Annotated in this window: 39 protein-coding genes (1 of these 39 running past the window's edge); 17 read left to right on the top strand and 22 right to left on the bottom strand. The window is 72.6% G+C overall.

The window, feature by feature from the left end; all coding sequences use genetic code 11:
* Positions 1-16: 16 nt before the first annotated feature.
* Positions 17-1,249 carry an ROK family protein gene (locus AC067N_RS30500; RefSeq protein WP_478682116.1) on the bottom strand — a complete coding sequence of 411 codons (1,233 nt, stop codon included), beginning with the start codon at positions 1,247-1,249 and terminating at the stop codon, positions 17-19.
* A gap of 237 nt (positions 1,250-1,486) precedes the next feature.
* Here AC067N_RS30500 and AC067N_RS30495 point away from each other — a divergent pair, with 237 nt between their 5' ends.
* Positions 1,487-2,689: a Gfo/Idh/MocA family protein gene (locus AC067N_RS30495; protein ID WP_478682120.1), complete on the top strand. Its 1,203-nt coding sequence runs from the start codon at positions 1,487-1,489 to the stop codon at positions 2,687-2,689.
* Between the two features lie 39 nt (positions 2,690-2,728).
* Here the strand turns inward: AC067N_RS30495 and AC067N_RS30490 are convergent, their stop codons facing one another.
* Positions 2,729-3,424 carry a L,D-transpeptidase family protein gene (locus AC067N_RS30490; RefSeq protein ID WP_478682115.1) on the bottom strand — a complete coding sequence of 232 codons (696 nt, stop codon included), beginning with the start codon at positions 3,422-3,424 and terminating at the stop codon, positions 2,729-2,731.
* Positions 3,425-3,558: 134 nt separating this feature from the next.
* Here AC067N_RS30490 and AC067N_RS30485 point away from each other — a divergent pair, with 134 nt between their 5' ends.
* Positions 3,559-4,044 (top strand): carboxymuconolactone decarboxylase family protein, encoded by a 486-nt coding sequence (locus AC067N_RS30485; RefSeq protein WP_478682114.1) that lies wholly within the window; start codon positions 3,559-3,561, stop codon positions 4,042-4,044.
* 84 nt (positions 4,045-4,128) lie between these two features.
* Here the strand turns inward: AC067N_RS30485 and AC067N_RS30480 are convergent, their stop codons facing one another.
* Genes AC067N_RS30480 through AC067N_RS30455 form a run of 6 tightly spaced genes read right to left on the bottom strand, consistent with a single transcriptional unit; the run spans position 4,129 to position 12,196 of the window.
* Positions 4,129-4,917, bottom strand: coding sequence for an aminotransferase class IV (locus tag AC067N_RS30480; protein ID WP_478682113.1), 789 nt, complete (start codon positions 4,915-4,917; stop codon positions 4,129-4,131).
* 29 nt (positions 4,918-4,946) lie between these two features.
* Positions 4,947-6,128, bottom strand: a complete 1,182-nt coding sequence (locus tag AC067N_RS30475; protein ID WP_478682112.1) for an FAD-dependent monooxygenase — start codon at positions 6,126-6,128, stop codon at positions 4,947-4,949.
* The gene (locus AC067N_RS30470) at positions 6,125-7,753 is read right to left on the bottom strand and encodes a class I adenylate-forming enzyme family protein (protein WP_478682111.1); all 1,629 of its coding nucleotides are present in this window, start codon (positions 7,751-7,753) and stop codon (positions 6,125-6,127) included. Before AC067N_RS30470 ends, AC067N_RS30475 begins: the two co-directional genes overlap by 4 nt.
* Positions 7,754-7,756: 3 nt before the next feature.
* Positions 7,757-9,340, bottom strand: a complete 1,584-nt coding sequence (locus AC067N_RS30465) for an AMP-binding protein (RefSeq protein ID WP_478682110.1) — start codon at positions 9,338-9,340, stop codon at positions 7,757-7,759.
* Positions 9,337-11,520, bottom strand: a complete 2,184-nt coding sequence (gene pabB, locus AC067N_RS30460; RefSeq protein ID WP_478682109.1) for an aminodeoxychorismate synthase component I — start codon at positions 11,518-11,520, stop codon at positions 9,337-9,339. Before pabB ends, AC067N_RS30465 begins: the two co-directional genes overlap by 4 nt.
* 31 nt (positions 11,521-11,551) lie before the next feature.
* Entirely contained in the window at positions 11,552-12,196 is a 645-nt protein-coding gene (locus AC067N_RS30455) for an antibiotic biosynthesis monooxygenase (protein ID WP_478682108.1), read from the bottom strand.
* A gap of 172 nt (positions 12,197-12,368) precedes the next feature.
* On the opposite strand from AC067N_RS30455, the gene AC067N_RS30450 reads away from it, so the two are divergent.
* Positions 12,369-13,148 carry a DUF3050 domain-containing protein gene (locus AC067N_RS30450; RefSeq protein ID WP_478682107.1) on the top strand — a complete coding sequence of 260 codons (780 nt, stop codon included), beginning with the start codon at positions 12,369-12,371 and terminating at the stop codon, positions 13,146-13,148.
* A gap of 132 nt (positions 13,149-13,280) precedes the next feature.
* On the opposite strand, the gene AC067N_RS30445 is transcribed toward AC067N_RS30450, so the two are convergent.
* A complete protein-coding gene (locus AC067N_RS30445) occupies positions 13,281-14,120 on the bottom strand; it encodes an SDR family NAD(P)-dependent oxidoreductase (protein ID WP_478682106.1) in 840 nt (279 codons plus the stop codon).
* A gap of 73 nt (positions 14,121-14,193) precedes the next feature.
* Here AC067N_RS30445 and AC067N_RS30440 point away from each other — a divergent pair, with 73 nt between their 5' ends.
* The gene (locus AC067N_RS30440) at positions 14,194-14,736 is read left to right on the top strand and encodes a hypothetical protein (RefSeq protein WP_478682105.1); all 543 of its coding nucleotides are present in this window, start codon (positions 14,194-14,196) and stop codon (positions 14,734-14,736) included.
* On the opposite strand, the gene AC067N_RS30435 is transcribed toward AC067N_RS30440, so the two are convergent.
* A complete protein-coding gene (locus tag AC067N_RS30435; protein ID WP_478682104.1) occupies positions 14,727-15,641 on the bottom strand; it encodes an SDR family oxidoreductase in 915 nt (304 codons plus the stop codon). The two genes, AC067N_RS30440 and AC067N_RS30435, sit on opposite strands and share 10 nt — an antisense overlap.
* 141 nt (positions 15,642-15,782) lie before the next feature.
* Between AC067N_RS30435 and AC067N_RS30430 the strand changes: the two genes are divergently transcribed.
* A complete protein-coding gene (locus AC067N_RS30430; protein ID WP_478682103.1) occupies positions 15,783-16,586 on the top strand; it encodes a PP2C family protein-serine/threonine phosphatase in 804 nt (267 codons plus the stop codon).
* A 117-nt stretch (positions 16,587-16,703) separates the two neighbouring features.
* On the opposite strand, the gene AC067N_RS30425 is transcribed toward AC067N_RS30430, so the two are convergent.
* From AC067N_RS30425 to AC067N_RS30415, 3 genes are all read right to left on the bottom strand, one after another.
* Positions 16,704-17,333: an MBL fold metallo-hydrolase gene (locus tag AC067N_RS30425; protein WP_478682102.1), complete on the bottom strand. Its 630-nt coding sequence runs from the start codon at positions 17,331-17,333 to the stop codon at positions 16,704-16,706.
* Positions 17,333-18,421, bottom strand: coding sequence for an S-(hydroxymethyl)mycothiol dehydrogenase (locus AC067N_RS30420; protein ID WP_478682101.1), 1,089 nt, complete (start codon positions 18,419-18,421; stop codon positions 17,333-17,335). The genes AC067N_RS30425 and AC067N_RS30420 overlap by 1 nt, the downstream gene beginning before the upstream one ends.
* 601 nt (positions 18,422-19,022) lie before the next feature.
* Positions 19,023-19,310 carry a metal-sensitive transcriptional regulator gene (locus AC067N_RS30415; protein WP_478682119.1) on the bottom strand — a complete coding sequence of 96 codons (288 nt, stop codon included), beginning with the start codon at positions 19,308-19,310 and terminating at the stop codon, positions 19,023-19,025.
* Positions 19,311-19,496: 186 nt separating this feature from the next.
* Between AC067N_RS30415 and AC067N_RS30410 the strand changes: the two genes are divergently transcribed.
* Complete coding sequence (locus AC067N_RS30410; protein ID WP_478682100.1) at positions 19,497-21,269, top strand: ABC transporter ATP-binding protein; 1,773 nt, start codon at positions 19,497-19,499, stop codon at positions 21,267-21,269.
* On the opposite strand, the gene AC067N_RS30405 is transcribed toward AC067N_RS30410, so the two are convergent.
* Positions 21,257-22,717 carry an aldehyde dehydrogenase family protein gene (locus AC067N_RS30405; RefSeq protein ID WP_478682099.1) on the bottom strand — a complete coding sequence of 487 codons (1,461 nt, stop codon included), beginning with the start codon at positions 22,715-22,717 and terminating at the stop codon, positions 21,257-21,259. The two genes, AC067N_RS30410 and AC067N_RS30405, sit on opposite strands and share 13 nt — an antisense overlap.
* 249 nt (positions 22,718-22,966) lie before the next feature.
* Between AC067N_RS30405 and AC067N_RS30400 the strand changes: the two genes are divergently transcribed.
* Complete coding sequence (locus AC067N_RS30400) at positions 22,967-23,332, top strand: nuclear transport factor 2 family protein (RefSeq protein ID WP_478682098.1); 366 nt, start codon at positions 22,967-22,969, stop codon at positions 23,330-23,332.
* A gap of 772 nt (positions 23,333-24,104) precedes the next feature.
* On the opposite strand, the gene AC067N_RS30395 is transcribed toward AC067N_RS30400, so the two are convergent.
* Positions 24,105-24,767, bottom strand: coding sequence for a TetR/AcrR family transcriptional regulator (locus AC067N_RS30395; protein WP_478682097.1), 663 nt, complete (start codon positions 24,765-24,767; stop codon positions 24,105-24,107).
* Positions 24,768-24,972: 205 nt separating this feature from the next.
* Here AC067N_RS30395 and AC067N_RS30390 point away from each other — a divergent pair, with 205 nt between their 5' ends.
* Complete coding sequence (locus AC067N_RS30390) at positions 24,973-26,244, top strand: YncE family protein (protein WP_478682096.1); 1,272 nt, start codon at positions 24,973-24,975, stop codon at positions 26,242-26,244.
* Here AC067N_RS30390 and AC067N_RS30385 read toward each other — a convergent pair.
* From AC067N_RS30385 to AC067N_RS30375, 3 genes are all read right to left on the bottom strand, one after another.
* Complete coding sequence (locus AC067N_RS30385; protein ID WP_478682095.1) at positions 26,237-28,102, bottom strand: glycoside hydrolase family 5 protein; 1,866 nt, start codon at positions 28,100-28,102, stop codon at positions 26,237-26,239. The two genes, AC067N_RS30390 and AC067N_RS30385, sit on opposite strands and share 8 nt — an antisense overlap.
* Before the next feature lie 162 nt (positions 28,103-28,264).
* Entirely contained in the window at positions 28,265-29,317 is a 1,053-nt protein-coding gene (locus AC067N_RS30380; protein ID WP_478682094.1) for an aldo/keto reductase, read from the bottom strand.
* A 110-nt stretch (positions 29,318-29,427) separates the two neighbouring features.
* Positions 29,428-30,399: an LLM class F420-dependent oxidoreductase gene (locus AC067N_RS30375; protein WP_478682093.1), complete on the bottom strand. Its 972-nt coding sequence runs from the start codon at positions 30,397-30,399 to the stop codon at positions 29,428-29,430.
* 167 nt (positions 30,400-30,566) lie between these two features.
* Here AC067N_RS30375 and AC067N_RS30370 point away from each other — a divergent pair, with 167 nt between their 5' ends.
* Positions 30,567-31,670 (top strand): XdhC family protein, encoded by a 1,104-nt coding sequence (locus tag AC067N_RS30370; protein ID WP_478682092.1) that lies wholly within the window; start codon positions 30,567-30,569, stop codon positions 31,668-31,670.
* Positions 31,671-31,687: 17 nt separating this feature from the next.
* Here AC067N_RS30370 and AC067N_RS30365 read toward each other — a convergent pair whose 3' ends face one another.
* Positions 31,688-32,191: a metallophosphoesterase family protein gene (locus AC067N_RS30365; protein WP_478682091.1), complete on the bottom strand. Its 504-nt coding sequence runs from the start codon at positions 32,189-32,191 to the stop codon at positions 31,688-31,690.
* Between the two features lie 12 nt (positions 32,192-32,203).
* Entirely contained in the window at positions 32,204-34,624 is a 2,421-nt protein-coding gene (locus AC067N_RS30360; protein ID WP_478682090.1) for a SpoIIE family protein phosphatase, read from the bottom strand.
* A gap of 275 nt (positions 34,625-34,899) precedes the next feature.
* Between AC067N_RS30360 and lanKC the strand changes: the two genes are divergently transcribed.
* The 4 genes from lanKC (at position 34,900) to AC067N_RS30340 (ending at position 41,678) form a co-directional block, all read left to right on the top strand.
* On the top strand, positions 34,900-37,566 hold the full coding sequence (gene lanKC / locus AC067N_RS30355) for a class III lanthionine synthetase LanKC (protein ID WP_478682089.1): 2,667 nt from the start codon (positions 34,900-34,902) through the stop codon (positions 37,564-37,566).
* A gap of 91 nt (positions 37,567-37,657) precedes the next feature.
* Positions 37,658-37,774 (top strand): SapB/AmfS family lanthipeptide, encoded by a 117-nt coding sequence (locus AC067N_RS30350; protein ID WP_391002973.1) that lies wholly within the window; start codon positions 37,658-37,660, stop codon positions 37,772-37,774.
* A 197-nt stretch (positions 37,775-37,971) separates the two neighbouring features.
* Complete coding sequence (locus AC067N_RS30345; protein ID WP_478682088.1) at positions 37,972-39,837, top strand: ABC transporter ATP-binding protein; 1,866 nt, start codon at positions 37,972-37,974, stop codon at positions 39,835-39,837.
* Positions 39,837-41,678 carry an ATP-binding cassette domain-containing protein gene (locus AC067N_RS30340; protein ID WP_478682087.1) on the top strand — a complete coding sequence of 614 codons (1,842 nt, stop codon included), beginning with the start codon at positions 39,837-39,839 and terminating at the stop codon, positions 41,676-41,678. Before AC067N_RS30345 ends, AC067N_RS30340 begins: the two co-directional genes overlap by 1 nt.
* 166 nt (positions 41,679-41,844) lie before the next feature.
* On the opposite strand, the gene AC067N_RS30335 is transcribed toward AC067N_RS30340, so the two are convergent.
* On the bottom strand, positions 41,845-42,447 hold the full coding sequence (locus AC067N_RS30335) for a LuxR C-terminal-related transcriptional regulator (protein ID WP_478682086.1): 603 nt from the start codon (positions 42,445-42,447) through the stop codon (positions 41,845-41,847).
* A gap of 278 nt (positions 42,448-42,725) precedes the next feature.
* On the opposite strand from AC067N_RS30335, the gene AC067N_RS30330 reads away from it, so the two are divergent.
* Entirely contained in the window at positions 42,726-44,873 is a 2,148-nt protein-coding gene (locus tag AC067N_RS30330) for a SpoIIE family protein phosphatase (protein ID WP_478682085.1), read from the top strand.
* Positions 44,874-45,142: 269 nt separating this feature from the next.
* Here AC067N_RS30330 and AC067N_RS30325 read toward each other — a convergent pair whose 3' ends face one another.
* On the bottom strand, positions 45,143-46,549 hold the full coding sequence (locus AC067N_RS30325) for a S1 family peptidase (protein ID WP_478682084.1): 1,407 nt from the start codon (positions 46,547-46,549) through the stop codon (positions 45,143-45,145).
* A gap of 120 nt (positions 46,550-46,669) precedes the next feature.
* Here AC067N_RS30325 and AC067N_RS30320 point away from each other — a divergent pair, with 120 nt between their 5' ends.
* The 3 genes from AC067N_RS30320 to AC067N_RS30310 all read left to right on the top strand — a co-directional run.
* Entirely contained in the window at positions 46,670-47,002 is a 333-nt protein-coding gene (locus tag AC067N_RS30320) for a hotdog domain-containing protein (RefSeq protein WP_478682083.1), read from the top strand.
* 505 nt (positions 47,003-47,507) lie between these two features.
* Positions 47,508-47,723, top strand: coding sequence for a type A2 lantipeptide (locus tag AC067N_RS30315; RefSeq protein WP_478682082.1), 216 nt, complete (start codon positions 47,508-47,510; stop codon positions 47,721-47,723).
* Between the two features lie 101 nt (positions 47,724-47,824).
* Positions 47,825-48,102, top strand: the 5' portion of a protein-coding gene (locus AC067N_RS30310; RefSeq protein ID WP_478682081.1) for a hypothetical protein. 529 nt of this gene lie beyond the right edge of the window; the window shows 278 of its 807 coding nt (coding positions 1-278); the start codon lies at positions 47,825-47,827; its stop codon lies off the right edge, out of view.

Raw genomic sequence — 48,102 nt, 5'->3', positions numbered from 1 at the left:
GCTCCTTGTAGCGGGGCTACCAGGGGCTTTCGGCAACGCGGCGAGCGTGCGTGCCAGGCGTCGCGAGCCGGGCTCCACTTCTGTTCGGAGCTCTTACTCCGCGGCCGAGCACCAGCACCTGGATGGCGAGCACGGCGGCGCCCCGGGCCCAGTCGTGGAAGTCGGACACCTTGGTCTCCAGGGGGACGGGAGCGGCGAGGGGGTGCCGGTTCGCGCGGATCGCGTCGTCCACCGACGTGCCCGCCACCTCGATCAGCCCGACTCCCTCCCCGGCGAGCAGGATCTTCTGCGGCATGACGAGGTTGGCGATCTGGGCAGCGAGTGTGCCGAGGGCGCGGCCGGCCTCGCCGATGACGCGCGCGCACATCGGGTCCCCGGTGGCCGCCCCCGCGAGGATCTCCTCGTACCCCCACTCGCGCCCGGTCGCCGCCTGGACCTGGTAGCGGATGGCCGGGATGGTCAGCATCGAGGCGGCGCTGCCGCGTTCGCCGGTGGGGGTGAGCGGACCGGCGGGGTCCACGATCCAGTGGTGGCCGAAGCCCCGGTCCTCCTCGGCACAGGAGACCCGCCTGCCGCCCAGGACGAGTCCGTAGCCGAGGCCCGCACCGATGGTGAGGACGACGAAGCGGTCGAGGCCACGGCCCGCGCCGAACCAGGTCTCGGCCTCGACGAGTGCGGCCACGTCGTTCTCCACGACCACGGGCAGCCCGGTGCGCTCTTCGACGAGGCCCGCCAGCGGGACGTCGCGCCACCGCAGGAAGGGTGACTCGCCGACCACGGCCTGCCGCTCGACGAGGCCGCCGACCCCGATGCCGATTCCGGCGAGCGAGGGGTGGCGGCCGGCGAGTTCCGCGGCCGTCTCCGCGAGGAGGTCGGCGACCCGCTCGGGCTCGTGGGAGGTGAGCGGACGGTCACGGCGGGCGACGATCTCGCTTCTGAGGGTGGTGACCACGCCGTAGACCATGTCATCGGTGATCTTGAAGCCGAGGAAGGTGCGGGACTCGGCGACGATGTCCAGCGGCTGGGACGGCCGCCCCTGCCGGGTCTCGGGGAGTGCGGCACCCTCGGCGGTCTCGACCAGGAGCCCCGACTCGATCAGCGGTTTGGTCAGCCGGGTGACGCTGCCCGCGGACAGGCCGAGACGCCGGGCGAGGTCGGTGCGCGAGAGCGGGCCGTGTACGAGCACCTCGATCGCCACCGCGCGTTCTCCGGCGCTGAGCGGCAGCCAACTGGCGGCGAGAGCGGTCATGGGAGTCACACTCCCACACCCTATTTCTTTCACGCCGGAAACAACAACCCTCGCTCCTGCCGCGAAAACTCGCGCACGGCGATGCAGGCCCCCCTCTTGACTGCCATATATTTTCACGACGAAAGTAAGCGGCCACCATCCAAGGCGAGGGCAAGCCGGTCAGCAGCCTCGACGAGACCAACCACCGGATCAACCTCATCCCCCGTGACCTCACGACCTGTGAAGGACGACCCCTCCATGACGTTCTCCCTCGGCATCGTCGGCGCCGGCCAGTTCTCCGGCCAGTTCGCCACGCTGTTCCACGCCCATCCCGGCGTCGGCGACGTGTACGTGACCGACCTGCTGCCCGAGCGGGCCGAGCACCTGGTCGCCGCGCAGGGGCTGGCCGGCACCTTCCCGTCGTACGAGGCGATGCTGGAGTCGAAGGCGGTCGACGCGGTCGCGATCTTCACCCAGCGCTGGACGCACGGGCCGCTGGTCCTCCAAGGCCTGAACGCCGGCAAGCACGTGTACTCCGCGGTGCCCATGGCGATCACCGAGGAGGAGATCGCGGCGATCATCGACGCGGTCCGGGCGACCGGACTGACGTACATGATGGGTGAGACCAGCCAGCACAACCCGGCGACCGTGCACGCCCGGAACCAGATCGCCGAGGGCGCCTTCGGGCGGCTCTTCTACGCCGAGGGCGACTACGTCCACGACATGGACCTGGGGTTCTACGAGGCGTACCAGTACAGCGGCGGCGAGGACTGGAAGCAGACCGCGAGCTATCCCCCGCTGCTCTACCCGACGCACTCGGTGGGCGGGGTGCTGGGCGCCTGGCGGACGCACGCGGTGAGCGTCTCCGCGATCGGCGTCGTCGACGGGCGCGGGGACGGGGTGTTCGACAAGGACGTCAGCCGGTTCGGGAACGACTTCTCCAACGCGACCGCGCTGTTCGAGGTGGCGGGCGGCGGTTCGTTCCGTACGAACGAGTTCCGGCGGGTGGGCTACCCCTCGCACATACGGGAGTCCCGCTTCCGGTTCTTCGGGACGGAGGCGAGCATGGAGCAGCTCGCCACCGTGGCGCTGTGGCAGGACAAGAAGGGGGTGAAGGACATCAGCGAGCTGCTCGAACCCAAGCCGACGCTGTCCCCCGACGACCCTTCCCTCCAGCACATCGCGCCGGATCTGCGGGCCGCCTTCACCTCCGGTTCGGCTCCGGTGCACGACCGGTCGCGGCTGCCACGGGCGTTCGACCGTCTGCACAACGGCCACGAGGGCAGCCACCACTTCCTGGTGGACGACTTCGTGACCGCGGTGAACACACGGACCCTCCCCTCGGTCAACGCGTGGGTGGCGGCCCGTTACACCCTGCCGGGGATCGTCGCGCACGAGTCCGCGCGGCAGGGTGGGGTGCGGCTGGAGATCCCGGACTTCGGGGACGCGCCCGAGGTGTGATCCTCACGGCGGCCTGCGGGCCGGGTTCCTGGCGGTGTGTCAGGTGCCCGGCTTGCGGCCGTAGACGAAGACGTCGTCGCCCTTCTTCAGCAGCGACCAGTACTTCTTGGCGTCGGCCTTCGTCAGGTTGACGCAGCCGCGGGAGCCGGGCGGGTTCCACATGCTGACGGCGGCGGCGTGGAAGGCCTGGCCGCCGTCGAAGAACTGGCTGTACGGCATCGGCACGTGGTAGATCGACGACACGTGGTCGATGTGCCGCCAGTAGATCTTCTTGGCGCCGGTGCGGGTCTCGTAGCCGTCGCGCCCGGTGCGGACGGGCACGGGCCCGTACACGAGCTTGCCGCCGTCCTGGATCCAGCTCAGCTGGAGGGTCAGGTCGACGCAGGCGATGCGGCCCTTGTTGACCGGGCACTTCCCGGCCCTGTTCGGGTTCTTGCCGACGGCCTTCTGCTTGTTCATCAGGTCCATCACTCCCCAGGTGACGGAGCCCGCGTAGCCGATGTTCGGGGTGATGCCGTGCTTGGTCTGGAACGCCTTGATGGCCTGGCAGTCGGCGGCCGACTGCCTGCCGTCGACCGGCCGGCCGAGGAACTTCTCGACCTGCTTCTGGTACGGCCCGGTCGATGTCGTGCAACCCGCCGCCTGTGCCGGCGCGGCACCGAGCGCGAGCGTGAGCGGTGCGAGCAGTCCGGTGACGGTCAGGGCGATCGCGCCTCTTCTTCCCGTGTCCCCCATGGCGGTCCTTTCCCTTTCACGTGCTTTGTAGGTTGTGTGGGGGTAGACAGACGGCGCGGGCCGACGGTTGTGGTGTGGCTCGCTTCGAGACGAAACAGTTACACGGCGAGTAATTCGCATATAGAGTTCTCCCCATGAGCAACAGCGATTCCATATCTCGCGTGGCCCTCAAGAAAATCACCCCGGATGTGTCCGCGGCAATGGGCTCCCTGCACTCCGCCGCCGTTTCCGCGGCCCGGGACGCGAAGGTCGAGCCGGAAATCCTCGAACTTATCCGCATTCGCGCCTCCCAGATCAACGGCTGTGCCTTCTGTCTGGACATGCACACCAAGGACGCCCGCGCCCAGGGCGAGACCGAGCAGCGGATCTACGCGCTCGGCGCCTGGCGCGAGACCCCGTTCTTCAACGCCCGGGAGCGGGCGGCGCTGGCTCTGACCGAGGCTGTGACCTCGGTGAACGACGGGCATGTGCCGGACGGCGTCTACGCGGCGGCGGCCGAGGTGTTCGACGACGACCAGCTCGCGGCACTGATCTGGGCGGCCACCGTCATCAATGCCTACAACCGGATCGCGATCGCGACCCGCATGGTCCCCGGCGCCTATCAGCCGGTACCGAAGTGAAATTTCACATTTAGCCGTGCACTGAATACGCCGGGCCTTTTCCATGCGGCCCGGCGCTTGTCCCCGTTCGGGCGTCCCCTATGTTTACGGAAGCGGCTCCATAATGCTGTCCAGCCATTTCCTCCATTTCGGGGCGTGCACGGCGCGGCCGGCAATCATGGGCCTGCCGGTCCAGGCGGCGACGGGGCGGATGCCGTGGAGGGCGTTGACGAGCCACACCTCCCGGCCGTCCAGGTCGGCCAGGGAGCGCTCGCGGTGGGCGACACGGACGCCGGTACGGGCCGCCCGCTCCAGGACCAGCGCCATGGTCACCCCGGGCAGGACGGGCAGTCGGGGTGGCGGCAGGCAGAGGGTGTCGTCCTCCCACCACAACAGGCTGGAGTTGGCGGCCTCCAGGACCAGTCCGGACGGGGCGATCAGCACGGCCTCGTCGGCCTCCGCGCCGGAGGCACGACCGCGAACCCGGGCCAGGGCGTCCAGGTCGGGGCCCTTGCGGCGGGGCACCGTGCGCGGGTCGGGCTGGCCGGCCGCCCACACCCGCACCTCGGCCCCGAGGGGCGGGGCGTGGCGGAGCAGCAGGCGCAACTCCAGTGATCCTGCGGCGAGTTCCACCCGGGGGAACCACGTCCCCGTGCGCGGCAGGGCGGCCGTCATGTCCGTCCAGAAGTCGGCCACCCGGCCGAGCGGCGGTGCCCCGCAGTCGCCGCAGGACCGCAGGAACCGCTCCCGGTGCCGGTCGAAACCGCGCACCCGCCCGTCGCGCAACAACCAGGAGTCCGCGACGAGAAGACGTCCGCCCTGGACCTGACCGGGGGTCAGACCGTGTTCGGGGGACCAGGTCGACAGACCTTCCGCGATGGCCGGCTGTGTCACTCGGCACTCCTGTTCGCTCATGTCCGGTTTCAGTACTTGCGGCCCGCGACGGCCGGAGGGCCGTGCCGCGGGCCGTACGGCGCGTGCTCCAGCCAGGCGCCGCACCGGGGTACGACGGGGGCGAGAGCCGCCGCCGCGCGCTGCTTGACGCGGACGATACGGCGCCGGGGCCGCAGATGGTCCAGGGCGGTGCCGGCGGCGGCGCTGTTGAACAGGCCCGCCGCGCGCCGGACCTCGGCGAAGTCGGCGACGGCCTCGGGCGTGCCGTCGGCAATGGCCCGTGCGGCGGCGGCCGCGTCCGCGATCCCGCTGTTCATGCCGCGGGCCCCGAACGGCGGGAAGAGATGGGCGGCCTCACCGGCGAGCAGCACCCGGCGGTGCGGGTCGGTGAACACGGCCGCGACCATGCGCAGGAAGCGGTAGGTGGAGACCCACAGGACACGGTCGCCGTAGCCGTCGCCGACGACCTCGGGCAGCCAGCGGCGTACGGCCTCCTCGGTGCCGTACTCCTCGGCGGTGTCGTCGTCGTGGCACTGGAGGTCGAGCTGGAAGCCGCCGGTGAACGGCACCCGCATGACACTGCGGCCGCCGAGCGCCGGGTGCTCGTAGTGGAAGACCCGCTCCAGGGGCAGTTCGGCTCCGGGAACGTCGGCGACGTCGACGACGACGTGGAAGCCGTCACCGCGGGTGCCTTCCAGGGGGATGCCCAGTTCGCGCCGCACCGCGGAGCGGGCGCCGTCGGCGGCGACGGCGTGGGTGCCCTCCCAGGTGCGGCCGTCGGTGTCGGTGAGCCGCACTCCGGTCGGATCGGTGTGCACGCCGGTGATCCGCGCGTCCCATACGAACTCCACCCCGGCGTCCTCGCAGGCGGCGAGCAGGAAGCGCTCGGTGTCGACCTGGCGGAGGCTGGTGAAGGGCGGGGTCCCGGTGGGAGGCGGGAAGGTGCGCGCGTAGACCTCGCGGCCCCGGTAGAGGGTGCGTCCGGTGTGCCAGGTCCGCCCGTACGCGGCGATCTTCAGCGCGAGTCCGGGGCGCATGCCCTCCAGCAGTTCCAGGGTCTCGCGGTGGACGAACAGGGCACGGCTGCCCGGACGTTCGCGGCCCTCGGGGTCGGCTTCGAGGAGGACCACGGGCAGGCCCCGGGCGCGCAGGGCGAGGGCCGCGGAGAGGCCGACCGGGCCGGCGCCCACGACGAGTGCCGGGGTCGTCATGCGCGGGCGCCCTCGGTGAGCATGCGGGTGATCTCGAGCCGTTTGACCTTCCAGGTGGAGGTCATGGGCAGTTCCTCGAACCGCCACTGCCTCGGCTCCGCCATGGCCGGCAGATCCGCGGTGGCCTCCCGCCAGCGCCGCAGGTCCAGGGGGCGTTCGCCGCGTACGCAGACCACGGGCACGGGTTCGCGGTCGGCGCCGGGCACGATGACGACCTCGCGCAGCTCCTCCAGGCGGGACATCAGGGTGTCCTCGACCTCCAGGTTGCTGTGCACGGAGTCGATCCGGTCGATCTCGCGGTCGATGAGGTGCAGGGCGCCCCAGCGGTTCTGGTAGCCCATGTCGCCCATCTGCCACCAGTCGCCGTCGAGTTGGCGCAGATAGCGCTCGCGGGCGCCGAGGTAGGTGAGGATGCGGCCGCGGGTGCGGGCCTCGATGCGGCCGGGGGTGCCGGGGGCGACCCGACGGCCCGTCTCGTCGGTTACGCGGACCCGGGTGAAGCCGGGGATGCCGATGCCGACCCGGCGTCCGTCCGCGCGGGCGGCGCTGCGGCGGGTGAACCACTGGACGGCGACCGGGCCGGTCTCGCTCTGCCCGTACAGCTGGATGAGCCAGGGCGAGCGCCGCTTGGAGGCGTCCAGCAGCCGCCGCACGGTCCGCGGGTGGATGGCGTCGAAGGTGGACCCGTAGGAGCGGACGCGGGACAGCGGGGCGCCGGGCGCGTCGGCCAGTTCCTCCCACAGGACGAAGGTGTTGGGGTGGGTCTCGACGATGCCGGGGCGGTGGCGGGCCAGCAGCGGGCCCACGTTCGCCGGCTCCGGGTCGGTGATGAGGACGAGCGGGCTGCCGAAGTGCAGCAGGACGCCGAGCAGATGGTAGAAGCGCGAGTGCACGAACGACATGTGCAGGGCGGCGGTCTCGCCCCGGGTGGGCCAGCCCATGGCCTTCTGCGGGACCAGCCGGTTCCACATGGTGTCGGGGCAGTGCACGGCGAGCTTGGGGAGGCCGGTCGTGCCGGAGCTGTGGGTGATCAGGGAGGGCTCGCGGGGGTGGAGGCGTACGGCGGCGGGCGTTTCCGCCCCCGCGTACTTCTCCAGCGGTTCGGCTCCCGGGGCGTCGTCGACGCTGAGCGTGCGCCGGACGGCGCCGGTGAGGTCGGCGTCCCGCAGCGGGCCGTCCAGCTTTGCCCGGTCGGTGATCAGCCAGGGCTTGTGCAGTCGTTCGAGAAGCTGCCCGGCGACGGGGCCCGCGAGTCCGGGCGACAGCAGGACGGGGACGGCGCCGATACGGGAGACCGCGCAGCTCAGCAGGACGATGTCGACGTTGTCCGTCTTGTGGACGACGACCTCCTCGGAGGGGCGCACGCCCGCTTCCCAGAGGCGGCCGGAGAGTTCGTCGACCAGGTCGGCCAGGGTGGTGTACGTGAGGTCGGTCCCGACGGCGGGGGCGATGTCGAGGGGGCGGTCGAGGGTGACGAAGACCTGCCCGTGACGGTCGGCGGCGTCCCTGAGCATCGAGCCCAGGTAGAAGCCGCGTCCGGCCGGCGCGGGCGACGCGCTCCGTCCGGCCTGCTGCCGGTGGCGCATGAGGCGCGGCCTTTCTGCGGGGGCGGGGGTGTCGGGCATGGCTCACCACGCTCCTCGGCGGACGAGGTGCCGGCGGAGCTTGCCGGTCGCCGTGCGGGGCAGGGTGGGCACGAAGCTGACGTCGCGGGGGACCTTGAAGGCGGCGAGGTTGTCACGGGCCTTGCAGATGAGTTCGGCCTCCAGGCCCACGGCGATGGGCGGGACGGGGACGACGAAGGCCCGCAGACGGCTCGCGCCGCGTTCGTCGGTGACGGCCACGACGGCGACGTCCCGCACTCCCGGGTGGGTGCGCAGCAGGGCTTCCACCTCCAGCGGGGAGACCGTGATGCCGCCGACCATCTCCATGTCGTCGGCCCGGCCCAGATGCCGGTAGGTGCCGTCGGGTTCGCGGCGGGCCCGGTCCCGGGTGTTGAGCCAGCCGCCGGCCAGGGCCCGCTCGGTCTCCTCGGGCCGGTTGAGGTACCCGGGCGTCACCGTCGGCCCCCGCACCCAGAGTTCGCCGGTCTCGCCGTCGGGTACGGGGGTGCCGGCGCGGTCGCGCAGTTCGATCTCGAAGCCGGGTACGGGGCGGCCGACCGTGCCGGGGTGGTTGTGGTCGAAGCCGTTGGCGCAGAAGGCGTGGCCCGCCTCCGTGGAGCCGATCTGCTCCAGGACGGGCGCGCCCAGCAGTTCCGTGACCTGCTTGCCGAGCCCGGCGGGCATCCCCTCACCGGCGGAGACCGCCGCGCGCACCGAGGTGAAGCAGCCCTCGTGGCCGCCCGCGCGGTCGGCGACGAGGGCGGCGTACGCCGACGGCACCGAGTACAGCAGGGTCACCCGGTGGCGGGTGACCAGCTCGTCGACGAGCGCGGGGGTGGGGCGGTGGTCGGTGAGGACCGCGCTGGAGCCGGAGAAGAGCGGGAAGGCGAAGGCGTTGCCGAAGCCGTAGGCGAAGTAGAGCCGGGAGACGGAGAGGGTGACGTCGTCCGGGGTGATGCGCAGGAGCCGTCGGCCGATGAGGTCGTGGTAGGTACCGGGGTCGCCGTGGACGTGGACGACGCCCTTGGGGCGGCCCGTGGTGCCTGAGGTGTACTGGATGTAGAGCGGCGTGCGGGCGTCCACCCGGTGCGCCGTCTCCATCGGCTTCGCGGTGGCGCTCAGCGCGGCCAGCTGGTCCGAACCGAGGCGCTGCTCCGTGCCGGCCGGGACACGGGCCTCCAGGCCCGGGCCCGTCACCCAGAGGACCGCTTCCGTGTCCTGTGCCATGAACTGGATCTCGGGCGGCGGCAGTTCCGGGTTGACGAGGACGGCCACCGCGCCCAGGCGGGCCGTGGCCAGGAAGGCCGTCACCCAGGCGACGGAGTCGGGCAGGGCCAGCAGGACGCGGTCGCCGGGGCGGACTCCGTGGTCGTGGAGCACGGTCGCCGTGCGGGACGCGAGGTCGTGTATGTGGCCGTGGGTGTGGGCGCGGTGGCCCTGGTGGAAGGCGGGGCGGTCGGTCCAGCCCCGGCGTGCCGCGAGGGCGGCCAGGTGGGCGGCGAGGTTTCCGGGAGCGCCCGCGTCGGCCGGCGCGGGCGCCGGGACCGTCCGCTGGGTGGGGATGCCCGCGACGGTCCCGAGCAGCGTGGGGTGCGGTGTCGTCGTCATCGGGTGGTCTCCTGGGTGACGGATGGGGCGGAGGAGTGTTCGCGGTGGGCCCGCATCAGTGCCGCTGTCTTCAGGAGCATCTCGTCGTACTCGGCGGCGGGGTCGGAGTCGAGGACGATCGCGCCGCCGGCACCCAGGTGCATCCGGCCGCCCTGGAAGACGGCGGTCCTGATGACGATGCCGAGGTCGGCGCCGCCGCCGCATCCGAGGTAGCCGAGGGCGCCCGAGTACACCCCTCTCGCCTCGGTCTCCAGGGAGTCGATGATCTCCATGGTGCGCAGCTTGGGCGCCCCGGTCATGGAGCCGCCGGGGAAGCAGGCCCGGACGCAGTCCACGGCGTCGGTGCCCTCGCGCAGCCGTCCCTCGACGGTGGAGACGAGCTGGTGCACGGTGGCGTACGTCTCGGTGGCCATGAGGCGGGAGACCCGTACCGTGCCGGTCCGTGAGACCCGGCCGAGGTCGTTGCGGAGCAGGTCGACGATCATCAGGTTCTCGGCGCGGCTCTTGGCGTCGGCGGCGAGTTCCTCCCGCAGCCGGTCGTCCTCCTCCGGTGTGGCGCCTCTCGGGGCGGTGCCCTTGATGGGTTTGGCCTCGGCGACGCCGTCGCGGGTGATCCTCAGGAAGCGTTCGGGCGAGGAGCCCGCGATGTCGAGGTCGCCGAACCTCAGGAAGACCGCGTACGGGGCCGGGTTGAGGCGGCGCAGCGCCCGGTAGAAGTCGTACGGGTCGTAGGGGGCGGGTAAACGGGCCGCGTTGGTCAGACAGACCTCGTAGCTGGTGCCGGCGTGCAGGTGCGCCTTGCAGGTGTCGATGTCGGCGAGGTAGGTGGCGCGGTCGCGGACGAGCCAGGGTTCGGCGGCACGGGGATAGGGCGCCGACGACCTCAGGGGCAGGGTGGGGTTCGAGGCGATGAAGGTCAGCTGGGCGAGCGCCGTGTCGAGCCAGTCGCCGGCCTCACGGGCGGCTGCCGGGGTGTCCTCGGCCAGGCAGACGGCGTAGGTGTGGCCCTCCTGGTGGTCGACGGCGATCAGCCGGTCCGCGAAGAGCCAGCAGGCGTCGGGCGTGTCGGCGGTGTGCCGGTTCGGGGAGCCGCCGTCGGCCTTGAGTTCGTAGCCGAAGTAGCCGACGTAGCCGCCGGTGAAGTCGAAGGGCAGACCTGCCGCGTCGACCTTGCGGCTCGCCAGCTGCCGTTTCAGATAGTCGTAGACGCTCGCCCGGACCCGGCGGGTGGGCCGTCCCTCCCGCTCGATCTCGCACACGCCGCTGTCGACGTCGTAGCGGACGAACTCGGCGAGCGGGCCGCTGCCGTCGCCGAAGAACGAGAAGCGGGACAGGCCCTCCTCGACGCGGGAGCTGTCCAGCCAGAAGGCGCGCGGCGCGTCGGCGTGCATCCGGGTGAAGGCGGCCTCGGCGTCGACGGCGGTGGCGATGCGGCGGGTGTGCAGCCGGTACGCGGGGCCGGGGGCGCGCCGGGGGCGGGGGATCGCGTCGGAGAGCGGGGTGACGGCGGTGGTCGCCGTGCGGGCCGGAGGGATGACCGGGGTGCCGTCCGGCGGGGCGGCGAGCGCGGCCCGGGTGTTTCTCGTACGGGGGCCGTCGGCGCGTTCCTCCGTGAGGTCGCGGAAGTTGGCCAGCAGGCGGTGGCCGTGGTCGGTGAGGACGGACTCGGGGTGGAACTGCACGCCCCACAGCGGCCGTTCGCGGTGGCGAAGGCCCATGAGGACGCCGTCCTCGGACCAGGCGGTGGCCTCCAGGGTCGGCGGCAGGGGCTCGCGCACGGACAGCGAGTGGTAGCGGACGACGGTGAAGTTCTGCGGCAGTCCGCGGAACAGGTCGCGGCCGTCGTGGCGGACCGTGGAGAGATGTCCGTGGCGGGGCCACGGGGCGGGCTCCACCTCGGCCCGCTCCCCCACCGCGATGCCCTGGTGGCCCAGGCAGACACCCAGGACGGGGATCGCGGCCTCGGCGATGACCTGCGCGGCGATACCGAAGTCGCGCGGCTTCGAGGGGTGCCCGGGCCCGGGCGACACCACGACGTTGTCGAATTCCCGCAGTGCCGGAATGTCGTCGGGTGAGGTGTCGTTGAGCACGACCACCGGCTCCTCGCCGTTGACCTCGGCGATCAGCTGGAACAGGTTGTATGTGTACGAGTCATAATTGTCGATGAGCAGGGTCTTCAACCCGCCCACCCCCCTCTGATCGTTCTCGGACCTAGGCGGTCCGACGCTTGTGCCGGCCGCGCAGCGCCTGCAGCGGCGGGTACAGCCATTTCTTGAGGAATCGCTGGAGCCTCGGCATGAGAATCCAGGTGACGATGGCCGTCACGGACAGACACAGCAGAAGTGTTCGAAACAGTGGATTGAGATCGGTGAGATAAGGGAGGACCAGCAGGTTGAAAAGGAGCACGGGTGGGAACACCGCGCTCATATTCACCAGCCAGAGTTTCCATTTCGGGGGCGGTCGCGGGGCGGCCGGCGCCGGTTCCCGGGCGGTCTGGGAGTCGAACCACGCCTTGGAGCCCGCGACGCTCCGCCGTCCGGTCTCCCGGGCCAGCCCCTCGGCGCGTGCCGCCCACTCGGCCCAGGCCGGGGAGTTCTCCCAGGTCCGGGCCGAGTTCTCACTGTCGAAGCGGTAGACCACATGCCACTCCGCCTCTCCGTCGACCAGTACGCCGCCCCCCAGAAAGCCCGGTTGCCGCGCACTCGTACGCAGCGTGGCCCACCCCCACGAGTGGAAGTCGGCCTCACGTCCCGGCACCACGTGATACGCGATGGTGACGGTAACGGGATTCCTGCTCACGCCGTCGAGTACGCGAAGAACTGACACCCCGTTCAAATCTTCAACGAACTTTTTCAAGGTGTCCGGAACCTTCCCGTATGGCGCTCTTTCGGCCGCCTTGGATCCGTCTGTCGGGGGGTGCACCCGAGTTACTTTCGGTAATTCCCGGAAGTGCTTGCCGAGGAAACTGCTAAAGGCGCACCATCGCCCTCGGGCTCTGCGGAAAAGCGCAGGAAACAGAAGGAGAGCCATGTCCAGGTACGACTGGGATGTGCACCATGAGGGAATCGACAGGGCGCGTGCCGCGATCGAACCCGTACGGAAGGAAGTCACCGCGCACCCGGTCTATCAGCGCATCGACAGCCGTGCGGACATGGCCGTCTTCATGGAGCACCATGTGTTCGCGGTGTGGGACTTCATGTCCCTGCTCAAGTCGCTCCAGCGGGACCTCACCTGTGTCGACGTCCCGTGGGTGCCGCGTGGCTCGGAGGTGAGCCGGCGGCTCGTCAACGACATCGTCCTGGTCGAGGAGAGCGACGAGCTGAACGGCGGGTTCACCAGTCACTTCGAGCTGTATCGGGAGGGCATGGCCGAGGCCGGCGCGGACACCGCCCGCCTCGACACGTTCCTGGGGCTCGTCGAGGAGGGCCACGACGTGCCGGCTGCCCTGAGGGTCGCGCAAGTGCCCTTGCCCGCGGCGGAGTTCGTCCGGACGACGTTCGGGATCATCGGGGAGCGCCCGTTGCACTGCCGGGCCGCGGCGTTCGCGTTCTCCCGGGAGGACCTGATCCCCGACATGTTCGACCAGGTGATCAAGAAGGAGGGGTCGGATCGGTTCCCGTTGTTCTGCGACTATCTGGCGCGGCACATCGAGGTCGACGGGGAGGAGCACACCCCGATGGCGATGGCGATGGTGGCGGATCTGTGCGGGGGCGAGGCCGGCCGGTGGCAGGAGGCGGTGGAGACGGCGACCCTGGCGCTCGAGGCGAGGTCCCGTCTGTGGGACGGGATCGTCGAGGCGATGGGGTAGGGCAGTGGCTGCCGCCCGGTGCCCGGCTCGGCGGTGGCGTCACGCCGACGGGTCCGGTTGGCGGTCGCGCGGTGCGGCGAGAGGGCGTGCCGGACGCCACGACGCCGCGACGCCGCGACGCCGCGGGGATGCTCACAAGGGCGCTGAGGGCTCACCCTCATCCTCCGTCTCCCGCTTCTCGTCGCGCGGGACGCGTGCCACCCGCTCGAAGGAGGTGTTCACGGCCGGCAGACCGCCGTCGACCCGCAGGGTCGTCCCGGTGATCCAGGCGGCGTCCCGGGAGGCCAGGAACGCGACGGCGGCGGCGATGTCCTCCGGTTCGCCGACCCGGCCCAGCGGATGGATCTCGGCCAGGGCGTCGAGTCGGTCCTCACGTCCCGCCCAGGCCGAGGTGCGGACCGTGCCGGGGGCCACCAGGTTGACGCGGACACCGCGCGACGCGGCGTCCCCGGCGAGGGTGCGGGTCAGCGAGATCAGGCCCGCCTTGGCGGCACTGTAGGCGTGGTTGCCGAAGTGCTGGAGGCCGTTGACGGAGCCGATGTTGACGATCGCCCCGCGCCCGGAGGCCACCAGATGCGGCAGTGCGGCGCGGGAGCAGCGGAACGCGCCGGTGAGGGTCAGGTCGAGGTCGCGGTCCCAGGTCTCGTCCGGGGTGTCCTCGAACAGGGGGGCGTCGGGCGTGCAGCTGAAGGCGTTGTTCACCAGCACGTCGAGCGAGCCGAGGACGTCCACGGCGTGGGCGACGGCCGCCTCGACGGAGTCCCGGTCGCCGACGTCGCAGCGGAAGGCGTGCGCGGCCGGCCCCTGGCCGCGCAGTTCCGCCACGGTCCGTTCGGCCGCCGGCAGGTCCACGTCGGTGACGAGGACCCGGGCCCCCTCCTCGGCCGGCCGTCGGGCGGTGGCCGCGCCGATTCCGCGTGCCGCACCCGTGATGAGCACGCCGTACCCGTCGAAGCGTCCCGTCGTCCGCATACGGCAGAACGTACCGCGGGGACGGTCGCGACCACCGATGCGACGTGATCTCGACCCCGGTTACGGTGCGGTCATGTCAACCTTCATCCAGCAACTCCCGGCGCTGCTCGGCGTGGTGATCGGCGCACTCGGCTCCTATCTCGTGGTGATGCGGGGCGAGCAGGTCCGCTTCAGCCGTGAGCAGGCCGCGCGGTGGGAGGAACGCCGCCTCACGGTCTACGCGGACTGGGCCCGGGCCCTGAAGCAGTCCGTCACCCTGGCCTACCGGGTCGCCTCCCACCTCGGCAACGACCCGCATCCCCACCCCCTGGCGCCGGAGGAGGCCGCGCCGCTCCAGGCGGAGGCGACCGTCGCCCGGGACCCCTCCGGTGAGGCGCTTCTCCTCCTCGGCAGCCCCGAGGTCGTGGAGAAGGCACGGGCATGGGTCGCCGTGGTGCTGGAGATGGAGGAGTTCCTGCGTACCGGGACCCGTGACCCGGGCGCCTGGCAGGCCCTGCTGGACCGTCAGCGCGCCGGGCGCGAGGGCTACTACACCGCCGTGCGGGAGGATCTGGCCCTCCCGCCGGGTCACTCGGCGCGCCGGCAACTGCCCTCGGGGCCGGGCGGTCAGCGGTAGCCGGTGGTGTCGGCCGCCCTGCCCGCGTCCTGGACCTCGACGAGGTACCGCCAGGCGTCCGGGCGGCTGCCGTCCAGGTCGGTGAAGCCGTACACCTGGGCGAGGCCGCCGCTGGAGAGGGACGCGCCGTTGTGGCGGGCGACGTCCGGGTCGGCGGCGAGGGCGGCGACCGCCCGGCCGACGTAGCGCGGGGTCTCGGAGATGGCGAAGTGGGGGACGCGTTCCAGGGCGTCGCGCCAGTTGTCCTCGGTGACGCCGTAGGCGTCGAGCATGATCTCCGAGCGCAGCCAGCCGGGGGTGAGCGCGACGGCCGTGGCACCGCGCGGGCCGAGTTCATGACCGAGCGCGAACGCCATGCGCAGCACGGCGGCCTTGGCGAGGTCGTAGAAGAAGGAGACGCGGTAGGTGTCGCGGTTGTAGTCGGCGGTGCCGTCGGTCATCTCGACGACCAGGCCGCCGGGGTGACGCAGCAGCAGGGGCAGCGCGTGGTGGCTGGTGATCGCGTGGGTCTCCACGGCGAGCCGCAGCAGCCGCAGCCCGTTGTCGAGGTCGTGCTCCCAGACCGGGGCCTCCCAGTCGAAGAGCTTCTCGCCGCCCCAGATGTCGTTGACCAGGACGTCGAGCCGGCCCTGCTCCTTGTCGATCCGGTCCACCAGTGCCTTGACCCGGGCCGGTTCGAGGTGGTCCGTCGGGACGGCGACTCCCCTGCCGCCCGCCTCGGTGACCAGGTCGGCCGTGTCCTCCAGTGTCTCCGGACGGTCGTACTCCGACCGCCGCTCCCGTGTGCTGCGGCCCGTCACGTACACCGTCGCCCCGGCCGCCCCCAGTTCGACCGCGATCCCGCGCCCCGCTCCACGTGTCGCGCCCGCCACCAGCGCGACCTTGCCGTCCAACGGCTTCACCATGCCCTGCCTCCCGTGCGTACGACTGCCAGCTTGACCGACGCCGGGTGCGGCCCGGCGTCCTCGACACGAGCCTCTCCGAGAAACCGGACATCCTCTGTCGTCTTTTCCGGCGCCTGACGCGCCTGGCAGGATGCGCGGATCATGGACGAGACGGAACCCTGCGTACGGTGTGGAGGAACGGTCGCCCCGGACGGGCACTGCTGGGACTGCGGCAAGGCCCAGGAGGCTTTCCGGGCGCACCTGGAGATGGAGGTGGACGGCGGTGCGGCCGGGGTGAGCGACCGGGGCCTGCGGCGCGAGATCAACGCGGACGCGATGGCGCTGGTGGCGAGCGGGGCGTGGACGATCGGGGTCGTCTGCGACGGTGTGTCGATGGCGCCCCGCGCCGAGCGGGCCGCCCGTGTCGCGGCCGAGGCGGGTGCCGGTGCGCTGGCGGGGCTGCTGGATTCCGGTGTCCTGCCGGAGGTCGCGCTCGTCGAGGCCGTGGGGCGAGCGGGGCGGGCGGTCGCCGGGCTGGCGGGGACCGGGGGGCGGCAGGAGGCCGCCCCGGCGTGCACCTGGGTGGCGGGCGTGGTGGGGCCGGAGGGCATGTGGAGCGCCTCGGTCGGTGACAGCCGCGCCTACTGGCTGCCCGACGAGGGTCCCGGCATGGTGCTCACCGAGGACGACACGGGCGGCCTGGACGCCCTCACCGCCTGGCTGGGCGCCGACGCGGACGAGGCCGTGCCGCACATCCGGAGCTACCGGCCCGGGTGCCCGGGGCGGTTGCTGCTGTGCACGGACGGGCTGTGGCGGTATCTGCCGGACGCGGCCGGGCTCAGGGCGGTGGTGGGCGGGGCCGGGCCGCTCCCCGGCGCGCGGGCACTGGTGTCGTACGCGCTGGAGGCCGGTGGGCGGGACAACGTGACCGCGCTGCTCGTCCCGGTCGCTCCGGCGACGGGCTGAGGTCTCCGTACGTCCGGCCCCTGGGCCGCCCCGCTGCCCCGCGCGGTGCCGACTGCCATGCCTTCTCGGCAGCCGGCACCGCGCGGCCGGGGATGCCGGCACGCGTACGGCGGTGGCTCAGTGGCCCCGGTCGATCCACTCCTGGAGGTGCGGCGCTTCGGCCCCGATGGTGGTGCTGTCGCCGTGGCCGGTGCGGACGATTGTGTCGGGCGGCAGGGTCAGCAGGCGGTCGCGGATGGAGTCGATGATGGTCGGGAAGTGGGAGTAGGAGCGGCCGGTGGCGCCGGGTCCGCCCGCGAAGAGGGTGTCGCCGGTGAAGACGGTGCCCAGGCCCGGGTCGTGGAGGCACACGGCGCCCGGCGCGTGTCCGGGGGTGTGCAGCACGGTGAGGTCGGTGCCGGCGGTCTCGATGACCTGGCCGTCGGCCAGCCAGTGGTCGGGCTGCCGGTCGGGGTGGGTCTGCTTCCACAGCGGCAGGTCGTCCGGGTGGAGCCAGATCGGTGCTCCGGTGCGCTCGGCGAGGGCGGGCGCGGCGTCGATGTGGTCGTTGTGCGCGTGGGTGCAGATGATGGCCGTCACCCTCCGGTCGCCGATGGCCTCGGCGATGGCGTCGGCGTCGTGGGCGGCGTCGATGACGACGACCTCGTGGTCGTCGCCGACGATCCAGACGTTGTTGTCGACGTCCCAGGTGCCGCCGTCCAGGCTGAACGTGCCCGAGGTGACGAGGTGTTCGATCCGGGCGGCCATCAGAGCGTCACCACCGAGCGCAGGACGTCACCGTGGTGCATCCGCTCGAACGCCTTCTCCACGTCGTCGAGTCCGATGGTCTCGGTGACGAACGCCTCCAGGTCCAGGCGGCCCTGGAGATAGAGGTTGATCAGCATGGGGAAGTCACGGTCGGGCAGGCAGTCGCCGTACCAGGACGACTTCAGGGCGCCGCCCCGTCCGAAGACGTCGAGCAGCGGGAGTTCCAGCTTCATGTCGGGGGTGGGGACGCCGACGAGGACGACCGTGCCGGCGAGGTCGCGGGCGTAGAAGGCCTGCTCGTACGTCTCCGGGCGGCCCACCGCCTCGATGACGACGTCGGCGCCGAAGCCGCCGGTCAGCTCGCGGATCGCCTCGACGGGGTCGGTCTCGCGGGAGTTGACGGTGTGGGTGGCGCCGATCCGCTTCGCGGTGGTCAGTTTCCGGTCGTCGATGTCGACGGCGATGATCTTCTCCGCGCCGGCCAGCAGGGACCCGGCGATGGCCGCGTCCCCGACGCCGCCGCAGCCGATGACGGCGACGCTGTCACCCCGGCCCACGTTGCCGGTGTTGATCGCCGCGCCGATGCCCGCCATCACTCCGCAGCCCAGCAGTCCGGCGACCGCCGGGGAGGCGGCCGGGTCGACCTTGGTGCACTGCCCGGCGGCGACGAGCGTCTTCTCCGCGAAGGCGCCGATGCCGAGCGCGGGCGCCAGTTCCTGGCCGGTGGAGGCCAGGGTCATCTTCTGGCCGGCGTTGTGCGTGGCGAAGCAGTACCAGGGCCGACCACGCCGACAGGCCCGGCAGCTGCCGCACACGGCACGCCAGTTGAGGATGACGAAGTCGCCGGGCGCGACCTCCGTGACGCCCTCGCCGACCGACTCCACCACGCCCGCCGCCTCATGGCCGAGCAGGAAGGGGAAGTCGTCGTTGATGCCGCCCTGCTTGTAGTGGAGGTCGGTGTGGCACACCCCGCACGCCTGTACCTTCACCACGGCCTCCCCGGGCCCCGGATCGGGCACGACGATCGTCTCGATCCGCACCGGTTCGTTCTTGCCCGGTGCGATCACGCCGCGTACTTCCTGCGCCATGGTGAACCCTTCCGTCGATCCGTACGGACGGTCTCCCGTCCACGGTCACCCTACGGACTGACCAGCCGGTAGGCCCTTCGGCAGGGGCGGATACCTGGCCGAAAAGCTCGCCCGTGACGGGTGCGCGACGCCCGCTCCGCGGTAGCCCTGCCCCGCCCCCGGAACGGGGGAGGAGCGCGGCCGTGCACGTCGTCGACACGATCGAGGTGCCGGGGCCGGGCACCGCGGCCGTCCGGCGGGCGGGCGTCGGACCGCCGTGGCGGCCGGTCAGCCGTGGGGGGCGGTCCGCCGCGCGGCATCGCAACGGGGCCGGTGCCAGACGGCGACGCCGTGAAGATCGACGCGGAAGCGACCCTGCGCGGCCATCCCGGACACACTCCCTGCTGGTCGGCACGTCTTCACGGCTTCCGGCCGGGCGGCGCTTCCAGACCGGCGGGGCTTGCGGAGCGAGCGCGTCCTTCCGACCCGGCGGGCTTCCGGGCGGGCGCGGCTTTCCGGCCCGGCGGGTCACGGGTCACGGGTCACGGGTCACGGGTCACGGGTCAGGGTGCCCGGTACGGGCCGCACCAGGACGGCGGCGCCGCCGGGCCCACCCCGGCCCTCACGCCAGCGACAGGAACAGCTTCTCCAGTCGTGCCCGCATCTGCTCCGTCGTCTCCCCGTTCCGCTCGTTCTTGCCGGTGTCGGTGAGGCACTGCTGCAAACCGGTCGCGATGATCGCGAATCCCGCCCGGTCCAGGGCCCGGGAGGCCGCGGCGAGCTGGGTGACGACGTCCTCGCAGTCGCGCCCCTCCTCGATCATCTTGATCACTCCGGAGATCTGCCCCTGCGCCCGGCGCAACCGGTTCAGCACCGACTTGAGCTCATCACCCTCGAACTGCAACTCCACGACCGACCCACTTCCCATGCATACCCTTGGGGGTATTTTACCTCCTTCTCGGGAAAGGATCGCAGGCTCACCGGGGCGCCCGTGGCGCCGGCCCCGGACCGGGGCCGCGGGCCGCTCCTCACCACCCACGTAGGCTGAAGCTCCGCGCCCGGTCCCCACTCCCCGACCGACCTGCCGAGGAGCGTCGTGAACACGACTGACCCCCAGGCCGAGCAGCAGCCCAACTGGCGGCTGCTGCTCGGCTATGTACGGCCCCATCGCTGGGCACTTCTGCTGGGCGCACTGCTGTCCCTGGTCACCGGAGCGACCGGGCTCGCCCTGCCGCTGGTGGCCAGGGAACTGATCGACGACCTGTCCCACGACCGCGCCATCACCTGGGCGCTGCTGCTGATGTCGGCGCTGGTCGTCGGCAACGCGGCCGTGGGCGCGCTGGGTTCGTACGTGCTGCGGCGCACGGCCGAGTCGGTGGTGCTGGGCGCGCGGCGCACCCTTTCGTCGTATCTGCTGCGGCTGCGGATCGCGGCGGTGGACCGCAGCGAGCCGGGCGACCTGATGGCACGGATCACCTCCGACACGACCCTGCTGCGCGAGGTCACCACCGACACCCTCGTGGGCCTCGGCACCGGCGGGCTGACGCTCGTCGCGACGGTCGTGCTCATGGGCTTCGTCGACCCGGTGCTGCTGGCGGTGACCCTGGGCGTGATCCTCGGAGCGGGTGTGGTGTTCGGGGTGATCGTGCCGCGTATCAACCGGGCGAGCCGGGCGGCGCAGGACGCGGTCGGGGCGATGGGCGCCTCGCTGGAGCGGATCCTCGGCGCGCTGCGCACGGTCAAGGCGTCCGGAGCCGAGCACCGCGAGGAGGAGGCAGTGCACGCGGCGGCCGAGGAGTCGTGGCGGCAGAGCGTTCGAGCCGCCAAGTGGTCGGCGGCAGCGGGCAACACGGCCGGGCTCGCGATGCAGATCGCCTTCATCACGGTGCTCGCGGTGGGCGGCGCCCGGGTCGCCACCGGCGCGATCGACGTGGGCACGCTGGTGGCCTTCCTGCTGTACGTCTTCTATCTGATGTCGCCGATACAGCAGGTCGTGGGTGCCATCACCCAGTACCAGACGGGTGCCGCCGCGCTCGCCCGCATCCAGGAGGCGCTGCGGCTGCCCGCCGAGCCGGCCGCCCGGCCCGCGCCGCTGCCGGAACCGGCCGCCGAGCCCGCCGCGCTCGCCTTCGCCGACGTCCGCTTCCGGTACGCCGACGACCTGCCGTATGTGCACCACGGGGTGACCTTCGAGGTCCCGGCCCGGGGGATGACCGCGTTCGTGGGGCCCTCGGGCGCGGGCAAGACCACCGTGTTCTCGCTCATCGAGCGGTTCTACGACCCCGAGGCGGGCGTCATCACGGTCGACGGCCGGGATGTCACCGAGTGGGAGCTGCCCCGGCTGCGGGCGGCGATCGGCTATGTGGAGCAGGACGCGCCGGTGCTCTCCGGGACGCTGCGGGACAACCTGCTGCTGGGCAACCCCCACGCCGACGAGGGCGAGCTGGGACGGGTGCTGAAGACGACCCGGCTGGACGGCCTGATCGCCAAGTTGCCGCAGGGCCTGGAGACGCTGGTGGGCCACCGGGGCACCAAGCTGTCCGGGGGTGAGCGCCAGCGCGTCGCCATCGCCCGGGCGCTGCTGCGGCGCCCGCGTCTGCTGCTGCTCGACGAGGCGACCAGTCAACTGGACGCGGTGAACGAGGCGGCGCTGCGCGACACGGTCGCCGATGTGGCCCGGACGACGACGGTGCTGGTCGTGGCGCACCGGCTGTCCACGGTGACGATGGCCGACCGGATCGTGGTCATGGACGCCGGGCGGGTCCGCGCGGTCGGCACCCACCGGGAGCTGGTGGCCGCCGACCCGCTGTACGCGGAGCTGGCGGCCACGCAGTTCCTGGCGTCCGACCCGGTCGCTCAGAACGGGTAGTGCGCCTGCTGGGTGGCCATGGTCACCCAGCGGGTGTTCGAGAAGGCCTCGATGCCCCAGCGTCCGCCGAACCGCCCGTAGCCGGAGGCCTTCACCCCGCCGAAGGGCACCTGGGGCTCGTCGGCCACGGACTGGTCGTTGATGTGCACGATGCCGGTGCGGATCCGGCGGGCGACGGCCAGGCCGTGGGTGGCGTTCTCGGTGATGATGCCGCAGCTCAGGCCGTTGTCGGTGTCGTTGGCGAGCTTCACGGCGGTGTCGTCGTCGGCGAATGTCTGCAGGACGCAGAGCGGGCCGAAGGACTCGGTGTAGTACAGGTCGGCGTCCTTGGGTACGTCGGTGAGCACGGTCGCCGGGTGCACCGCGCCCTCGGGCCGGCCGCCCCCGGTGAGGACGGTGGCGCCCTTGGCGACCGCGTCCTGCACCAGCCCCGCGATCCGCTCGGCGGCGGAGGCGCTCACCAGGGGCCCGACCACGGTGTGCGGGTGGCCGGGCTCGCCCGCGCGCAGCGTGGCGACCTTGGCGGTGAACTTCTGCGCGAACTCCTCGGCCAGCGACTCGTGGACGAGGATCCGGTCGCCGGACATGCAGATCTGTCCGGCGTTCATGAAGACGCTGAAGGTGACGGCGTCGACCGCGTAGTCCACGTCCGCGTCGTCCAGCACGATGACCGCGTTCTTGCCGCCCAACTCCAGGACCGCGGGCTTGAGATGGCGGGCCGCGTGCTCGCCGATGATCCGTCCGACGTTGGTGGAGCCGGTGAAGTTGACCGCGCGCACCCGCTCGTCGGAGATCAGCGCCTCGGCGATCTCGGCCGCGTCCTCGGGCGCGTTGGTGATCACATTCAGGACGCCGTCGGGCAGGCCGGCCTCCCGGAACACGTCGGCGACGAGCAGTCCGCAGGCGATGGGCGCGTCCTCGCTGGGCTTGACGACGACGGTGTTTCCGGCGGCCAGCGGCGCCGCGACGGCCCGTACGCCGAGGATGACGGGCGCGTTCCACGGTGCGAACGCCGCGACCACGCCGAGCGGTTCGCGGACGGCGAGGCTCAGCGCGCCCTCTTTCTGGGTGCTGAGCACCTCGCCGCGCGGTGCGGTGATGGCGGCGGCCGCCTCGCGCAGGATGTTGGCGGCGAGCATCACGTTGAACAGCGCCCAGGGGCGGGTGCCGCCCGCCTCCCGCGCCATGATCTCGGCGACCTGCTCGCCCCGGGCCTCCAGCAGTTCGGCGGCCTTGAAGAAGATCGCCCGCCGGGCGAAGGGCGCGAGGGCCGCCCAGTCCTCGAACGCCGCGTCGGCGGCGTCCACGGCCCGCCGGACGTCCTCCGGACCGGCCGCCGCGACCGTCGCGTACACCTCCCCGGTGTACGGCTCGAAGTCCTCGGTGGTGCGGCCGGACGCGGCGGGCACGTCCTTGCCGCCGATCAGAAGGTCACGGGTTATGGCCATGGCGCGGCTTCCTCGGGGGTACGGTCGACGACGGTACGGGAGCACGGGAGATCGCTCCCGTTTGTTCGTTAAGTGAAGATCACTTCACGTTACTCACCTGTGATGCTCTGCCCGGGCCGCATGGGAAGTCAAGTGTTCAACCGGTTGGGTTCGCGCTTGCCGGGTGCCCCACCGCGGAGGAGCCTCGATAACAGGAGCCCTCGCGGCCCGCTCCCCCTCGGGCCGCGCCCTTCCAAGGAGGTCACCCCCATGGCTACCGCGGCAAGCCCCGCCTTCGACACCGAGATTCTGCGCCGAGGCACCGAGCAGGCGGACGCGTCGACCCTGTTGTCGCTCTACGCCGACGACGCCGAGATCCGGGTCGTCGACCGCAACACCCAGCCCAGCCACCCCAAGGTCCTGCACGGCCGTGCGGAGATCGGCGAGATGCTGGAGGACGTCTGCAGCCGGGACATGACGCACAAGCTTGAGCAGTGCGTCGTCCAGGGCGACCAGGTCGCCTACACCGAGTCCTGCGAGTACCCGGACGGTGTGCGGGTCCTGGCCAGCTCGATGATCACCCTGCGCGACGGCAAGATCGTCGACCACACGCTGCTCCAGGCCTGGGACGAATAGGCGGGCCGCGCGAGCAGCCGGACGGCCATCGGCCTCCGCCATCGCCCGGGCGACATCAGGCGGTTCGCCCGGCAGCCCCGGCCGACGGGTGCATCAGCGCCGGGCGCAGGCCCACGTACGGGATGTACGCGGGCTTGCGCCCGGTGCGGCGGTGGGGTCCCCTCCCGTCCGAGCGGGGGCTGGAACGGGGGGAGCGTGCACGGTGCCGCGGGGCAGACGGGGGTTGCCAGACGGTCCAGGGGTGCCACCGGGAGAGGTACCGCCGCGGCGCTTGGAGCTCCGGACAAAAGTGGAGTCCGATCGGCTCGCGGCGTCTGGTGCGTGCGATCGCAAGGCGCCGGAAGCTCCTTGTAGCGGGGCTACCAGGGGCTTTCGGCAACGCGGCGAGCGTGCGTGCCAGGCGTCGCGAGCCGGGCTCTACTTTTGTTCGGAGCTCTTGGCCGCCGACGGGCCGGCCGCCGCGTTGCGGCAGGCGACCGCCGACCAGACGTACGGCCGTGGGGCCCGGCCCTTCGCCGAGGCGTCGGGGAAGGGGGACGGATGACGGGGTGACGCCGGCCATGGAGGCGGTGAACCGGCTGACGCGCTGAGGCACCGGCGACCGCGGCCGAGTGCGGACCCCGGCCTGCGGCGACCGCCGCAGGCCCTCTTCGACCACCGCCTCGCCCACCGTCGCAGAACCCCGACGGACATTGCGGGCGCCCACCCCGAACCCCGACGGACGCCGCCCGCCACCGTCCCCGCGGCCCGGCGGGCACGACTCCCCGCCGGCTCAGGCCCCCTCCGGGCGCCACCCGACCGGGCGGAGGATCCCCAGGAGCAGGCGGACGAGTTCGTCGACCACCTCGTCGAGGTCGGCGTCGACGTAGCCGGCCTGCCAGTCGTGGAGGAGGCCGTTGACGCTGCCGATGAAGGCCGTGGCGGCGAGACGGTAGTCGCGGTGGGCGGCCTCGCCTCGGTCGGCGGCCGCGGCGGCCTCCGCGCAGAGGAAGTCGACCCAGCGGGAGCGGCGTTCGAGACGCTGGCGCTCAAGCCGGGGGCTGACGCCGATGATCTCGGTGAAGGTGATCCGCAACCGGCGCGGGTCCCCGGTGACGTTCGCGGCGTAGGCGCGGAACGCCGCGGTGACCCGCTCGGCGACCGGCCGCCCCTCCGCCGTGGCGAGGCCGTCGAGCGCGGCCTCCTCGGCCCAGTCGTTGACCTGGAGGTGGAGCGCGGCCAGCACGTCCTCCAAGGTGCGGAACTCCTCGTAGAACTGACGGGTCGACAGACCCGCCGCCTCGCTGAGCGCCGCGATGGTGGTGCCCCTAAAACCCGGGCTGTCGCCGAAGAGTTGGAGGCCCGCGTCGAGGAAGCGGCGACGGCGCTCGGCCTGGCGCTCCTCGGCGGACCGCCCTCCGTAACGGCCGGTGGGCTGTTTGAGCCTGCCCGCCACGCTTCTCCTCCCGACACAGCGTCACCCGTCCGACGGCCGAACCGGTGCTCGCCCGATTTTGTCGCGTCCTTGGACTTGTGGAGAAGCGGGCCGGTTCCTTACTTTCCAGTAAGTCAACTCTGAACGCTGGCGTATTCAGATTCCTCGCCCGTTTTTCTCCCCAGAGCCGCCTTGTCATGCCCCCAGCAAGCAGGAGGAACCAGCCATGACCCCCACCACCGGCCCCCGCCGGCGCCGGACCCGTCACCTCGGTGCCGCGGCCGCCGCCCTGGCCCTGACCGCCTCCGCCGCCGCCTCCGCGTCCGCCGCCCCCGCGGCCGCCACCGCGGACCTGCGCGAGGTGATGTTCGTGGGCAACAACTGGGAGGGCACCGCCGATGTCATCAAGGCCACCGGCGACTTCGCGAAGATCGGCCGGGTGAACGTCATCCCGGACAAGGCCCAGCGGATGGCCGAGATCAACGCCGACCCGATCAAGTGGATCGCCTTCATGACGATCCGCAACAGCGTGGGCGAGGGCCACGACCAGTTCGTGGACGACATGTACTCCACGCCCGACGGCTCGTCGATGGTCGTCTCCCGGCCCAGCTTCGCCGACGTCGTGTCGATCAACCTCACCACCGGCGCCGTCAACTGGCGTTTCCCGGTGTCGGGTTTCCGCGCCGACCACATGGCGGTCTCCCCCGACGGCAAGCGGGTCGCGGTCTCGGCGTCGACCGGGAACACCGTGCACGTCCTGGACATCGTCACCGGCAAGCAGGTCGGTTCCTTCAAGACCGGCGACAAGCCGCACGAGAACATCTTCACCCGTGACGGCAAGTACATCTGGAACATGGCGATCGGCGATGTGAACACCCAGACCGACGCACCCTGGCTGGACTGGACGAAGGGCGACCGGAAGATCACCGTCGCCGACGCCAACACCTTCCAGCAGGTCAAGGTGATCGACATGCGCGACCGGCTGAACGCGATCGGGCTGAACGACTACTCGGACGCGGTCCGCCCCGCCGCGTTCTCGCCCGACGAGACGAAGCTGTACTTCCAGGTGTCGTTCTTCAACGGCTTCTTCGAGTACGACATCGCCACCGACAGGATCACCCGGACCAAGACCCTGCCGAAGTCCCCGGGGGTCAGCGACGACCGCACCACCTTCGTCAACGACTCCCGTCACCACGGCCTCACGATGAAGCCGGACGGCACCAAGCTGTGCATCGCGGGCACGATGGACGACTACGCGACCGTCGTGGACCGCACGACCCTCCAGGAGGGCCCGCTCGTCCCCGTCTCCAAGCCGTACTGGTCGACCGTCAGCGGTGACGGCAAGTCCTGCGTGGTCTCCGAGAGCGGCGCCGACCAGGTCACGGCGATCGACTTCGCCACCGGGAAGAAGACCGTGTCCGTGCCGGTCGGCGACCACCCCCAGCGGGTGCGGCTGGCGAAGGTGCCCGCCGACTGGACCGGACCGTCCGCTAACTGAACTCGGAGGCGAGCCACCCCGACAGCTCCGTACGCGCCGCGTCCAACCGCGCCGCGGACGGGGCTGTCGCCCCGTTGGTGACCAGGGCATAGTGCAGCTTGCCCGAGTCGGGGGCGGTGAGCAGCAGCCGGCGGCTGCCGGTACCGCCGGGTTCCCTGGCCGCCGCGACCGGCGTGGACGTGGTGTACGCCGGCGGCGAGGAGGTCACCCCGAGGTCGGACACCACCGTGGTGGACGCGGTGGGGAAGGACGCCGGCAGGTGCAGTTCCGTCGGCTCGGAGCTGCCGTCGGAACGCCACACGAGCAGGGCGTACTGCCCGGACCCGACGAGCGAGGAGACGTTCGGCAGGGAAGTGGGCACCGGGTTCCAGGTCAGCGTGGTGGAGCCGTCGCGGGAGCGGTCCTCGTAGGTGAAGGCGAGGGCGCTGCCCGCCGTGGCGCTCGGGTAGACCCGGTCGAGGAGCCGGGCGTCCTGGCGGAGCACGGCCGTGCCGGAGTCGTCGAGGCGTACGGCGGAGAGGTCCTCGCCGTTCCAGGCGTCGCCCTCGGTCTGCACCTTGTCGGGGTTGTCGTTCATCAGCTCGCGGTGGCGGCCGTGGTAGATGTCCCACTGCCACTGCGAACCGGACAGCACCGGGCCGGACGCGGCCGGGTCCGACCACCAACTGCCGCCCTTCACACGGGAGTCGAGCGCCTGGTACATGGCCTTGTAGACCGTGGGCGCCTTGTCGGAGACCGACCCGGCGAGCGGGTGCCCGAACTCGCTGACGATCGCGGTCGTGCCGCCCGCGGCGGCCCGGTCACGGACGGTCCCGAAGTCGCTCGTGTACTGGCCGTTCTCCGCCTTGCCCCACATGAAGACGCCGGAGATCGCCTTCTGGTCGTAGAAGTGGGTGTTGAAGACGTAGCCGGGCCCGATCGTGCCCGCGTCGAGCAGTCCGCCCTCCTGCTTCTGGAAGTCGATGTTGGCGTTCCAGAAGAGGTTCGGCTCGACGAAGGCGGGCTTGGACTGCCAGCCCGCGGCGTCCATTCGGGCACGGAACTTGACGTAGAACGGCCACAGGACGTCCTTCTCCCACGCCCTGCTGGTCTGCCCCGCGTCAAGGGTGCCGGGATGCGGCTCGTTCCACGGGTCGAAGCCGACGACGCCCTGGAACTGGGCTGCCGTGAGGTTCTGCCTGATGTACGCCATGGTCTTCTGGGCGGTGGCCAGGAAGGAGTCCTGGACCCCGTACGCGTTGTGCCAGAAGTCGTGCGTCGACTTCGTCACGGCGGCGTTCGAGGTGATGTTCTGCCCCCAGAACGGGCAGATGCCGCAGTACTCGTCGGGGTAGTTCCCCAGGTCGACGGCCCACTTGGGGGCGCCGTCGCCGGTGTACCAGCTGTCGGGGTCGAACAGCCAGCGGGAGTAGAGGTCCTGGTGGAAGTCCGGGTAGACCCGGATCCCGGCGTCGAGGAAGGCGCCCATCTGGGCGGTGGCCGCCGACAGGTAGGCGGTGTCCACCTGGCCGCGGACGGGCTCGGCGTACGCCCAGGACAGCAGGAAGCGGACGGAGTTGCCGCCGCCGAGCGCCCGGAGCGCGGTCGCCGACTTCCTGGCGTCGGCGACCGAGGCGAAGGGCAGACCGTTGTTCTCCTTGAGCTTCGTCTCACCGGAGACGTTGTAGCCGCGCAGGACGACCTCACGGCCGAGGCCGTCCTTGAACCTGCCGCCCTCGACCGTGAGGGTCGCCGCGGCCTGGGAGTCGAACCAGAGTTCGTCAGTGAGAGCGGAGGCGGGCTTGGTGGAGCCCGCCGTGGTCAGGAAGCCGGTGACGAGTACCAGGACACCGAGCAGACGTGTGCGCAATCTTGACATGTCCGCCACATTCGACATGTCCCCCACCGTCCCAATGGACAGCCGAGCCGTCAATACCATCTGACGCACGAGTAAGTACCCGTTTTCGCAAGACAGTTCACCTGCAACGGCGATTCCTCGCCGTCGCTCCCGCCCGACGGCCCCGTGTCCCTCCCCGACGGGTCAGTCCGCGGCGGCCCGCTCTCCCGACGGGCGCCGGCGCAGGGCCGGCTCGGTGAGGGACCGCGGCTGCCAGACGCCGTCGGCCCGGTAGAGGTCGGTGCCGGGCGCCACGATCTCGTCGATCCGGTCGAGCGCCGCGTCGTCGAGCACCAGGTCGGCCCCCTTGAGCAGCGAGGTGAGCTGGTCCATCGTGCGCGGGCCGATGATCACCGAGGTGACGGCCGGGTGCACCAGCGGGAAGGCGACGGCCAGTTCCGGCAGGGTGCGGCCCATCTCCTCGGCGAGGGCGACGAGGCGCTCGACGGCCGCGTACTTCGCGGCGTTGCCCGGGAGCGCCGGGTCGAAGCGGTGCGGTGCGTGCCTGGGACGGCCGGTGGTGAGGTCGACGGACCGGCCCTCGCGGTAGGCGCCGGACAGGAAGCCCGAGGCGAGCGGAGACCAGGTCAGCACCCCCATGCCCAGGCGCTGCGCGGTGGGCAGCACGGCCCGCTCGATGCCGCGCGCCAGGATCGAGTACGGCGGCTGCTCCGTACGCATCCGCATCAGCCCGCGCCGCTCCGCCACGTGGTGCGCCTCGACGAGGTCCTCCGCGGGGAACGTGGAGCAGCCGAACGCCCGGATCTTGCCCGCCCTTACCAGGTCCGTGAGGACGGACAGCGTCTCCTCGATGTCGGTGGTGTGGTCCGGACGGTGCACCTGGTAGAGGTCGATCCAGTCGGTGTCCAGCCGCCGCAGGCTGTCCTCGACCGCCCGGACGATCCAGCGGCGTGAGTTGCCGCTGCGGTTGCGCCCCTCCCCCAGCGGGAAGTGCACCTTGGTGGCGAGGACGATGTCCTCGCGTACGCCCTTCAGCGCCTTGCCGACGATCTCCTCGCTCTCGCCGGCCGAGTACATGTCGGCGGTGTCCACGAAGTTGATGCCGGCGTCGACCGCGGCGCGGATGATGCGCGCGCCGTCCTCGTGGTCGGGATTACCGGCGGCGCCGAACATCATCGTGCCGAGGCAGTGGGTACTGACCTCGATGCCGGTCTTGCCGAGGACTCGATAGCGCATGCCGATGCTCCGTCGCAGGTGGGGTGGGTCGGGAGCGTCAGACTAGGAGTTGGAGTGCACTCGACGGCAAGTGCCGGGGGCCAGGGTGTCCCGGCCGTCCCGGCCGGGCGTCATCCGAAGGCGGCACGAAGCGCGGGCAGCAGCGTCTTCTCCGACCAGTCCAGATAGGCGGGTTGGGAGTCGCCGCCGATCTGCACCAGGGCGATCTCGGTGAACCCGGCCTCGGCGTACGGGAGTACGGCCTCGACGAAGGCGTCCGGATCGTCGCCGCACGGGACGGACGCGGCGACGTCGTCCGGCGTGACGAACTGTGTGGCCGACGCGAACGAATCGGGGTGCGGCAGCTCGGAGTTGACCTTCCAGCCGCTGCCGAACCAGCGGAACTGGTCGTGGGCGCGCCGGACGGCCGTGTCACGGTCCGGGTCGTAGCAGACCGGCAACTGGCCCACGCGCGGCTTGCCCTCGCCGCCGTGCCGGTCGAAGGCCCGCAGCAGCCCGGCCTCCGGCTCCGTGGCGATGACCAGGTCGGCGAGCCTGCCCGCGAGAGCGCAGGACTGCTCGCCGGAGACGGCGATGCCCAGGGGCGGCGGTTCGTCCGGCAGGTCCCACAACCGGGCGGACTCCACGTCGAAGTGAGTCCCGTGGTGGGTCACATGGCCGCCCTCGAAGAGCGCCCGGATGATCTCCACCGCCTCCTGGAGCATCTCGTGCCGCACGTCGACGGAGGGCCAGCCGCCGCCCACGACGTGCTCGTTGAGGTTCTCGCCCGAGCCGAGCCCGAGCCGGAACCGCCCCTCGGACAGCAGCTGCATCGTCGCCGCCTTCTGCGCCACCACCGCCGGGTGGTAGCGGAACGACGGGCACGTCACATAGGTCATCAGGGGAATGCGGGAGGTCGCCTGGGCGGCGGCGCCGAGGACGCTCCACGCGTACGGCGAGTGGCCCTGCGAGCGCAGCCAGGGGAAGTAGTGGTCGGAGGTGACCGAGAAGTCGAAGCCCGCGTCCTCGGCCCGGACGACATGGTCGACGAGCTCACGCGGACCGGCCTGCTCCGTCATCATCGTGTATCCGATGTGCACCATGGGCCCCGGGTCCCCGACCGAGGAGGGTCCGAAACAGCTCGTGGGCACCTCCCGGATGACACGGGGCCACCACTCCCCGGGGCGGGGAGCCGCTCCCGGGGCGGAGGGGCGGCGCAGGCGGAACTGTCGGACGCTGGAAGCGCGGGGCGGTGAGAGGAGCGCGAGCCATGCGTGAGGTCCTCCCGGCGGTCGGCGAGTGGTATGCGGCGGGCTCCCCGTTCGGGCTCGCGACCGTCGTCACGGTCAGCCGGAGCGCGCCCCGCGAGCCGGGAGCAGCCCTGGCGGTCGGCCCCGGCGCCGAGGTCGTGGGCAGTGTGTCCGGCGGCTGCGTGGAGGGCGCGGTGTTCGAGCTGGCCCAGGAGGTGGTGGCGTCCGGGGAGGCCCGGCTGGAGACGTTCGGGTACAGCGACGAGGACGCGTTCGCGGTGGGGCTCACCTGCGGCGGCGAGATCGGTGTGCTGGTGCGCCGGGTGACACCCGGGGACGACCCGGCTCTCGGGGAGGTCGTACGGTCCGTGGCCGCCGGCCGGCCGGTGACCCTGGCGACCGTCGTCGACGGCCCCGCGCCGCGCGGCGCCACCCTCGCCGTCCGGCCGGAGGCGGTGTCCGGCTCCCTCGGCGCGGCCGGGCTGGACGCGGCGGTCGCCGCCGACGCGCGCGGGGAGCTGGCCCTGGGGGCCACGGTGGAGCGGCACTACGGGCCGCACGGCGAGCGCCGCGAGGACGCCGTCACCGTCTTCCTGCACTCGTTCGCTCCGCCGCCCCGCATGCTGGTGTTCGGCGCGATCGACTACGCGGCCGCGGTCGCCCGTGTCGGCGACTTCCTCGGCTACCGGGTGACGGTGTGCGATGCCCGCCCGGTCTTCGCGACACCCAAGCGGTTCCCCGCCGCCGTCGAGGTGGTCGTCGACTGGCCGCACCGCTTTCTGCGCGGGACGCCGACCGACGACCGCACGGTCGTCTGCGTCCTCACCCATGACCCGAGGTTCGACGTGCCGCTGCTGGAGGAGGCGCTGCGCCGGCCGGCCGCGTACATCGGGGCGATGGGCAGCCGCCGTACGCACGACGCCCGGATGCGGCGGCTGCGGGAGGCGGGCCTCGACGACGCCGAGCTGGCCCGGCTGCGCTCCCCCGTCGGCCTCGACCTCGGCGCCCGTACGCCGGAGGAGGTGGCGGTGTCCGTCGCGGCGGAGATCGTGGCGCTCAGGTGGGGCGGCAGCGGGGTGCCGTTGACGGAGACGTCCGGGGTGATCCATCCGCCGGCTCCGTGAAGGCCGCCCCGCGGGGGTCAGGTGCGGGGCGGCAGCCGGTGCAGCCGGACGTCCCGCAGCTCGCCGTCCACCGCGGCCGCCGTCATGTAGGTGCAGTGCGGCTGCCGGCGCCGGTCCGTCGGGGAGCCGGGGTTGAGCAGCCGCAGGCCGGTGTCGGCGGTGGTGTCCCAGGGGATGTGGCTGTGGCCGAAGACCAGGACGTCGGTGTCGGGGAAGCGGTCGGCGCAGCGGCGTTCGCGGCCCTGGGCGGGGCCCGTCTCGTGGACCACGGCGAGGCGCAGACCGTCCAGGTCGGCGTGGGCCACCTCGGGGAGGCGTGCGCGCAGGGCGGGGCCGTCGTTGTTGCCGTACACCCCGATGAGGCGGCGCGAGCGGCGTTCGAGGAGGTCGAGGGTGGCCTCGTCGACCCAGTCGCCGGCGTGGACGACCACGTCGGCGTGCGGGATGTCGGAGAGGAGCCGCTCGGGCAGCGCCTTGGCGCGTTGCGGCAGGTGGGTGTCGGACATCAGGAGCAGGCGCACACCACCAGGGTGTCAGCCGATGGGGATCTCCGCCCACACCTGCTTGCCGCCGCTGGCCGGCACGGTGCCCCACGCCGACGACATGGCCTCGACGAGGAGGATGCCACGGCCGCCGGTGGCCTCCCAGCCGATGCTGGCCGGCTTGACCGGTGTACGGGGCGAGATGTCGGCGACGGCGACGCGCAGCCGGTCGTGGAGCAGGGTGAGGTCGAGGCGGACCCGGCCGTCGGTGTGCACGAGGGCGTTGGTGACGAGTTCGGAGACCACGAGGAGGACGGCGTCCGCCTCGTCCCGGATGCCCCAGGCCCGCAGGACGCGCCGGGTGTAGCGGCGGGCATGGCCGACCGCCTGGGGCACCCGCCACACCGTCCAGTTCTCCCGGCGCGGGCGCTGGGCCATGCCGTCGTAGCGCACCAGGAGCAGGGCGACGTCGTCGTCGCGGTTGGCGCCGCCGAGGAGGGTGTCGGCCACGACACCGAGGTGGGCGGGGTCGGCGGCGGACAGGCCTGCGGCGAGCTGGTCGAGTCCGTCCTCCACGTCGAGGTCGGCCGACTCGACGAGGCCGTCCGTGGTGAGAGCGAGGAGGCTGCCGGGGGCCAGTCGCAGGGAGGTCATGGGGAAGTCGGCCTGGCGGAGCACGCCGAGCGGGGGTGCGCCGTCGGACCCGGTGATCTCGGTGGTGCCGTCCGGGTGGCGCAGCACGGGCGGGATGTGGCCCGCGCGGACGTACCATGCCAGGCCCTCCTCCATGTCGACGTCGACATAGCAGCAGGTGGCGAAGAGGTCGGTCTCCATGTCGACGAGGAGGCGGTTGGCGTGCGACACGACGACGTCCGGAGGGTGACCCTCGACGGCGTAGGCGCGCAGGGCGGTGCGCATCTGGCCCATGAGGGTGGCGGCGCCCGCGTTGTGGCCCTGGACGTCGCCGATGACGAACGCGACGTGGTTGTCCGGCAGCGGGATCACGTCGTACCAGTCGCCGCCGACCTCCAGACCCGCGGTGGTGGGCAGATAGCGGGCGACGGCGACCGCACCGGGCAGCTGCGGCAGGCGGCGCGGCAGGAGGGTGCGCTGGAGCATGCCGACGAGTTCGTGTTCGGCGTCGAAGGCGTGGGCGCGCATCAGTGCCTGGCCCGCGAGACCCGCGGCGGCGGTGAGCAGGGCGCGTTCCTCGGGGCCGAAGTCGTGGGGACTGTCCCAGCCGATCAGGCAGGCACCGGCCATGCGGCCGCCCGCCGGCAGCGGGAGGACGGCGAGGCCGCCGGGGCCGACCTCGGCCAGGGCGGGCTCCAGATCGGCGTCGGCGGGCCAGATCGCGGCGCGGCCCTCGCGGAGCGCGGCGGCGAGGGTCGGCATGGTGCGCACCGGCGCGTCGGGCCACTCCGAGCGCCATTCCGTGCGCCAGACCTCGGGCCATGCCTCGGGCTGGGGCGGGTCGAGGACGGTGACCACGAGGCGCTCCCCCTCCAGTTCGGCGAGGGCGATCCGGTCCGCCTGGAGGGGCTTGCGGAGGGCGGCGACGACGGCCTGGCTGACGTCGCGGACCGTGCCGGCGGTGGCCAGGGCGGCGGCGAGGCGCTGGACGCGGGCCACGTCGCCGCGGCCGGTGCGCAGGGTGGAGGCGTCGGCGACGGTGCCGACGAGGCGGGGCGGGCGGTCCTCGCCGCCGGGCAGCAGGCGGCCGCGCAGCCGCAGCCACTTCTGCTCGCCGGATGGCTGGCGGATGCGGAACTCCAGCTCACGGTCGCCGATGGACATGTGGTCCGCCTCCACGACGGACATCAGCGCGGGCAGGTCCTCGGGCACGGTCATCGAGAGCAGGGTCTCGACCCGGCCCTCGAAGTCGTCGGGGCCGATCCCGAACAGCTCCAGCAGTTCGTCGTCGACCTCGACCCGTCCGGTGTCCATGGCCAGGTCGAACGGGGCGCCCGGCCCGAGGGGCGGGGCCGGGGCGGCCCGGGTGACCGCCTCGGCGAACAGGTCGAGGCACCGCCGGTCCTCGGCGGCGAAACCGTCCGGGTCGTCGCTCACCGCGAGCAGACAGCCCCGCTCGTCCAGCGGCAGCACACCCACCGAGAACTCCCCGACGACGGAGCGGCGGACATCCGCGTCCTGGACGAGGTCGGCGGAACCGCGCCACACCGGCCGTCCCGTGCGGCCCACCTCGGCCAGGGAGGTCGTGCCGGAGGCGGGATAGCTGTCGAGCAGCCCGTACAGGCTCGTCGGGACGCCTACCGACTCGGTCAGGGAGAGCAGCTCGCCCTCGTCGTCCGGGGTGTACACGCAGGCGACCGTCGCCTCCGTGAAGACGAGCACCTGTTCGAGGATGGCATGGAGGCGCTCCCGCGGATCAAGATCGTCGGGCAGCGCTTCGAGGGCAAGTTCGGCACGCGGCTTCCCCGCTCCGCGTTCCGCCGTGCCCTCACTGACCACGTCCGCAATTACAGCGCTTCCGGCACGCTCGCGCAGCCCCTGTGGCCGTTCTGTGCAGCTCGCGGCCCACCCTCGGCACAACGGGGATCGAAAGGTCCCGAACAAGTCTTTACGCATGCGTTCCGCACGGTGACCGCGTGACACACGTGACGGGTTTCCGGTGACAGCCGTGACTGTCGGGGCGACCCGCCCGGCTGGAAGGCTCGACGGCACACGGCACACGGCACGCGGCACACGGCCCAGGGGACACGGCTCACACCACCCGGGGGATTCGCATGGACAAGCGGTACGAGGCGTACGCGCTCGCCGACCGGCACTTCTACGAGACACCGGACCGGCTCTCGGCCGGTGAGCGCGCCGGAACCACCGCGCCCGAGTACGAGACGGCCCGGCGGGCGGTGGCCGAGGGCTGGCGGTCCGCCCGGATCGGCGACTGGCTGGCACTGACCCCGGTCGACGGCTCCGGTCGGCCTCGCCCCGCGCCCGCACAGGGCTGGAAGGTGCACGCCTCCGCCACCCGGGCGAACGCGGAGCGGATCGCGGCGACCGTGTGGGACTACTGCGTGCCCCGGCTGATCCCGTTCAAGTTCGTGCCGGGCCCGCATCTGCTGCACCTGCGCAACGCCAAGTACGCGGCCCGCGACGCCAGCGGCAAGTTCGTGACGGTCTACCCGGCGGACGAGGAGCAGTTGCACCGGGTACTGCGGGAACTCGGCGCCCTCCTGGACGGTCTCGACGGCCCGTACATCCTCACCGATCTGCGGTGGAACGACGGGCCCCTCCACGTCCGCTACGGCGCCTTCGCCCGGTCCTTCGTCGTCGACGAGCGCGGCTCGCTCGTCCCGGCGGTCCGCGACGGCTCGGGCACCCTGGTGCCGGACCAGCGGAAACCGGCCTTCCATGTACCCGAGTGGGTGACGCTGCCCTCGTTCCTCGAACCGCAGCTCGCGGCGCGGAACACGACGACGGTCGGTGATCTGCCGTACCGCATCGAGAAGGCCCTGCACTTCTCCAACGGCGGCGGCGTCTACGCCGGCACCGACACGCGGGACGGCCGAAGGGTGGTCCTCAAGGAGGGGCGCCCGCACGCCGGGCTGGCCGCCGACGGGGCGGACGCGGTGACCCGCCTGGAGCGGGAGAGGGCCGCGCTGGAGCGGCTGTCGGGGCTCGGCGTCGTCCCCGGGGTCCGTGACTGGTTCACCCTCGGCGACCACCGCTTCCTCGTCATGGACTTCGTCGAGGGCCGCCCGCTCAACTCGTACGTGGCCGAACGGCACCCGCTGCTGGCCGCCGACCCCGAGCCGGACGCCGTGGCCGCGTACACCGGCTGGGCGTTACGCGTCCACCGGGCCGTCGAGGAGGCGGTCGAGGCGGTGCACGCGCGCGGCATCGTCTTCAACGACCTGCATCTGTTCAACATCATGGTCGCGCCCGACGAGCACTCGGTGTCACTGCTTGACTTCGAGGCGGCGGCTCCCGCCGAGGAGAACGGCCGTCAGATCGTCGCCCACCCCGGCTTCCTGGCGCCCCCGGACCGTACGGGCCCCGACGTCGACCGCTACGCCCTGGCCTGTCTGCGCCTCGCCCTGTTCCTGCCGGTCACCTCGCTCCTCGTGGTCGACCGGGCGAAGGCCGCGCATCTGGCCGAGGTGATCGCGGGCCAGTTCCCGGCGGTACCGCGCCGGTTCCTGGACGAGGCGGTCGCCGAGATCGTGCGGCCGGCGCCGGGCGCCGCGACCGGGGCGGGCGTCGACGGCACTCGGGAGCGGGCCGGAGCGGTCGCCGGCGCCGCCGTCCCGCCCCCGGCCTCGCCGTTCGCCTCCCTCGCCGAGGCCGGGGACTGGCCGTACAGCCGGGACTCGATGGTCAAGGCGATCCTGGCGTCGGCCACGCCGGAGCGGGACGACCGGCTGTTCCCGGGTGATGTCGCCCAGTTCTCGGACGGCGGCGGTCTCGGCCTCGCCCACGGTGCCGCCGGTGTGCTGTACGCGCTGGCCGGCACGGGGGCCGGGCGGTACGAGGAGGGCGAGCGCTGGCTGCTCGACCACACCGACCCGGTGCCCCTCGGCACTCCGCTCGGCCTGTACGACGGCCTCGCCGGCGTCGCCCATGTCCTGGACCTGCTCGGGCACCGGGAACGCGCCCTCGACCTCGTCGAGCGCGTGCTGTCCGAGAAGTGGCACAAGCTCTCCTCCGACCTGCGCGGCGGTCTGGCGGGACTGGGACTGGTCCTCGGGCGGCTGGCCCTGGCCACCGGCGAGAAGGAGCTGGACGAACGGGCGGACGAGATCGCGGCGCTCCTCGTACGACGCCTCGCCGAACCCCGGCCCGGACCGCCCCGCCGACGCGCCGGCCTGCTGCGCGGCGCGAGCGGTCCCGCGCTCTTCCTGCTGCGCCGTCACGAGGCGACGGGCGACCCGTCGCTCCTCGACGCGGCGGGCGACGCCCTGCGGCTCGACCTGGAATGCCTCGTCACGCAGAAGAACGGCGGTGTGGCCGTCGACGAGGGCTGGCGGACGATGCCGTACCTCGGCGACGGCGGCGTGGGCGTCGGCATGGTCCTCGACGACTACCTGGCGGCGAGGGGGACGGAGGGTGCCGACGCGCCCGAGGTGTTCGAGCGGGCCCGTGCGGGCGTCCTCGCCGCCGCCACCTACCGCTTCTACGCGCAGCCCGGACTCTTCGAGGGCCGGGCCGGGATGATCCTCCATCTCGCGCGGACGGGCGCGCCCCACGACCTGCTCCGGGAGCAGATCGACACGCTCGGCTGGCACGCCATGCCGTACCAGGGGCAGCTCGCCTTCCCCGGCAATCACCTGATGCGGCTCTCCATGGACCTCGCCACCGGAACGGCGGGGTGCCTGCTGGCGCTCGGTGCGGCGCTCGCCGACGACGCCACGGCGCACCTGCCGTTCCTGCCGCCGCCACGACGGCGGCCCTGAAGACGCGGCTCCGCGCTCCCGCGGAGTCGTGACGCACCATCCCCGTCCTCAGATGTCCCCCTTTGGGGGAACCAACCGAAAGGAAGCGGCCATGGCACTCCTCGACCTGCAGACGATGGAAGCCGACGAGACCACGGGCACCGGCGGGACCAGCTCCCTGAGCGTGCTGTCCTGTGTGAGCGCGGCCAGCATCACGCTCTGCCTCTGACCCGTAGGGGCGGCAGCCCGGGAAGCTCCCGTTGAACCGGCGCGGCACCGCGGTCGCCCCCGCGGCGGCGGGGTCGCGCCGGGGCTCCGGACGGTCCCCCATCCCCTGTCCGGCAGGGGGGCCGTCCGGGCCCCGCACATGTCCGGCGTCCCGCACCGGTCCCCGGCAGCCCCGCCTCGGTCCACGTCAGGACGGATATGACGACCCTCACCGAACCCGGTGGTAGCGGTCCGGCCGCCACGTCCACCACGCCCGCCCCCTCCGGCGCGGCCACCGCGTCCCCCGCGCCGGCCGCCCTGATGTCCGCGACCATCAGGTACTCCGCCCGCCGCTGCACCGCCCTGGCCCTGGTGGCCGCAGCCACGACGGGCGCGAACCTGGTGCTGCCGGTCATGCTGGGCCGCGCCCTGGACCTCCTGCTGACGGGTGACCCCGCGGCCTCCCGCTGGGTGCTGTGGTGCGCCACGTCGCTGCTGTTCATCGCCGTGCTGGACGCCGTGGAGACCGTGGTCGGCGGGACGACGAGCGCGCGGGCCACGGCCTGGCTGCGCCGCCGCCTGGTGGGGCACGTGCTGGCGGTGGGCCCACGGGCCGTCGCCCGGTCCGGGCCGGGGGACCTGGTGGCCCGGCTGGTGGGGAGCGCCGCCCAGGCGGGGACCGCTCCCGCCACCGGGGCCGCACTGCTCGCCGCGCTCGCCGGACCGGTGGGCGCGGTGGTGGCCCTCGGCCTGATCGACCCCTGGCTGGCGGGGGTGTTCCTGACCGGGGCCCCGGCCCTCGCCCTGCTCCTGCGCGGTCTCGCCCGCGACTCCTCGGCCTGCGAGACCCGATACCAGGAGCTCCAGGGCCGTATCGCGAGCGGACTGGCCGAGGCCGTCGCCGGGGCGCGCACGATCGCGGCGGCCGGGACCGCCGGCCGGACCGTCGCCCGCGTCCTTCGTCCACTGCCCGGGCTCTCCCGCGAAGGGCACCGCATGTGGCGGGTCCAGGGGCGTGCGGCCGCGCACGCGGCGGCAATGGCGCCACTGCTCCAGATCGGAGTGCTGGCGACGGCCGGTGTGCTGCTCGCCCGACGACAGGTGTCGGTCGGCGAGTTGCTGGCCGCGTCCCGCTACGCCGTGCTGGCGGCGGGTGTCGGCGTCCTCGTCGGACAGCTCTCCGGTCTGGTCCGTGCCCGGGCGGCGGCCCGGCGCCTCGACGAGGTGCTGGACGAACCTCCGCTCGGGTACGGAGAACGCAGGCTTCCGCCGTCCGGACGCGGCCTGCTGGAGCTGCGCGGGGTGGCCGTCCGCCGTGGCTCGCGCACCGTCCTGGACGGGGTGGACCTCGTCGTACCGGCCGGGACCACGCTCGCCGTGGTCGGTCGTTCCGGCGCGGGCAAGTCGCTGCTGGCCGCCGTCGCCGGGCGTCTGCTCGACCCGGACGAGGGAGAGGTACGTCTCGACGGCGTGCCCCTGCGCACGCTCGACCGCCGGGAGCTGCGCGGCGCGATCACCCACGCCTTCGAACGCCCCGCCCTGCTGGGCGACCTGGTGGAGGACACGATCGCCCTGGGCGTCTCCCGTCCCTCCCCGGCCCGTGTGCGCCGGGCCGCCGGGGCAGCCCACGCCGACACGTTCATCCACCGCCTCCCCCACGGTTACGCCACCCGCTGCGCCGACGCCCCCCTCTCCGGCGGTGAGGCCCAACGGCTGGGACTGGCACGCGCGTTCGCCCGGACGTCCCGTCTGCTGATCCTCGACGACGCCCTCTCCAGCCTCGACACCGTCACCGAACGCCACATCACCGGCTCCCTCCTCCACCACTCCCCCGCCCACACCCGCCTCCTCATCACGCACCGCCCGACCACGGCCGCCCGCGCGGACACCGTCGCCTGGCTCGACGGGGGGAGAGTGCGGGCGACGGGAACGCACACGGAGCTGTGGCGTCTGCCGGGCTACCGGGAGCTGTTCGGGCAGGGGGGCAACCGCCCGGCGGGGGCGGACGGGGGCGGTGACACGGGGGAAGAGGGCGCGCGGAACGGTGATTCCGAGCCGCCCCTCCCGACGGGTGGAGGGGGCTGATGCGGGCCTGCGTCCTCGCCACGCCGCCGTCTCCGCCACGCCGCCCGCACCCCGGTCTGCCGCGTCGCGGTCTCCGGTTTCTGCGGAGGCGGGCCTCCGTCGTCGTGCGGCTCGTGTGCTGGTCGGTGCTGGAGACGGCGCAGACGTTCCTCATGGGGTACGCGCTCGCCCGCGCCCTGGACGAGGGGTTTCTGGCGGGGCGGGCGGGGGCCGGGGCGGGGTGGCTCGGGATCGGGGCCGCGGCCGTGGTCGTCGGGGCGTTCGGGACCGGGCGGGTGTACGGGTGCGTCGCCGCGCTGGTGGAACCGCTGCGGGACCGCCTTGTTCGCGGGGTGGTCGAGCGAGGCGTGCGGGAGGCCGACGACGGCGCCCTGTCCGGGCTGACGCAGCAGGTGGAGATCGCCCGGGACACCTTCGCCGGCGTGGTGATGGTGTCCCGCTCCTTCGTGTTCACGGCCGCCGGGGCGCTCCTCGGGCTGTTCTCGCTCGCTCCCCCGCTGCTGCTGGTCGTGGTGCCCCCGCTGGCCGTGGGCGTGGCCCTGTTCGCCGCGTCGCTGCGTCCCCTGGCCCGCAGGCAGGAGGGGTTCCTCGTGGCCGACGAGGCCCTCGCCACGGGGCTGGGCGCCGTGTGCCCGGGGTTGCGGGACATCACGGCGGCCGGTGCGGAGGAGCCGGTCGCCGACGACACGGGGCGGCGCGTCGACGCCGAGTACCGTGCCGCGCGTTCCCTCGCCCGCTGGGGTGTCCTGCGTGTCGTGTCCCTGGCGGTCGGCGGCCAGGTCCCGGTCGTCCTGCTGCTGGCGGCCGCCCCTTGGCTGCTGGCGCGCGGTGTCACCGTGGGCGCCCTGATCGGTGCCCTCGCCTACGTCACCCAGTCCCTCCTCCCCGCCCTGCGGAACCTGGTCCACGGCCTGGGCACGAGCGGTTCCCGCCTCGCGGTGGTCCTGCGCCGGCTGGCACCGGCGGACGAGCCGTCGCACCCGCCACTTCCGGAGCCGGCCTCCCCTGCGGCCGCGCTTCCGGAGCCGGCCTCCCCTGCGGCCGACCCCGCGGCCCCCGGGTCCCGCCCGGCGCCGACGGGCCCGCCCCTCCCCCCTCCCCCGCGCGACGCCCTCGTCCTCTCCTCCGTCACCTTCGCCTACGGCCCCGCCGCCGCCCCCGTCGTCGAGGGCCTCGACCTCCGCGTGCCTTGGGGCACGCACCTCGCCGTCGTGGGTCCGAGCGGCATCGGCAAGTCCACGCTCACCGGGATCGTCGCGGGCCTCCTCCGCCCCCGGCACGGCACCGTCCACTTGTGCGGACACCGGGTACCCGGCGCCACATCCCGCGCACAGCGGGTGCTCATTCCGCAGGAGGCGTACGTCTTCAGGGGATCCCTCGCGGAAAACCTCGGCGAGCTGCGGCCGAAAACCGTGCCCGAGGAGGAGCTGTGGGCCGCCGCGGAGGCCGTGGGGCTGGCGAAGGTGATGGAACGGATGGGCGGGCCGGGGGCCGAGGTCGACCCCGGCGCGCTGTCCGCCGGCGAGCGGCAGCTGATCGCGCTGGCCCGGGCCCATCTGTCGTACGCGCCGGTCGTGATCCTCGACGAGGCGACCTGTCACCTGGACCCGGAGGCCGAGGAGCGCGCGGAGCGGGCCTTCGCACGGCGACCGGGCACGACCCTCGTCGTGGTCGCCCACCGTGTCAGCTCGGCCCGTCGTGCCGACCGCGTGCTGGTCATGGACGGGCGCCACGTCGCGTTCGGCGGCCACGACGACCTGCTGGCGCGCTCACCGCTCTACCGTGACCTGGTGGGCGCCTGGTCACCCGGGCAGGCTCCCGCCCCGGGGCGGGGGCTCTGACGGTCCCTGGTCTTGGGGCGGCAGGGCGGTCCACGGCATCGGGGCATGCGGGCCGCGGTCCGGCACGGGGCGGAAACAGGGCATGGCCCCTGCGGCCCATGCCCCCGACCGCCAGGCGCCCTGCCCGGCGCCGGACGGTCAGCCCCTCCGGGCCACCGCCGGGCCGTCAGAGCCACCCCTCGCCCTGCGAGATCCGGATGGCGTCGATCCTGTTGCGCGCCCCCGTCTTGCGGGTGATGGCGGCCATGTAGTTGCGCACGGTCCCGTGGGACAGGTGCAGGCTGCCGGCGATCTCCGCGACGGAGGCCCCTTCGGCCGCCAGGGACAACACGCTCAGCTCCCGTCCGGTCAGCGGCATCTCGGCGGCCTTGAGGAAGCCGAAGCCGAGCGAGTCGTCGACGAAACGCCTGCCCCCGGCGACCTGGCGGATCGCGGCCACCAGCCGCTCCGGGGCGCCCTCCTTGTCCACGTAGCCGAGGGCTCCGGCCTCCGCGGCCCGCTTCAGCAGGCCGGGTCTGCCGGCGTGGGCGAGCACCACGAGCCCCGAGGGGGTGCCGCCGCTGCCGCGCAGATCGCCGAGCGGCGGGATGCCCACCGCGTCGGCGCAGTCCAGGTCAGCCGCGCAGACGTCCGGCCGCAGGGACCGCACGCGCCCCGGCGCTCTGCGCCAGGGCTCGTCGTACACCGCCAGGTCGGTCTCCCGGCGGAGCCACTCCGCCAGTACCGACCGGACCAGACACTCGTCGTGCACGAGAAGTACCCGGATCACGTTCGCCCTCCGCCTCCCCCGGCCGCCGCCGCTTCCTCGTCTCAGCGCGTGCCCATTGTCGGCGTCCCCGATCGCGCCCCGGTCGCGAAGAACCAGCCAACGGGGTGCTTGGGGGCGCACGCGCGGCGCTCGTGCGCGCGGTCGCGCATCCACCCGGGGGGAATGCCTGCCGCGCGATGGGGTACTGCGGCTTCGCCTCCGCGAGGTGCGTGCCGGGCCGCCAGGAGGGAGCCTTGACCCGGGGGCGCGTGGCGCGACCGTACGAGGAGGTGGTCGGCATGTCGGACGTCCCGGCGTCCGGTGAGCGGACGACGGTCGAGACCGCACGCATGGGCCACCCCCTGCTGTCCCTGGCGCTGGCCGCGATGATGGACGACGTCCAGGCGCACTCCGGTGCGGTGTACCTGCTGGCCCATGACGCGCCCGTCCTGGAGATGGCGGTGATGGCGGGGCTGCCGCGGTCCTTCGCCGCGCCGTGGGAGCGGGTGAGTCTGAGCGCCCCGGCCCCGGTCTCCGAGGCCGTCCGGGAGCGACGGCTGGTGTGGGTCAACGGCGAGGAGCAGATGGCCCGCCGCTATCCCCGGATCGCCGTCGTCCTGCCCTATCCGTTCGCGATGGCCGCGCTGCCGGTGGCGACCCGTGACACCACCTACGGCGCCGTCTTCCTGACCTGGCCGGGCTCGCACCCCCCGGAGCTCAGCGAACGCGAGCGGGACAAGCTCACCTCGGCCTGCGACCGGCTCGCGATGCGGCTGCGGCGCGCGGAGGAGGAGGGCAGGCCGGTGCTGCCGGAGCCGGACCTCTCCGCGCCGTCGACGACCACGGTGGCCGGGACGCTCGGGACGGTGGAGGCGGCCCGGATGGTGGCGCGGCTGCCGTACGGGATGTGCGCGCTCGATCTGCACGGGCGGATCACCTTCGCCAACGCGGCCACCGCCGAACTGCTGGGCATCCCGGTGAGCGCGCTGCTGGGCATGCAGCTGTGGGCGTCCGTGCCGTGGCTGAACGACCCCGCGCACGAGGACCGCTACCGGGCCGCGCTGATGAGTCAGCACGTCACGTCGTTCATGGCGTTGAAGCCGCCGGGCGAGTGGCTGTCGTTCCGGCTGTACCCGGGGACGAACGGGCTGAGCGTCCGGATCTCCCGGGCCCGTGCGGTCGCCTCGGCGAAGGGTGCCGCACGGCAGGAGGGCGAGGACGACGGACCGGGCCGACTGGTGACCATCGACCACGTGCTGGCCATGGCGAGCGCCCTCACCGAGGCGGTGGGGGTCCAGGACGTGGTGGAGCTGGTCGCGAACGAGATCGTGCCGGCCGTCGGCTCCCAGGCGCTGGTGATGCTCGGCTCACGGGCGGGACGGCTCCATGTGCTGGGCCATCACGGGTACACGGACCCGCATCTCGTCGAACGGTTCGACGGCATGCCGCTCAGCGCCGAGATGCCCGGCGCCCGCGCCCTGACCACCGGGGTGCCGGCCTTCTTCGAGAGCCGCCAGCAGCTGGAGCACCTGTACCCGCTGCGGCAGACGACGCCGGACGGGCTGGGCGCCTGGGCCTATCTGCCGCTGATCGCCCAGGGCCAGCCGGTGGGCACCTGTGTGCTCGGGTACGCCGATCCGCATCCCTTCCCGGCGGAGGAGCGCGCGGTGCTGACCAGCCTCAGTGGGCTGATCGCCCAGGCGTTGCAGCGGGCGCTGCTGTACGACGCCAAGCACCAGCTCGCGCACGGGCTGCAGGCCGCACTGCTGCCGCACTCGCTGCCGTCGATCCCCGGCATCGAGGCTGCCTCCCGCTATCTGCCGGCGACCCGGGGCATGGACATCGGCGGCGACTTCTTCGACCTGGTGCTCTCGCACGGCCGGGCCTCCGCCGTGATCGGGGACGTGCAGGGGCACAACGTGACGGCGGCCGGGCTGATGGGGCAGATCCGTACGGCGGTCCGCGCGTACACGACCGTGGGGCAGGCCCCGGAGGACGTGATGAGCAGCACCAACCGGCTGCTGATCGACCTCGGCAGCGAGTTGTTCGCCAGCTGTCTGTATCTGCGTCTGGACCCGGCGCACGGCACGGCCGTCATGGCGCGTGCGGGTCATCCGCCGCCGCTGCTGCGCCGACCGGACGGGCGGGTGAAGGTGCTGGACCTCGCGGGCGGGCCGCTCCTCGGCATCGACGCGTCCGCCACGTATCCGACGACCGAGGTCGCGCTCGCCGAGGGCTCCGTGCTCGCCCTCTACACCGACGGGCTGATCGAGGCGCCGGGCGTCGACATCGAGGACGCCCTGGCCGATCTCGGGGAACGTCTCACCAGGGCCGGGGACCAGCCGCTGGAGACACTCGCCGACGTGCTCGTCCGGGAGACCGGTACGGCGGAGGAGCGGTCCGACGACGTGGCGTTGCTGCTGCTGCGGGCGACCGGCACCGCCTGACGGCACGGCGGAGCCCGGACGCCGTGCGGCGTCCGGGCTCCGCCGTCCGGGCCGGATGACCGTGTCGGGCTGTGGCAGCCGCCGCCCTGACGGTCACCGTCCGCGGATACGACAGCGGTCCGGCCCTCCCCTCAGAGGGCCGGACCGTTCCACCTGCGGGCCGGTGTGGTGTGGTGTGGAGTGGCAGGCAGGCGGTTCGTGGGGCCGACGGTCCGCTGTCAGTGGCCGCTGATCACGGAACCGCCGCCCACGCCTTCACCGGTGTGAGGTCACTGACCGGCGTTGCCCTGCTCGTCGACGCCCTGGTGACCGGCGCCCTGCTGCTGCTCCTGGCCCGCACCGGCGTCGCCCGCACCGGCCGCGTCGCCGGCACCGCCGGCCGCCTGCTCGCCCGCGCCGGCCTCGCCCGCGCCCTCTTCCTGACCGGCACCGGCTGCGCCCCCGGCGGCCTCCTCGCCGGCACCCGCGTCACCCGCGCCGCCGGCCGCTTCCTCGCCCGCGCCCGCGGCGTCACCGGCTCCGCCGGCGGCCTCCTCGCCGGCGCCCGCGCCGCCCTCGCCGATGGTGGCGCCGACCGCCGCGAGGGCGGTGGTGACGGGCTGGAAGAAGGTCTCGCCGCCGACGGTGCAGTCGCCGCTGCCGCCGGAGGTCAGACCGATGGCCTGGCCGTCCTGGGTGAAGAGCGAGCCGCCGCTGTCGCCGGGCTCGGCGCAGACGTTGGTCTGGATGAGGCCGGTGACGGTGCCCTCGGGGTAGTTCACCGTCGCGTCGAGGCCGGTGACCTGCCCGTCGGCGAGACCGGTGGTGCTGCCCATGCGGAAGACCTGGAGGCCGACCGTGGCCTCGCCCGCCGCGTTGATGTTCACGGTCTGGCCGTTGCCGAGGTCGACGGTGCTGGCCGCCTGGGTGGCGGGGTCGTTGTACTTGACCAGGGCGAAGTCACCGACACCCGGGAAGGTGGCGGTCTCCGCGTCGACGGTGCCGATCGGCGCGCCGCCCTCCTCCTCCGCCCACTCGGGCTCGACGACACCGCAGTGACCGGCCGTCAGGAAGCCCGGGGTGCCGTCGGCGTTGGTGACGTTGAAACCGGCCGAGCAGCGCGCGCCGCCGCCGAAGATGGCGTCGCCGCCCTCCAGGAAGGGCTTGAAGGTGCCGGCGGACTTCTTGATGGCCGCCATGCCGGAGCCGAGGGACTTCACCGTGGACTCGATGGTGTCCCAGTTCTCGCCGGTGACCGTGGAGTCGGCGGTGACCTGGATCTTGTTGGTGCGGGGATCGATCGCCCAGGCGGTGCCCGGGACGGTCGCCTCCTTCTTCAGCGTCGCGGCACCGGCCTTGAGCTCGGACCAGCTGTTGTCGACCTCGCGGATCTCCGCACCGGCCCTCTCGGCCTGAGCGATCGCGTTGTTGCCGCCCTGGTGGCCTTCGACGACACTGACGACGAGCTGCTTCTCACCCGAGTCGTAGTACGCGCCTGCGAACGCGTCCCCGAGCTGCTTCTGGAGCTGGGTGGCGAGGCCGGAGGCGTCGCCCGCGGCGAGCGTCTTCGGGGCGGCGTCGTTGGACTCCGTCTGGGACGCCATCGCGTTCGGCAGGATGAGGGCCGCTGCCCCGAGCGCCGCCACACCGCCTGCGGCAATGAACGCCTTACGCTTGGTGGCTCGTTTGTGACTCAACTCTTGACCTCCTGGGGACGGGGTCCGTACCGCCGTCCGGCGGGTGAACTGGGGGCGCCTGGTTGCCAGTTGGTACGGATGGTTCCGGTGGGGTGTTCAACGTCCCGCAAAAAGATTTCGATGTTGCCTTTCGCAAAGTGCGGTTCGGGTGGCATTTCACGACTTCCCGCCCGTACGGACGGGAACGATGCCCTGTCGGGTCAGGCGCTGTTGGCGGCGGCCGACACGGCGACGGTGATCGCGGTGTCGGCGGCACGCGGCTCCTTCGTGCCGATGACGACGGTCCAGCAGTCCACCGGCTTCCAGCGGGCGGTGACGGAGGAGGACGTCCTGGTGGAGGCCGTTCTCACCAAGCTGGGCCGCCGGACGGCCTTCGCCGAGATCGCCATGACCACGGCGGACTCGGGCGAGCCGGCGGCCCGGGCGAGCACGGCGTACGCCCTGACGGGGTGACAAGAGCCCCTTTTCCCGAGCGAATCCACACAAAGTCAGCGCCGGCGCGGGCACGTTGAGCCACCACGCGACAGCGGTCCGTTCCGGTCACCGATGGGGATGACGGCTTCGGGGAATCTCCACACCGAATGCCCAGTGAGGTCACGGCGCCCGGCGGATCTGCACAGCGGTCCGCCGGGCGCCGCGTCTTTGAGGCGGGAGTGTCCAGTTCGTTTTCCGGGTGGCAACGAAGCGCCCATGACGATGCCGGGAGCGGTGTGAAGAACTTGGCCCCAACGCGTGCGCGGTTGTGCACGGATGACCGGCCTTGGTCACCAAGTGCGCTGGTGGGAGGGCTTCTTGATTGGATGCGCGCCACGGCGATCTGCTTTGATCCATCGCACCGCGAGGGGCCGCCGAGCTCTCCGAGACGAGAGTCGGACGCCCCCGTGTGCGGCCGTCGTTCTGTCCCCAGAAGGGGGCCGCTCCCCCCCCTGTGAATATCCATACGAAGGGAAGTTCCATCATGAACTCCACCCCCCAGGTCGAGACCGCCGAGCTGTCGGACGCCGCGCTGGACGCCGTCGCCGGTGGTCTGCAGGTCAACGCCGTCGGCACCGTCACCGGTGTGGTGGACGGCGTCGCCCCGGTCTCCGGCCTGGTCAACACGGCCGTCGGCACCGTCGAGGGTGTCACCGGCCTGAACACCGCGCCGGTCACGAACCTGGTCGCCGGTCTCTGATCGACCCCCGGTACCGCTGAGTCCCGGAACCGCCTGACGGTTCCGGGGCTCTCGGGTGCCGCAGAACCCGTCCCCCTTTGTTCGCAGGTGAGGGAAGACCCGTGCAGTTCCGCCAACAGGCCCTCGCCAAGCTCCGGTCGCCGGAGGAACTCGACCTCCCCGTGCGTTTCGCCCGCCCGCAGGGCTGGCTCGTGCTGTCCGTGACCGTGGTCGCCATGGCCGCCGCGTCCGTGTGGGCCGTCACGGGTTCCGTCGCGTCCACCGTCAGCGCGCCCGCCGTCCTCACCCACGGCCAGGGCAGTTACGTCCTGCAGAGCCCGGTCGCGGGCCAGGTCACCGCCGTCCTCGCCGAACAGGGCGAGCGGCTCCCCGCCAGTGC

It is taken from the genome of Streptomyces sp. NPDC042364 (genome assembly GCF_056437585.1).
Note: the sequence above shows the minus strand (reverse complement) of the source record. Positions and strands in the feature narration are given on the sequence as shown.

Coding starts and splice junctions, on each gene's coding strand:
- lanKC (WP_478682089.1), top strand. CDS start 34,900: ATGGACAAGCGGTACGAGGCGTACGCGCTCGCCGACCGGCACTTCTAC.
- AC067N_RS30340 (WP_478682087.1), top strand. CDS start 39,837: ATGCGGGCCTGCGTCCTCGCCACGCCGCCGTCTCCGCCACGCCGCCCG.
- AC067N_RS30400 (WP_478682098.1), top strand. CDS start 22,967: ATGGCTACCGCGGCAAGCCCCGCCTTCGACACCGAGATTCTGCGCCGA.
- AC067N_RS30315 (WP_478682082.1), top strand. CDS start 47,508: ATGAACTCCACCCCCCAGGTCGAGACCGCCGAGCTGTCGGACGCCGCG.
- AC067N_RS30435 (WP_478682104.1), bottom strand. CDS start 15,641: ATGGTGAAGCCGTTGGACGGCAAGGTCGCGCTGGTGGCGGGCGCGACA.
- AC067N_RS30370 (WP_478682092.1), top strand. CDS start 30,567: ATGCGTGAGGTCCTCCCGGCGGTCGGCGAGTGGTATGCGGCGGGCTCC.
- AC067N_RS30445 (WP_478682106.1), bottom strand. CDS start 14,120: ATGCGGACGACGGGACGCTTCGACGGGTACGGCGTGCTCATCACGGGT.
- AC067N_RS30470 (WP_478682111.1), bottom strand. CDS start 7,753: ATGCCCGACACCCCCGCCCCCGCAGAAAGGCCGCGCCTCATGCGCCAC.
- AC067N_RS30465 (WP_478682110.1), bottom strand. CDS start 9,340: ATGACGACGACACCGCACCCCACGCTGCTCGGGACCGTCGCGGGCATC.
- AC067N_RS30380 (WP_478682094.1), bottom strand. CDS start 29,317: ATGCGCTATCGAGTCCTCGGCAAGACCGGCATCGAGGTCAGTACCCAC.
- AC067N_RS30475 (WP_478682112.1), bottom strand. CDS start 6,128: ATGACGACCCCGGCACTCGTCGTGGGCGCCGGCCCGGTCGGCCTCTCC.
- AC067N_RS30500 (WP_478682116.1), bottom strand. CDS start 1,249: ATGACCGCTCTCGCCGCCAGTTGGCTGCCGCTCAGCGCCGGAGAACGC.
- AC067N_RS30350 (WP_391002973.1), top strand. CDS start 37,658: ATGGCACTCCTCGACCTGCAGACGATGGAAGCCGACGAGACCACGGGC.
- AC067N_RS30430 (WP_478682103.1), top strand. CDS start 15,783: ATGGACGAGACGGAACCCTGCGTACGGTGTGGAGGAACGGTCGCCCCG.
- AC067N_RS30405 (WP_478682099.1), bottom strand. CDS start 22,717: ATGGCCATAACCCGTGACCTTCTGATCGGCGGCAAGGACGTGCCCGCC.
- AC067N_RS30450 (WP_478682107.1), top strand. CDS start 12,369: ATGTCCAGGTACGACTGGGATGTGCACCATGAGGGAATCGACAGGGCG.
- AC067N_RS30490 (WP_478682115.1), bottom strand. CDS start 3,424: ATGGGGGACACGGGAAGAAGAGGCGCGATCGCCCTGACCGTCACCGGA.
- AC067N_RS30440 (WP_478682105.1), top strand. CDS start 14,194: ATGTCAACCTTCATCCAGCAACTCCCGGCGCTGCTCGGCGTGGTGATC.
- AC067N_RS30390 (WP_478682096.1), top strand. CDS start 24,973: ATGACCCCCACCACCGGCCCCCGCCGGCGCCGGACCCGTCACCTCGGT.
- AC067N_RS30485 (WP_478682114.1), top strand. CDS start 3,559: ATGAGCAACAGCGATTCCATATCTCGCGTGGCCCTCAAGAAAATCACC.
- AC067N_RS30385 (WP_478682095.1), bottom strand. CDS start 28,102: ATGTCAAGATTGCGCACACGTCTGCTCGGTGTCCTGGTACTCGTCACC.
- AC067N_RS30495 (WP_478682120.1), top strand. CDS start 1,487: ATGACGTTCTCCCTCGGCATCGTCGGCGCCGGCCAGTTCTCCGGCCAG.
- AC067N_RS30330 (WP_478682085.1), top strand. CDS start 42,726: ATGTCGGACGTCCCGGCGTCCGGTGAGCGGACGACGGTCGAGACCGCA.
- AC067N_RS30345 (WP_478682088.1), top strand. CDS start 37,972: ATGACGACCCTCACCGAACCCGGTGGTAGCGGTCCGGCCGCCACGTCC.
- AC067N_RS30320 (WP_478682083.1), top strand. CDS start 46,670: ATGTTGCCTTTCGCAAAGTGCGGTTCGGGTGGCATTTCACGACTTCCC.
- AC067N_RS30375 (WP_478682093.1), bottom strand. CDS start 30,399: ATGGTGCACATCGGATACACGATGATGACGGAGCAGGCCGGTCCGCGT.
- AC067N_RS30425 (WP_478682102.1), bottom strand. CDS start 17,333: ATGGCCGCCCGGATCGAACACCTCGTCACCTCGGGCACGTTCAGCCTG.
- AC067N_RS30420 (WP_478682101.1), bottom strand. CDS start 18,421: ATGGCGCAGGAAGTACGCGGCGTGATCGCACCGGGCAAGAACGAACCG.